The organism is Pseudomonas sp. P7548 (genome assembly GCF_013386585.1).
GTDB lineage: Bacteria > Pseudomonadota > Gammaproteobacteria > Pseudomonadales > Pseudomonadaceae > Aquipseudomonas.
The window spans coordinates 1-55465 of sequence record NZ_JACARO010000060.1 but is presented as its reverse complement, the minus strand read 5'-3'; the positions used below and the strand labels follow the sequence as shown (position 1 = coordinate 55465).

Genomic DNA, 55465 nt, shown 5'->3' with positions numbered 1-55465 from the left:
CATTGGCGAGTTGAGTTTCACCCTCAGCCAGGGTTGAGGCTAAAGTGGTGCCCAGGCCACCCGAGAGACTGTTATGCCAGGCACCCGCGTCACCACCTATGGCATGGAACAACGCAGCGACCGCCCCGACTTCTACATCCGCGACAAGCGCGGGCGGGCGGCGCTGACCACTCCCCATCGCCATGAGTATTTCCAGATCCAGATCAACCTCGGTGGCGACACCGTGCAGCATATCGGCGGCGCGGTGCGGCCGTTTCCGCACAAGGCCCTGGCGTTCATCCTGCCCCATCGCCTGCACGTGATCCCTCATCCCGAGGATGGCGAGTTCATGCTGATCAACTTCAGCCAGGCGTTTTTCCTGCCGCAGCTGACGTGCGACCCACTGGACCTGGAAGACATCCCCATCGGCCAGGCGCCGGAACTGGCACCGTTCCGCTTCCAGGAACAGCTGGACTTCATCCTCGACGACGCCGCCTTCGAAGAAGTGAAAACCTGGCTCACCCAGATGCGTACCCTCGACGCCCACCGCACCTTCGGCGCGCGCGAGCGCCTCAAGGGCTACCTGTTCCAGCTGATCGGCCTGGTGTGCCAGGCCTACGCCGAACCGCTGCAGGCATTTGCCGCCAGCAATGCCACCCGGCGCGGGCGCAAGGACGCGTTGGCACGGGTTCAGGGGCACATCCGCGAGCACCTGCACGAACCCACCCTCAACCTGACAGACACGGCTGCTGCGGCCTTCCTGTCGCCCAACTACCTCACCCACTTGTTGCGCAAGGAGACCGGCAAACCGTTTTCCCAGTTGGTGCTCGACCGCCGCATGCAACTGGCGCGCACCTTGTTGCTCAACAGTGCGCAATTGATCGGCGTTATCGCCCAACGCTGTGGCTTCACCGATGAGGCGTACTTTTCCCGCTGTTTCCGCAAGGCCCACGGCTTGGCGCCCGGGCAATTCCGCCGCCAGCAGCACACTGAATCCCTGTAATCCCGCGCTTTTTACAAAACCACGACAATGCATATGTTTCTATTTGCATACAATTGCGTGCTTCAACGGAGGAAGCGCCCATGAATACGCGGATACGGCTGGCGACACTGCAGGACATCAGCACATTGTTTGCGATTCGGACCTCGGTGACGCAGAACCACCTGAGCCGAGAACAAATGGCCGAGCGGGGTATTACCCCTGAAGTGCTGGCAGACAGCATCCGTGAAGCGCCCTGTGTGTGGATCGCCGAGGTGAATGGTGAGCCTGCCGGGTTTTCCATGGTCGACCTGGACAGTGGCGAAGTGTTTGCGATGTTCGTGCGGCCGGCCTATGAGAACCAAGGGCTGGGCCGCCAATTGATGGCGGTTGCCGAGGCAGCCTTGTTTGAACGCCATGACACGTTGTTCCTGGTCACCGACGGGCGTGATGAGATACGCGCCAATGGGTTTTACCAACGCCTGGGTTGGTCGGTGGTGGATCAGGTCGACGGCGACGACGTTCGTTACCAGAAGAGCAGGGCGCTGTAGTGCCATGACCCCCCCGAAGCCCCGTCCTCCAAAAGCTTTCGCTACTTTGTGGTCGGCGTGCTGTGCGTCGCGGTTTTGCTGGGCGTTTACTTTGTGCGGCTCAATGCGCGGGTGGACCAGGAGCGGGAGGAAGCCGCCGAGCGCCTTACCCTTTGCCAACATATCGAAAGCGTGGCCCGTGCGGCCTTGCCGGCCAACCTCCAGCCGCCCGAGGCGTGCAGGCAACTAAAGGCTCGCTCTTCCGAAAGTGTCGCACCGTTATAATCAATAACCTTATTTATACAGCGGATATATACCGACGAAGTGTCAGGTGATAGTCGCAGTACTTGCACCAAAAAGTGGCACAAGTGCGTCGTGCTACCTTAAAAAATGTGTGGTTATTGAATGACTTACGCGACTTTTAATCCGACGAAAGGATTAAAATAATCTTGTTACAGGTTTTTACAATCGGTACTATAGCCGGGCGTTCACCTCCCACGGTTTATGCATTTTTAAATCCCAAGTTTCCATCAGCTACTTGGGATTTTTTTTGCCTGCGATTTGACTCAAACGTCAAACTTCCACCTCGGCGAACTCCGCGCGCATGCGCCCGTTGCGCTTGGCCTGGTACAGCAACTTGTCCACCTCCTCGACAAACCCCAGCATGGCGCTGTCGGGCGTGACGAGGTGGGTGCCCACGCCCAGGCTCAGGGTCAGCAATTTCGACACCGGTGAAAAACCGTGCTCGATCTGCTGCTGGCAAATCAAGTGCAGGCAACGCTGCGCCACCTGCCTGGCCGAAGCGGCATCGGTCTCCGGCAGCAACCACACAAACTCCTCGCCGCCGATGCGCGCAATGAAATCCCGTGGCCGGTTGGCCGCCAGCGACAGCGTGCGCGCCACCTGGCGCAGGCACTCATCGCCTTTGATATGGCCGTAGTGGTCGTTGTACTGCTTGAAAAAATCGATATCCAGGATGATCAGCGACAGCGACAGCGGCAACTGGCTGCGCTGGGCGCTGGCCCACTCGCGTTCCAAAACCATGTCGAACATGCGCCGGTTGGCGATGCCGGTCAGGCCGTCCTGGTAGGAATATTCTTCGAGCTGCTTTTGCAAGCGAATCAGGTGCTCTTCGGTCTTCTTGCGCTCGCTGATATCGAACATGAAGCCGATCAGTGCTTCGACTTCGCCGTCCTTGCGCACCACGTGCACCACGTCGCGAATCCACACGTAGTCGCCATTCACCGTGAGCGCCCGGTAGTCGGCCTCGTGGTCCACGCCGGCACGGGACTGCGACACGCAGAAATTCACCACGTATTCGCGGTCATCCGGGTGCATGCGCTCGACCCAGTCATCCACGCTGACCCAGCTTTGCGGGGTCCAGCCCAGCAGTGTCTCGATCTGCGGGCCGATGTAACTGAAGGTCATGGTCTGCCAGTCGATGCGCCAGGGGATGGCTTTGGTCGACTCCAGCAGGGTTTTGTAGACGTCGCTGTCGGGCTGGCTCGGTGGGGCGATGCTCATGGGTGGGCTGCTCGAAGGGAGGGCGAAATGCCATGAGCGTCTTTTGAACCGGCCCTTGAGTCAAGCCTTCGCCAGCGCACCGGACGAGAGGTCAAGTGCCGGGTTCCTGGCGCCAACGCACCAGCGTTTACGAGGCAAAATGCGCGGTAGCTAACACTTTTGCATTAATTGTTACGCCAGGTTCGCAAGCTCATCTACTCTGGTTCCATCACACCGACAGGGCAGGGCCCAGGGACGGGGGCTTATGATGATTTCGATCACTGAATTCAGTCGCATCATGGCGTCAGGCTTCTTGCCGCTGTCTTGTGATTGCAGCCTCAACAGCGACGGCTCGCTGCGCATCAGCGTGTTCGAGCCGGTGACGGGGCGCGTCGACTTGCTGCTGACCCGCGTCTCGCCCGAAGGCCTGGACAGCATCCGTTCCATTTCAAACCTGATTGGCGAGTTGCGCACCGAGATCAAGGCCGGGCGCCGCGGGTTTGCAGCCGTAGGCTAAGCGTCATGACACGGCGCTGTCGGCCTGGGTCGAGACCGCGCCGTAGTAGCGCCAGCAGCAATGCCGATGTTCCGGCAGGATCACACAGCCGCTCAGGCTCACGATCAGCAGGGCGGCAACCAGCATAGATAGGCGACGGGACATGATGTTTCCTCTTGGTGTGTTCGGCGTTACAGGTTGAACGCCGCCACCCTGGAATATCCGTCGCGATGCTTTCAAACATTTCATCAAGCGCCGCCATCCCCTGGGCAATACTCCTCTTACGCATTGCGTAAAAAAATCTGCGGTGTTCGCGACGGATTCTTCCCGCACCTGGCGTTCAACCCATCAGCAGCGTGCACTTTCGCTCGCCGTATGAGGAGTTGCCATGAAACCACTGGCCAACTTGCGCCTTGTCTTGCTTGCCCCGCTGGCACTCGCTGCGTTTGTCAGCACCCCGACGTTTGCCCAGACCGAAGTCATCATTCGCCAGGCGCCACCGGCCGAGCGCGTTGAAGTGATACCCGCCGAACGCCCCGGCTACGCCTGGGACCGTGGGCACTGGCGCTGGGAAGGCGGTGCCTATGCCTGGGTGCCGGGGCACTGGCAGCCAGTGATGCGCAACGCGCGCTGGGAGCCCGGCCATTGGGAATCCCATGGGCCGAACTGGTACTGGCGCGAAGGGCATTGGATCCGCTGAACCCTGAAACTTAGCCTCCGGACCGAGTATTACCCGATTGAAAGACACTGATCCGGACGTTGAGCTACTGGCACGTATCGGCAACAACGAACCTGCGGCCGTCAACGAGATGGTGACGCGCAAGCTGCCGCGTCTGCTGGCGCTCGCCGGTCGGATCCTGGGGGACGCCGACGAGGCCAAGGACGTGGCCCAGGAAAGCTTCTTGCGGATCTGGCGCCATGCGGCGAACTGGCGTGCTGGCGAAGCGCGGTTTGACACCTGGCTGCATCGGGTGGCGCTGAACCTGTGCCACGACCGCTTGCGTCGGCGCAAGGAGCGCCCGTTGGACGAGGACGAAGTGCTGGAGCTGGCGGACAGCGCACCGTCCCTTGATGAGCAGTTGGAAACCGCCGACCGCAGTGCGAGGATGGCCGCCGCGTTGGCGACGTTGCCCGAGCGCCAGCGCGAAGCCATTGTGCTGCAGTATTACCAGGAGCTGTCGAACATCGACGCCGCGGCCCTGATGAATATTAGCGTCGAGGCACTGGAGAGCCTGCTGTCGCGGGCCCGACGCCAGTTGCGCAATCAACTTGCCGACACACCAGGGCTTGCCCGCCCAGGAAGGGAAAAACCATGACGCCCGAACGATTTGCTCATCTGGCTGATGCCTACGGGGCCAGCCTGCACCGCTGGCCCGTCGCCGAACAAGCCGCCGCCCAGGCGCTGCTCGATAACGGCAATGCCAGCGCCCGCGAGGCGTTGCGCGAAGCCAGTTGGCTGGATGCCCAGCTGGACAGCCATCAGCTGGCGTTCGCCGACCCGGCGCTGGCCCGACAGATTCGCCAGTCGGCGCCGCGCCGGGCGTCATTCTGGTCGCGCTACGCCAGTTGGTTGTCACCCGCCGGCCTGGTGGGGGTGGGCATCGCCGGTATTGCGGCCGGGGTGCTGGTGGCGTCGCTGAGCGTGCCGCTGCCGATGTCGTCATCCGAAGTGCTGCCCAGCGTCTTCGATCAGGGCGACGCCGACGTCGTCTTTACCGTCAACGCCGAGGAAACCGAGCAATGACCCCCAAATCCCTCAAGCCGTGGTTGGTCGTCTCGGTGTTGCTCAATGTGTTTTTGATCGGCGGCGTCGGCGGTGGCTTGTACCACTGGACCACAGCCGCCAAGCCCGCCGAAGCGGTGGTCAACCAGCATGGCCTGCGCCAGGCGATGATCAAGTTGCCGCCCGAGCGGCGCAAGGAACTGCGCCAACTGCTGCGCCAGAACCGTGCCGACAGCCAGCCGCTGATCATGGCCGGTCGCGAAGCACGCCTTGGCGTGATCAAGCAGCTGGAATCGCCGACCCTGGACCGCGACGCGCTGGTCACCGAACTGGCCAAGGCCCGCGAGGCAGACGTTGCGCTCAGGGCCCTGGTGGACACCACCCTGGCGCAATTTGCGAGCAACTTACCCCAGGACGAACGGCAGAAACTGGTCGAGGCGCTGTACCAGCGCGGGCAGGTCAAGGCTAAAGAAAAATTCATCCAGACGGCGGGGAATAAACCCCGCTCTTGAGTTGTTAAGCCCGCATGAACTCAATGGAAGTGTGCTTATGCCGGCTGCGAAAAAGAAACAGGCTTTTGATTTTTCCTGTGGGGCTGCGTCGTTGTTGTGCGCGGCAGTGGAGCTGGAGGCAACCTTGCCCGGTGGCATGACCGCAACCGATGCGTTGCGCACCAACATGTGTGAGGTGGAACTCTACAAGTTCACCTCCGGCGCGCTGACCGGCGGGGTGGTCAAACCCTTCGATCCGACCAAAGCCGGCTACTCCTACCCCCACAGCGTGGCGTTGGCGGCGCGGACGTTGGGGTTGAACGTGACCATCTACATGGAAGGCTTTCTGGCCAGCGCATTGGCCACCTTGTACCCCAAGTGCGAAGAGCTTTGCGTGAAGGCAGGCTTCCCCGTGATCCACGGCGCGCCGCCGCCGATGGCCGCGAATCGCCGAGCGTTGTGTGTGGTCACCACCTTTGTAGTGGGGCTGCACTACGTAATGCTGCGCCCGGGCGGAGACTTCATGGACCCGGCCGATGGCGACAACCACGATAACTTCAAGACGATGAACACCTGGTCGAAGGTGTACTCGCAAACGGGAATCACGTTGGTGTTGGAGAAGGAAGTGGAGGTTTAGGGCGCTCTTCAAGCCCGCCACCACAGGGGATAAGCGGTGTACCCAATTTCTCGACCGAACACAGCTCAAAATGTGGGAGCTGGCTTGCCAGCGAAAGCGGTAGGCCAGCTGGCATTTGAGTCGACTGACACACCGCCTTCGCGAGCAAGTCGAATCGTCGCACCGCCACTCCCACAGGGGATCAGCGGTGTACCCAATTTCTCAATCGGACACAGATCAAAATGTGGGAGCTGGCTTGCCTGCGAAAAGCGGTAGGCCAGCTGGCATCTGAGTCGACTGACACACCGCCTTCGCGAGCAAGTCGCACCGCCACTCCCACAGGGGGTTAGCGGGGTACTATTTTCGCCCATCCCCAAAAATCCCCACCACCTCCTTCCTCAACCACAAATGCCGCGGATCCTTCTGATTCCGCGCATGCCAGTGGTGTTTCAAGCTATACGGCGGTATCTCCACCGGCGGTTCAATCATTCGCACCGCCGAGTGCTTTTCATAGATATGTGCCACCGACCTCGGCATCACCGCGATCAACTCCGAGCGCTCGATGATGGCGGACATGCTCATGTAGTGGGACATCTGCACCACGATCTTCCTTTCGATCCCTTGCTCGGCCAAAAAGCTCTCGTACATTTCCTGGCTGCGGCTGCCGTCGCGTACCTGCAGGTGCTCCAGTGTGCAGAACTCTTCCATGCTCAGTTGCGGCGCGGTGATGCGGTGGTGGCGGCCGATGAGGCAGACCAGGTCGTGGTCGAACAGGCGTTGCTGGTAGATGTTCGGCGCGTCGAGGTCGGGGAAGTAGCCGAGTGCCGAGTCCACGCGGCCTTCGCGAAGGGCGTCGTGGAGGTCTTTGGGGCCGAGGCTCAGGCACTGGATCTTGGCGTGGGGCGCGGCGCTGCGCAGGCGGTCGAAGAGGGCGGGGAGGAACACCACTTCGCCGATTTCACTGAGGCAGAAGGTGAAGGTTTCGCGGCTTTGCGCCGGGTCGAAGGTGGGGCTGGGGAGGATTTCCTGGTCGATGGTGGCGATCACTTCGCGGGTGCGTTCGACGATGCTGCGCGCCCGTGGCGTGGGCTCCATGGCGGTGCCGCTGCGCACGAACAAGGGGTCGCCGAGGGAGTGACGCAAGCGCGATAACGCGGCACTGGCGGCGGGCTGGCTCATGCCCAGGCGCTTGGCGGCGGCGGTGACGTTGCCGCAATCGTGAATGGCCAACAAGACGCGTAGCAGGTTCAGGTCCGTGCGCATGACTATAACCAGATCAAATAGTTTGAATAACTAGAATTTGCTTCTGCTATTTGTGCCCCACGGCGAGGATGGTGTCCAGACAAGAATAAAACCAAGAGGCACCCTCATGATCAATCTGCATGACATCCGCTATGTGCGTCTGGGCACGGCGGACCTTGCCCAGGCCAAGCTGTACGCCACGCAGATGCTCGGCCTGCAGGTGGCGCGCGAGGCCAACGGTGCGATCTATTTTCGCTCCGACAGCCGCGACCACACCCTGTGCTACTACGAAGGCGACCCACGGGAAACCACCACCGCCTTCGAAGTCACCAGCTGGAACGAACTCGACCACGCCGCCCAATTGCTCGAAGACAACGGCTTCGCCGTGCGCCATGGCAGCCGCCAGGACGCCGAGGTGCGCCACGTCAATGAGCTGATTCAGTTTCGCGACCCCAGCGGCAATCACATCGAACTGGTGTTGCGCCCCCATGCCAGTGGCAGCCGTTACTTCGCCACCCGCGATGCCGGTATCACCGGTTTCAGCCATATCGGCCTGCGCACCACCGACGCCAAGCGCGACGAAGCGTTCTGGACCACCCTGGCCAACGCACGGGTCAGTGACCGCATCGGTGAAGCGCCGCTGCTGCGCATCGATGAGGTGCATCACAAGATCGCGCTGTTCCCCTCCAGCCATGCCGGCGTGCAGCACATCAACCACCAGGTGGAAAGCATCGATGACGTGATGCGCGCCTGGTACTTCCTCAAGGAACGCGGGATCAGGATTCTGTTCGGGCCGGGTCGTCACCCGACGTCAGGGGCGATGTTCCTGTACTTCGAAGGGCCAGACGGCATGACCTACGAATACTCCACTGGGGTGAGTCATATCGCCCCGGAAGACGAGGCCACCCACCAGCCCCGGCAATTCCCGCTGGTCACCAGCTCGTTCTGTGCCTGGGGTTCGAAGCCGGACATTCCGGAGTTCAAATCATGAGCCGCGTCAGCCAAGAAGCCGAAGTGCGGGTGGCCGCGCGTGCCCTGGCCAACGCCGGTTTTGTGCACGCCTACGGCCATTGCAGCCTGCGTCTGGATGCCGAGCACTTCCTGGTGTGCGCCGCCAAGCCCATGGGCCTGATCCCGCCCGGCGAGCCCGGCACCGTGGTGCCGGTGCACGGCCCGCTGCCGGAAGGGGTGTTGGGCGAAGTGCGCATTCATCAACAGATTTACCAGCGTCGGCCAGACGTCAACGCGGTGATCCGCTGCATGCCGATGCAGGTGATGAGCTTGTCCTGCGCTGGGCTGACCCCGCGTTTGCGCCACGGCATGGGCGCCTATTTCAAGGACGGCGTGCCGCTGTGGGATGACCCGCAACTGCTGCGCGACGACTCGCAGGCCGCCGCCCTGGCCGAGCAGTTGGGCCGCGCCCAGGCCCTGGTGATGCGTGGCAACGGCGCCATGGTGGTCGGCGGCTCCCTGGTGGAAGCACTGACCCTGGTGTTCTACCTCGAAGACGCCGCCCGTATCGAACTGCAACTGCTGGCGGCCGGCGTGGCCGACCACGCACCGCTGCTGAGCCGTGAAGAAGCGGACCGCCGCGCCACCGCCAGCGGGCGAATCTTTGAACGCATGTGGGACTACCTCACCGCCGGCGATGCCGAGCTGAACCTGATAACAAGAGACGAGCGCCAACCATGACCAAGCATTTTCATAACTTCATCGATAACCAATGGGTCGAGGGCGTGCGCACCTTCGACAACCGCAACCCGGCCGACAATAGCGTGATCGGCCAGGTTCACGAGGCCGGCCGCGAGCAGGTCGACGCGGCGGTCAAAGCCGCCCGCGCCGCACTGAGCGGCCCCTGGGGCAAGATGACCATCGCCCAACGCACCGCGTTGCTGCACAAGGTGGCCGACGGCATCGAACAGCGCGCCGAAGAGTTCGTCGCCGCTGAAGTGGCCGACACCGGCAAGCCCCACGCGCTGGCCAGTCACCTGGATATCCCCCGTGGCGCTGCCAACTTCAAGGTGTTTGCCGACCTGATCCGCAACGTGCCCACCGAAAGTTTCACCATGGACACCCCCGACGGCGGCAAGGCGGTCAACTACGCGGTGCGCAACCCGCGCGGGGTGATCGGGGTAATCTGCCCGTGGAACCTGCCGCTGCTGCTGATGACCTGGAAAGTCGGCCCGGCCCTGGCCTGCGGCAACACCGTGGTGGTCAAACCGTCGGAAGAAACCCCGGCCACTGCCACCTTGCTCGGTGAAGTGATGCGCGACGCCGGCGTGCCCGCAGGTGTCTACAACGTGGTGCACGGCTTTGGCGAGCACTCGGCGGGGGCCTTCCTCACCGAACATCAAGACGTAGACGGCATCACCTTTACCGGCGAAACCGGTACCGGCGAAGCGATCATGAAAGCCGCGGCCAAGGGCGTACGCCCGGTCTCGCTGGAACTGGGTGGCAAGAACGCCGGGGTGATTTTCGCCGACGCCGACCTGGACAAAGCCGTGGCCGGCATCGCCCGTGCGGTGTTCGAAAACAGCGGGCAGGTGTGCCTGGGCACTGAGCGCGTGTACGTGCAACGGCCGCTGTTCGAGGCGTTTGTCGCCGCCCTCAAGGCGCGTGCCGAAGCCATCAAGGTCGGCCCGCCAAATGCTCCTGGCGTCACCATGGGCCCGCTGGTTTCCGTGGGCCACCGCCAGAAGGTGTTGAGCTATTACGCCCAGGCGGCCAAAGACGGCGCCACCGTCGTGACGGGCGGCGGTATTCCTGACATGCCTGCCGAACTGGCCGAAGGCGCCTGGGTGCAGCCGACGATCTGGACCGGCTTGTCGGAAGACTCTGCTGTTGTGCGTGAAGAAATCTTCGGCCCGTGCTGCCACATCGCACCGTTCGATGATGAAGACGAGGTGGTGCGCCTGGTCAACGACACGCCCTACGGCCTGGCCGCCAGCGTGTGGACCACCGACCTGCAGGTTGCCCACCGCATGGGCGCCGCGCTGGATGTGGGCATCTGCTGGATCAATTCGTGGTTCCTGCGCGACCTGCGCACCGCGTTTGGTGGCGCCAAGCAATCGGGCATTGGCCGCGAGGGCGGGGTGCATTCCCTGGAGTTCTACACCGAACTGCGCAACGTGTGCATCCGTCTGTGAGGTCCGCCATGACACATCTCAACCCCCTCGGCGCGCAACTGCACCAGGCACTCACCGAGCGTAAACCGCTGGCGCCGCTGACCGAGCAATACCCCGAGCTGACGGTGGCCGACGCCTACCAGATTCAACTGGCCATGCTGCAACCGCGCCTCGATGCCGGGCAAACCGTGATCGGCAAGAAGATCGGCGTCACCAGCCAAGTGGTGATGGACATGCTCGGCGTGGACCAGCCCGACTTCGGCCACCTGCTCAGCGGCATGCTGGTCAACGACGGTGCCGCGCTGGCCTGCGCCGACTTTATCGCGCCCAAGGCCGAAGGCGAGATCGCCTTTGTGCTCAAACAGGACCTGATCGGTCCGGGCGTGACCGTGGCTGATGTACTGCGCGCCACCGCGTATGTGATGCCGTGCTTCGAGATCGTCGATTCGCGAATCAAGGACTGGAAAATCAAGATCCAGGACACCGTCGCCGACAATGCCTCGGCCGCGGCGTTCGTGCTCGGCGACGGCGTGGCCGACCCGCGTGACATCGACCTGGCGTGCGTGGGCATGACCCTGGAAAAGAACGGCGAGATCGTCGCCACCGGCGCCGGTGCGGCGGCCCTCGGCCACCCGGCGAATGCCGTGGTATGGCTGGCCAATACCCTGGGGCGTCTGGGCATCCCGTTGAAGAAAGGCGAGGTGATCCTGTCCGGCTCCCTGGCCGCCATGGTCCCGGTCCAGCCGGGTGATCAGTTGCGCATGAGCCTGGGCGGTATCGGCTCGGCTTCCATCCGTTTTGTTTGAAGGACCACCCCATGAACCTGTCAGCCGCAACCATCGCCGAACTGGCCATTCACCTGGAAAACGCCGAGCTTAATCGTGAAGCCGTGGCCAAGATCACCGACGCTCACCCGGACATGGACTGGGAGGACGCCTACGCGATCCAGAACACTATCCGCGCCAACAAGGAGGCCCGGGGCGTGCGCATTGTCGGCCTGAAGATGGGCCTGACGTCCTTTGCCAAGATGAAGCAGATGGGTGTCACCGAACCGATCCACGGTTTTATCACCGACTACGGCGCCTGCGCCGATGGTTCGGTGATCGACGTCGATAGGCTGATCCACCCCAAGGTCGAGGCCGAAATCGCCTTTGTGCTCAAGCACCCGCTCAAAGGCCCGGGCGTGCACGTGGGGGATGTGCTGGCGGCCACCGACTTCATTTTGCCGGCGGTGGAAGTGATCGACTCGCGTTATGAACACTTCCGCTTCGACCTTAAAAGCGTGATCGCCGACAACACCTCGTCCGCCCGTTTTGTCACCGGCGGGCAGGCTCGCAGCCCGCTGGGCATCGACCTCAAGTGCCTGGGCGTGGTGATGGAAAAGAACGGTGAAGTGGTCGCCACCGCCGCCGGTGCCGCCGTGCTCGGCCACCCGGCGCAAAGCGTGGCGATGCTCGCCAACATGCTGGCCACCCAGGGCAAGGAGCTGCCTGCCGGCACCTTCATCATGACCGGTGGCGTGACCGAAGCCATTGCGGTGGCGGCGGGCGACCAGATCACCGTGCGCTACCAGCACCTGGGCAGCGTGTCCATGCGCTTTGCCGCCAAGTCCGAGTGAGGAAAGCACCATGCCGATCATGCAGGTTTATCTGATTGAAGGCCGCGACGACGAGCAAAAGGCGCGGCTGATCGAGGCGTTGACCCAGGCTGCGGTCGACTCGATCCAGGCCCCGCCGGAGTCCGTGCGGGTGATCATCACCGAAGTGCCGAAGACCCAGTTCGGGATCGCCGGCAAAACCGCCAAGGCCCTGGGGCGCTGACATGAGCACACACAAGAAGAACGTCGCAATCATCGGCTCGGGCAACATTGGCACCGACCTGATGATCAAGATCCTGCGCCATGGCCAGCAGTTGCAGATGGCGGTGATGGTGGGCATCGATGCCGCCTCCGACGGCCTTGAACGGGCGCGGCGCCTGGGCGTTGCCACCACCCACGAGGGGGTTGAAGGCCTGGTGCGCATGCCGGAGTTTGCCGGGATCGACTTTGTCTTTGACGCCACCTCGGCCACCGCCCATGTGGCCAACGATGCACTGCTGCGCCAGCACAAGCCGGGCATCCGCGTGATCGACCTGACGCCGGCAGCCATTGGCCCGTATTGCGTACCGGTGGTGAACCTGGACGCCAACCTGGCGGCGCTGAACGTGAACATGGTCACGTGCGGCGGCCAGGCGACCATTCCGATGGTGGCGGCGGTGTCCCGGGTGGCCAAGGTGCATTACGCGGAAATCATTGCCTCCATCAGCAGCAAATCCGCCGGCCCCGGCACCCGGGCGAACATCGACGAGTTCACCGAAACCACCGCCCAGGCCATCGAGGCGGTAGGCGGCGCGGGCAAGGGCAAGGCGATCATCGTGCTCAATCCGGCCGAACCGCCGCTGATGATGCGTGACACGGTGTACGTGTTGTCGGAGGCGGCGGATCAGGCTGAAGTGCAAGCGTCCATCGAAGACATGGCCAATGCGGTCACGGCCTACGTGCCGGGGTATCGCCTGAAACAGCAGGTGCAGTTCGACGTGATCACGCCCGACGCACCGTTGAACATTCCCGGGCTGGGCCGCTTCAGCGGCTTGAAGACCACGGTGTTCCTCGAAGTCGAAGGCGCCGCCCATTACCTGCCGGCTTACGCCGGCAATCTCGACATCATGACCTCCGCTGCGCTGGCCACCGCCGAGCGCATGGCGCAGGCTTTGTGAGGCCCCGACCATGACCTTCAACCCTGGCAAGAAGCTGTATATCAGCGACGTGACCCTGCGCGACGGCAGCCATGCCGTGCGTCACCAGTATTCCCTCGACAACGTGCAAACCATCGCCCGCGCCCTGGACAAGGCCCGTGTCGACTCCATCGAAGTGGCCCACGGCGACGGCCTGCAAGGCTCCAGCTTCAACTACGGCTTTGGTGCCCATACTGACCTTGAGTGGATCGAGGCGGTCAGCGATGTGATCAGGCACGCCAAGGTCGCCACCCTGTTGCTGCCGGGCATTGGCACGGTGCACGACCTCAAGGCCGCGTACAACGCCGGGGCGCGGGTGGTGCGGGTAGCCACCCATTGCACCGAGGCCGACTGCGCCCGCCAGCACATCGAGTTCGCGCGCACCCTGGGCATGGACACCGTGGGTTTCCTGATGATGAGCCACCTCACCAGCCCGCAGAACCTGGCCGTCGAAGCCAAGAAAATGGAAAGCTACGGCGCCACCTGCATCTACGTGGTGGACTCCGGCGGCGCCATGGGCATGCACGACATCCGTGAGCGTTTCCGCGCGGTGAAGGCCGTGCTCAAGCCTGAGACCGAAACCGGCATGCATGCCCACCACAACCTGTCGCTGGGGGTGGCCAACTCCATCGTCGCCGTGGAGGAGGGCTGCGACCGCATCGACGCCAGTCTCGCCGGCATGGGCGCCGGTGCGGGCAATGCGCCGCTGGAGGTGTTCATCGCCGCCGCCGACCGCATGGGCTGGAACCACGGCACTGACCTGTACGCACTGATGGACGCCGCCGACGACATTGTGCGCCCGCTGCAGGACCGCCCGGTGCGGGTGGACCGCGAGACCCTGGCCCTGGGTTACGCCGGGGTGTATTCGAGCTTTTTGCGGCATGCCGAAGTCGCGGCCAGGCGCTACGACCTCAAGACCGTGGACATCCTCGTGGAACTGGGCAAACGCCGCATGGTGGGCGGGCAGGAGGACATGATCGTCGACGTCGCACTCGACCTGCTTAACCGGTGATTTCACTTGCGGGTGGAGAACCCACAGGTGATCGGATTTCAAACTGGAAAATCTGCGTTGCAGTACATTGGCTTCACCCCAAGACAACTCCAAAAACAGGGGAACATTGATGAACAGCAAGACTGCCAACCTAGGCGCAACAATTGATAACAACAGGATTTCCGGCTACCAGATCATGGTGCTGGTCTTGTGCTTCCTGGTGGTACTGGTGGACGGCTTCGACACCGCCGTCATCGGCTACATCGCCCCGGCCCTGCGCCAGGAATGGGGCCTGCAACCGGCGCAACTGTCCCCGGCCTTCGGCGCCGGGCTGTTCGGCCTGATGGTCGGCGCGTTTATCTTCGGCCCGTTGGCCGATGCCTACGGGCGCAAGAAGGTGTTGCTGGTCTCGGTGCTGATCTTCAGCCTCGGCACCCTGGCTTCGGCATATTCCACCTCCATCGACATGCTCACCGCCTTGCGCTTTCTCACCGGCATCGGCCTGGGCGGGGCGATGCCGACGTGCATCACCTTGAGCGCCGAGTATTCGCCGGCCCGGCGCCGGATGATCATGGTCACCTTGAGCTACAGCGGGTTCACCACCGGCCTGGCGCTCGGCGGTGCGGTGGCCAGCCAGATCATCCCGGTGTTCGGCTGGCGTGGCGTGCTGATGATCGGTGGCATCGTGCCGTTGCTGTTGCTGCCATTGCTGGCGTGGTTGCTGCCCGAATCGGTGCGCTTCATGGCTGCTCATCCGCAGCATGCCGACGCGTTGCGCAAGGTGATGGGCAGGATCACCGGCCGCAACGACCTGCACGACGTCACGTTCATCGAGCCGCAAAGCCCGGTGGCCGTGCGTTCGCCGATCTCGCAACTGTTCATCGAAAACCGTGCCCTGCGCACCGTGCTGTTGTGGGGCACGTTCTTCTGCTCCTTGTTTGTGTTCTATCTCCTGACCAGCTGGCTGCCGAGCATCCTCAAGGACGCCGGCTACGACATCGCCGCCGCTGCGCGGATCGGTGCGATGGTGCCGCTGGGCGGCACCGTGGGCGCCATTCTCATGGCGTTGCTGATGGACCGCGTCAGCCCGTATCGGGTATTAGGCCTGGCCTACCTCGGTTCGGCGCTGGTGATCGCGCTGATTGGTTTTGTGCTGGCGGACGCGTTCTGGCTGGGGCTCACCGTGTTCATGGTCGGCTTTGGCGTTGCCGGGGCGCAGAACGGCTTGAACCTGCTGTCGGCGAGCATCTACCCGACGGCAGCACGGGCGACCGGCGTGAGCTGGGCCATGGCCAACGGGCGGGTGGGTTCGATCATCGGTTCGGTGCTCGGCGCATGGCTGATCGCGCAGCTGGGCCAGCCCTCAGTGTTCTTTGTGGTGCTGGCGATTCCCGCGTTGTTCGGTTCGATTGCGATCTTCTCTTTGCAGCGCATGACCGAAAAAAAGCGCGGGCCTGAGGTCACCGTACTCCCAACCTGACACCCCTGTTTTTGTAGGAGCCGGCTTGCCGGCGATGAGGACTTTGCCTTCATCGCAGGCCTCAAGGCTGCCATCGCCGGCAAGCCGGCTCCTACAGGTTTTAGCTGCACCCCACACAACAATAAAAGCCAACGGGTACACCCAATGAAAACTTCCGTATTCCAAGCGGCGCCTGCGTGCGCCTGCGTTTTGCTCGCCGTCAGCTCGGTCGCCCAGGCCGAAGGCTTCATCGATGATGCCCACGCCAAGCTTGAGGCGCGCAACGTCTACTTCAACCAGGACAACCGCAGTGGCCCGGCCCAGCCGTCCAAGCTGGAAGAGTGGGGCCAGGGCTTTATCCTCAACTTCACTTCCGGCTACACCCAGGGCCCGGTAGGTGTTGGCGTGGACGCACTGGGCATGCTCGGCATTCGCCTGGATTCCGGGCGCGGCACCCACGGCAACCCCAACAGCGTGACCCAGGGCGGGTTCGTCTTCCCCACCGACAGCGACGGGCGCGCGGTCAGTGACTTCAGCAGCCTGGGGCTGACCGGCAAGGTGCGCGTGGCCAAGACTGAACTGAAAGTGGGCACCCTGATGCCAAGGTTGCCGGTGGTGGTCTACAACGATGGCCGGTTGTTGCCGGAAACCTTCCAGGGTTGGCAGGCCACGTCCAAGGACTTCGACAACCTCACCCTGATCGGCGGGCGCTTGAGCGGTGTGAAAAGCCGTAACTCGTCCAACAACGAAGACCTCGCCATCAGCGGGGCAGGCGGCCCGGCCGGCAAGCGCAGCAACCAGTTCTACTACGCCGGCGTGGATTACACGCTGCGCCCGAACTTGCTGTTGCAGTACTACTACGGTGACCTCGAAGACTTTTACCAGCAGCACTTCGTCGGCCTGGTCCACACCCTGACCCTGCCGGTGGGCAGCTTCAAAAGTGACCTGCGCTTTTTCGACAGTTCATCGGACGGCCGCAACGGCAACGTTGCCGGGCGTGCCGAGGGCTATCGCAGCACCGGTTACCACAACAACGGTGAAGTCGATAACCGCGTGCTGGCGGGGCTGTTCACCTACAGCCTGGGCGGCCATGCGCTGAGCCTGGGCTACCAGCACCTCAACGGTTCCAGCGACTTTCCGTTTCTCAACCAGGGCGACGGCTCGGCGACCTACCTGATCACCGACCGCCAGACCGGCGCACGTTTCCAGCGCGCCGGGGAGAACACCTGGGTGGCACAACATGCGTTCAACTTTGCCACGGTAGGGTTGCCGGGGTTGACCTCCCAAGTGGTCTACCAGCGCGGCGGGGATATCAAGTCCGACCAGGGCGCGCAGCACGAGTGGGAACGTGATGTGATGCTGACCTATGCCTTCCAGAGCAAGCCGCTCACCGGGTTCGCCGTGCAGTGGCGCAATGCGATGCTGCGCAGCACCGTGGCTACACAGCGGGACCTGGATGAGAACCGGCTTTATCTGACCTATACCCACGCGTTTTTCTAAGGCTGGGCAAAAATCAAAATGTGGGAGCGTCGAACCGCCGCTCCCACATTTAGGATTGTGTTGTACTCACCAGCACTGCCTGCTCGCGCTCTGCGCTGTTGACGTTGACGGTGCGCGCGAAGCTCACGCCGTCACCTTCGAACACGCACACCACCCGGTCCCTGAAGGCCGTCTGCGGGTAGATCCAGGTCATTTCCAGGGTCTGGGCATCCAGCCAGCGAGCGCCGGCGACGATCTGCGCATTGTGGAATTCATAGCCATGGTGCAAGGCGCGGCCGGGCATGCTGGTGTTGCCTGGCAGCCAGTCGTCGATGCCCACGCTCAGGCGATGAGCCGCTTGGTTATCGGTCAATTCGAACGTCAGCACACCCGCCCGGAAGTCGAACGACAACTGCTTCACGCCCAACCCGTTCTCGGCCATCGCAAACACGCGCGTCGAGTCTGCGGGTGCCGCACAGGCTGAAACCAATAACGGCCGCTCAGCCATGCTCGCCAACCGCGCCTCCAGTCGCGCATCCGCCTCGGGCGTCCCACCGCCGCCAAACGCCGCCGGAAAATACCGCTCGATAAACGGAATGATCTCGGCCGAGTTCTTCATGCCGCCGACCACTACCAGCGTCGCGCCATGTTCGCGGTACACCGCCGCCATCTGCACAAACACACCCAGCGCACTGAAGGCGCCGCCCGGTTTCATCATCCAGTGGTAGCCGTAGCGGCTGTCCGGCCCGCCCTGGGGCCGGGTCGCGGCTTCGACCCAGGCTGCCGGCAGGATTTGTCGGCCTTCCCATACGCCATTTTGCCCATGCAGCACCGCCAGCTTGAGTGCCGCCGACACCGGTGCGGTGAGGCCATTGCCGCCGGGGTTCACGCCGTCGGGGCCGATGTCCCAGGTTTCGTTGTGAATGGCCAGCGGCTCGAACAGGCGCGGCTTGAGGTAGTCGTGGAGGGTTTGCCCGGTGACGCGGTTGATCAGCGCCGAGAGCATGTAGCTGGCGGCGCTGGTGTAGACGTATTCGGTGCCGGGCGCATAGGCCAGGGGAATCTTGAAAAATTCGGCGATCCAGCTGGTGTCGATGCCGCGCCACACGGAACCGGAGGTGTTGCTGGCATGGCCGGTGCGCATGGTCAGCAGGTGTTCGACGGTCATATCGGCCAGGCGCGGGTCGGCGTCGGCCGGTACGTCGTCGGGGAAGAAGGTCACCAGCCGGTCATCGAGCCTGAGCAACCCCTCATCGATCGCCAGGCCGATGGCGCAACCGGTGAAGCTCTTGGCCATGGAGTGCAGCACGCGAGGCTCATTGGGGTCGACCGGCCAGGTCCAGCCTTCGGCGACGACGTGGCCATGGCGATGCAGCATGAAGCCGTGCAGGTCGAGGCCAGCGGCCTTGACCTCGTCGAGAAAGGCGATCAGGCGGTCGGGGTCCACGCCCACGCTGCTGGCACTGGCGCGGGGCAAACCATCATAGGAAATCGGGGGCATGTAGGGGCTCGCGGGTAGGGTGGGTCAACGGTTGCGGTGCACCAGCCGGGAATAGGAAATCAGCATGCTGGTGAGCTCCTGGCTGACCCCGGTGAGGGGCGAGGAGCGGCGACTGATCAGGCACACATCGCGCGACGCCAGCGGCTCTTCGATGGCGATGGTGGTCAAGGCGCTGGAAAACAGCTTCATCCCCGGCAGCATGCGCGGCTCGATGGTGAGGTAGTCGGTTTCGGAGACGATGTGCAGGGTTTCCAGCAGGGAGTCGGTGGTGATGGCGATTTTCGGCGGGGCCAGGCCCTGGGTGCGGAACAGCTCCACCAGGCGGTTTTCCGCGCCGCCGATGACGCCGGTGGAGCGCACGCTGATCCATTGGCAGTCGACCAGTTCCCGCACCGACCTGGCCTGGGCCAGGGGATGGCCCTTGCGCGCAATGATGCCGGCGCTGGACGGGTAGAGGCGGTCGATGGACAGGTCGATGTCGGTGACATTGGGCGCCAGCGGGCACAACACGAAATCCAGCCGACCGTCGCGGACCTTTTCTACCAGGCCCTTGGTGGTGCCGCTGGCCACGTGCACCTGGATACGCGGGAAGCGCTGGGTGAAGTTGCTCAGCACCGGCACCAGCAGCTCGGCCAGGGGTTCGGAGGTGACACCCAGGTCGATATGGCCTTCAGGCTCGCCTTTCCAGGGTTGCAGGTCGAGCAAGGCGCGTTCGCAGTCCAGGGTGATGGAGCGGGCACGCACCAGGAACACTTCGCCGGCCGGGGTCAGGTTGATGCCTTGGTTGGAGCGTTGCAGCAGCACCACGCCCAGTTCCTTTTCCAGGGTCTGGATCGATTGGGTCAGGGTGCTTTGCGCCACATCCAGCTGGCGTGCGGCAGAGCGGAAACTGCCTTTTTCGACCACGGCACAGAATGCACGAAGGTGGGTGAGAGTCATGAAGGACTGCCTCAGGTTTCAGCATTTAAACCATTGAATGCCCGCCAGCTTATCTGATGGCTATAGGTGCGCACAGATCGGTTTGGCCGATCAGGTTCATTATTTTTGAACGCATGCAAACGGCTCCAACCCCTGATTTTTCGGTAGGCTGCAGGCAGGTCACGCGCGGCTCGGCAGGTGATCGGAAAAGCCGAGCCTGATCACTTGGAGCGTTCTTCTCAAGCTTGCCGCACGAAGAATAAGATCGGTCCAGGAACATTCGCCAACCGTGAAGGCGACCAGAACAACAACAATTATCCAGGAGTTCGGCCGTGCCTCTTATTGGGTCCTGCCAGCGTCCGAACTCCATGCGTAAGGAATCTTTAAGGTGCAGTTATCCATGAACAAGACTTTTATCCTGGCAGGCGCCTTGTCTGCGGCACTGGTGGGCACTGCCCATGCTGAAAGTGTGTTGAAGGTGGCGCTCAACGCTGACATCCGCAGCACCGACCCGGGTGTGAACCGCGACACCAACTCCGATGCGGTGATCATGCACATCACCGAAGGGCTGGTGGCCTTTCGCGAAGACGCCACCGTCGGCCCGCTGCTGGCGAAGGACGTGCAGGTGTCCGACGACGGCCTGCGCTACACCTTCCACCTGCGCGACGGGGTGAAGTTCCAGAATGGCAAGCCGCTGACCTCCGCCGAGGTGCTGTGGACCTGGAAGCGCTTCCTCGACCCCAAGACCCAATGGCGTTGCGCGCCTGAATTCGATGGGCATGGCGGCGCAAAGATCGTCGGCATGAGCGCCCCGGACCCGCTGACAGTGGTGTTCACCCTCGATAAGCCCAACGGCCTGTTCCTCACCAGCACCGCGCTGCCTGAATGTGGCGGCAGTGGCATCCTGCACCCGGACTCCGTGGCGGCCGACGGCAGCTGGAAAGCCCCGATCGGCACCGGCCCGTTCCGCTTGGGCGACTGGAAGCCCGGTCAATATGTCGAACTGCTGCGTAACGCCGACTACAGCGCCCGCGATGAAAAAGCCCCCGACGGCTACACCGGTAACAAGAGCACCACCCTTGACCGCGTGCGCCTGCTGGTGATCCCGGACCCGGCGGCGGCCAAGGCGGCGCTGCTGTCGAAGAACGTTGACCTGCTGATCGACGTCACCCCGCTGGACGCCACCGAACTGGCGGCCAACCCGAATGTGCGGGTGACCTCCAGCGGCACCATGTCGGTCAACGCCTTGCTGTTCCAGACCCGCGACCCGCTGCTCAAAGATGTGCGCCTGCGCCAGGCCATCGCCCATGCGCTGGACTCGGCGCAAATCGTCGAAGCCCTCACCGGCGGGCGTTCCAAGGCCAACAACTCGATGGTCGCCAGCGGCAGCCATTACCACACCGCCGTCGAGGACCAGGGCTTTGCGTTCGACCCGGCCAAGACTGCGCAACTGCTGCGTGAAGCCGGCTACAAGGGCGAGCCGATCAAGCTGATCGTCAACAAGCGCTACGCCGCGATCTTCGACATGGGCGTGTTTGTGCAAGCCATGGCCAAGGCCAGCGGCATCAACCTGGAGCTGGAAACCCTGGAGTGGGGCACCCAGTTGGAACGCTACCAGAGTGGCAACTACCAGATGATGGCCTTCCCGTATTCCGAGCGCCTCGACCCGGCCCTGAGTTTCGACTCGATGACCGGCGACAAGGACAAGGAAGCGCGCAAGGTCTGGGACAACCCCGACGCCCGTCACTGGCTGCGTGAAGCCCAGCGCGAAGGCGACATCACCCAGCGCCAGGCGCTGTTCGACCAACTGCACCAGCAGATGATCAAGGACGTCCCGATGATCCCGATGTACAACGGCAACGCGATTGCCGCCAGTCGTGACTACGTCAAGGGCCTGCGCACCTGGCCGGTGTCCAAGCCGCGCCTGTGGACCGTCAGCGTCCCCAACTCCGGGAGTAATTGAGGATGTTCCGTTTTATCTCTCAACGCCTGGCCATGTCGATTCCGACCTTGCTGCTGATCTCGCTGATGGTCTTCGCGATCATCCGCCTGGTACCAGGTGACCCGGCGTTGCTGATGCTCGGCGACATGGCCGATGCCCACAGCCTGGAGGTGGCGCGTGCGTCCCTGGGCCTGGACCAGCCGTTGCCGATGCAGTTCCTGATCTGGTTCAAGGCGGTGCTCAGCGGCGACCTCGGGCATTCGATCACCACCAACGAAGCGGTGCTGCCGCTGATTCTCGACCGTTTCCAGGTGAGCGCCGGGATTGTGTTGGTCTCGGTGTTGCTGGCCGCCCTGATTGCGGTGCCGGCGGGCTTGCTCGCTGCTTGGAAACAGGACAGCGCGCTGGACTTTGGCGTGGTGTCGACCGCTACTCTGTTGCTGTCGATTCCCAGCTTCTGGTTGGGCCTGCTGTTGCTCTATGCGTTCGGCATCAAGCTGGGCTGGTTGCCGGTGGTGGGGTACGTGTCGTTTGGCCAGGCGCCATGGCAGGCCTTGAGTTTTATCGTGCTGCCGATTGTCACCCTGACGCTGGTGGAGCTGGGTGCGATTACCCGCATGGCCCGGGCCAGTGCGATTGAAGTGCTGCGCCTGGAGTACATCACCCATGCCCGTGCCAAGGGCCTGTCGGAGCGTGCGGTGTTGTGGCGGCATGCGCTGCGTAACTCGTTTGCACCGACGCTGACCCTGATCGGCCTGATCCTGGGCAACCTGCTCAGCGGTATCGCGGTGCTGGAAACCGTGTTCACACTGCCCGGCATCGGCCGCCTGATGGTCGACGCCATCTACGCCCGGGACTACCCGGTGCTGCAAGGCTGCCTGTTGCTGGTGACCTTTGTTTATGTGCTGGTCAACCTGTTGGTGGACCTGCTGTACCCGCTCTTCGACCCCAGGGTTAAGTTATGAATAAGCCGCTTCCTGTTGCACCCGAGGTGCTGTTGCCTGCACCGGTGCGTGCCCCCAGGGCCTGGCGCGTGCCGCCGTTGAACGCGCTGATCGGTGCGTTCCTGTTGGGCTTGCTGTTGATCATGGCCGCGCTCGGCCTGGTGTGGACGCCCCATGACCCGCTGGCGCTGAACCTGCTGGCGCGGTTGCAGGCACCGACCGCCGCGCATTGGCTGGGTACTGATGAATACGGCCGCGATGTATTGAGCCGCCTGATGATCGGCGCGCACACCAGCCTGTGGGTCAGTGTGTTGACCGTGAGCATGGCGATTATCGCCGGCACCTTCCTCGGCTTGCTGGCCGGCTTCCTGCGCGGCTGGGTCGACCGTGGCCTGATGATGATCAACGACGCATTGCTGGCGTTCCCGGGGATCCTGTTGGCCCTGGGCCTGATGGCGATCATCGGCCCGAGCCTGTACGGCATTGTGTTTGCCCTGAGCCTGGCCTACACGCCGTCGGTGGTGCGAGTGGTGCGCGGTACCGTGCTGTCGCTGCGTGAGAAAGAGTTCGTCGAAGCCTCCCGGGTGATCGGCAACTCCGAGCTGTACACCATGCTGCGCCACATCGCACCGAACTGCGTGGCCCCGGTGTGTGTGCTGGCCACCAGCATGTTCGGCTGGGCGATCCTCGCGGAAAGTGCGTTGAGCTTCCTCGGCCTGGGTGTGCCGCCACCGGCGGCGACCTGGGGCAACATGCTCGCGGCCAGCCGGCCGTATATCGCCACGGCCAGTTGGCTGGGGCTGTTTCCCGGTGTCTGCATCGCCATGGCGTTGCTGGCGTTCAACCTGTGTGGCGATGCCTTGCGTGACCGCCTTGATCCACGGATGAGTAAATGAGCATGCCTGACGTACTTTTGGCAGTCGATCACCTGAAAATCCGCGTCGGCGCCCACGGCCCGCTGGCGGTCAATGACTTGAGCTTCACCATCGCCCCCGGCGAGATCGTCGCCCTGGTGGGTGAGTCCGGCAGCGGCAAGACCATGGCCGCCCGCGCCGCCATCGGCCTGCTGCCGCCGCCGCTGGAACATTGTGGGGGCCAGGTGCGGTTCCAGGGCCATGACCTCAACAGCCTCAAGCCCGAGCAACTGCGCGAGCTGCGCGGGGCGAAGATCGGCATGGTGTTCCAGGAACCGATGGTGTCGCTCAACCCGTCCATGAGCATTGGCGAACAAATGGCCGAGGGGCTGCGCCTGCACACCAAGCTGACCGAGGCGCAGATTCGCGAACGCAGCCTGGAGATGCTCGGCCACATCGGCATCAAGGATGCCGAGCGTTGCCTGGCCGCATTCCCCCATGAGTTCTCCGGCGGCATGCGCCAACGCATCATGCTCGCTTCGGTGATGCTGCTGCGCCCGGCGCTGCTGATCGCAGACGAACCCACTACCGCCCTGGATTGCCTGGCGCAGCTGGACGTGTTGAAGCTGATGCTCGACCTGACCCGCGAACAGGGCACGGCGATTCTGTTCATCAGCCATGACCTGTCGCTGGTGGCGCGCTACGCCCACAAGGTGGTGGTGATGCGCGAAGGCCGTGCGGTGGAGCAGGGCACCATCGAACAGATCCTGCTGGCGCCCAAGGCCGACTACACCCGGCAACTGCTGGAGGCCCTGCCGCGTCGCGGGGTGCTGGCAGACTTGCCGCAGGCCGACGGCCCGCTGCTGACGGTCAAGGACGTGTGCATCGAACATCCTGGCCCGCGCAGCCTTTGGGGGCGCACCGCGTTCAAGCGGGTGGTGCACTCGGCCAACCTGACCATTGCGCCGGGGGAAACCCTGGCCCTGGTGGGCGGCAGCGGTTCGGGCAAGACCACCCTCGGCCGTGCCATTGTCGGCCTGAACAAAGCCTGTGCCGGCGCCATCGAGTTCGAGGGCGTGGACATTCTGAAGTCCGGCAACCGCGAACATCGCCTGCAATGCCAGATGATTTTCCAGGACCCGTACTCGTCCCTCGACCCGCGCATGAAGATCGGCGACATCCTTGCCGAACCCTTGCGTCACGTGCCCGGCATGAGCGCCGAGCAGAAGCGTGAGCGGGTGGCGAAGACGCTGCTGGACATCGGCTTGGCCGAGCAGTTTGTCGACCGCTTCCCGCACCAGCTTTCCGGGGGCCAGCGCCAGCGTGTCGCGATTGGGCGCGCCCTGGTGCGCCACCCCCGACTGGTGATTGCCGATGAGCCGATCTCGGCGTTGGACATGACCATCCAGAAGCAAATTCTGGAGCTGTTCGAGCGTTTGCAGGCCCAGTACGGCTTTGCCTGCCTGTTTATCTCTCACGACCTGGCGGCAGTAGAGCGCATCGCGCACCGGGTGGCGGTGATGAGCGAGGGCAGGGTGGTGGAAATGGGCGCGCGCGATGAGATCTTCGACCGCCCGCAACACCCGTACACCCGCAAGTTGCTGGCCGCCGCCAGCCCCTTGGAGAAGCTTGAAAACGGGGGCTACCGCATCCGCCAGGGCCCCGTACCGCTAGCGCTGTAACCAGGACTGACTTCACCCGCCGCGCAAATCAGCGATTTGCGCGAACGGCGAAGCCATGCCCGAAGAACAATAAAAACACCCCCAACCCCTCACTGCCAGGAGCTAAAAAAATGAAAAAATCCCTGACTCAATTCATCACCGGCGTAGGCGTCGTGAGCAGCGGGATGATCCCGTTCGCCGCCCATGCGGACTTCGTCAAGGACAGCAGCGGTACGCTGGAATTGAAGAACTATTACTTCAACCGTGACTACCGGGAAGCCGCTTCCCAGTCGATGCGTGCGGAGTGGGCCCAAGGCTTTCTACTCGGTATCAAGTCCGGGTTTACCGACGGCACCGTGGGTTTCGGCCTGGATGCAATCGGCATGCTGGGCCTGAAGCTCGACTCCAGCCCAGGGCTGTCCGGCACCGGCCTGTTGCAACGTGACAGCGACAAGCGCGCCTCCGACAGTTATTCCAAGCTCGGCGTGACCGCCAAGGCGCGCTTCGCCAAGAGCGAGCTGCGTGTGGGCTACCTGGTGCCGGACCTTCCGACCCTGCAACCCAACACCAGCCGGTTGTTCCCGCAGTCGTTCAGCGGCACGCAACTGGTGTCCAACGACATCAGCAACCTCAAGCTCAGCCTTGGCCAGCTGGACCAGGCCAAGGATCGCGACTCCACCAACTACGAAGACATGAAGCTGACCACCGTCAGCAAAGTCTACAAAAGCACGGCCCTGAGCGATCAGTTCCGCTTCGCCGGTGGCGATTATTCGCTCACACCCAACACCTTGCTCAGCTACCACTACGCGGCGCTGGACAGCATCTACCACCAGCAATATGGCGGCTTCAAAAACAACTTCGGCCTGGGCCCCGGCACCCTGAAAACCGACGTGCGCTACTTCAAGGCGGACAAGGACGGCGCGGGCCTGGCGGGGAATGTCGACAACCGCGCACTGAGTACGCGCCTGACCTACCAATACGGCGGCCACAGCATCGGCGGCGGTTTCCAGCGCCAGTACGGCACCACGCCGTTTACCTACCTGGACGGTTCGATCACGTACCTGTTCACCGAGTACCAGTTCACCAACTTCACCCAGACCAAGGAACAGGCCTGGCACGCGCGCTACGACTACAACTTTGCCGACCTGGGCCTGCCAGGCCTGCTGATGGGCATCAAGTACGCCAAGGGTGATTCGGCCGAGGTGGTCGGTTTCAACGGCGAAGGCCGTGAATGGGAACGTGACCTGGACATCAGCTACGTGGTGCAGAACGGTCCGTTCAAAGGCGTGTCGATGCGTTGGCGCAACGCCCTGGCCAAGGGCAACTTCTACAACGACGTCAACGAGAACCGTGTGCTGTTGGGCTACACCCTGGCGCTCTGGTAGTCGACCCCTGTGGGAGCGGGCTTGCTGTGGCGAGCAAGCTTGCTTGCGCTGGGGTGCGAAGCGCCCCCAGAAAGTCTGCTCCCACACTGATCGGATTATCAGATCGAGATAGCTGTAGCCGCCCTTACGGGCGATCACCCGGTCTCGTTAGTATTTTTCTCAAGGTCCATCACTCGAATATCGAGATTTCCGGTTTATGAAACTTAATCAACACCCCTTGCTGCAAGCGACACCGGGCACCCACAGGTACGTGGAAAGTGAGCATTACGGCGCGGCGGGTGCAGGTCGAAAAATCTATATTCAGGCGGCGCTGCACGCCGATGAAACCCCGGCGATGCTGGTGGCCGCGCAGCTGCGTCGGCACTTGGTGGCGCTGGAAAGTGCCGGGCGCCTGAATGCGCACGTTGTGCTGGTAGCAGTGGCCAACCCGGCGGGTCTGGGCCAGTACATCATGGGCGCCCCGAGCGGGCGTTTTGAACTGGGCAGCGGGCGCAATTACAACCGGGGTTTCCCGGTGCCGTACCAGGCGATTGTCGGCAAGGTCGAACACCAGTTGGGCCAGGATATCCACGCCAACCGCGAGCTGATCCGCACTGCCTGGGGCGAATGCCTGCGCGCCGCCCAACCGATGGACGAATACCAGTCGCTGCAACAGACCCTGATGCTGCTGGCCCATGACGCCGACATCGTGCTGGACCTGCATTGCTCCCGCGAAGCGGCGATGCACCTCTACACCGGTGAGTCGGTGTGGCCGACCATCGAACCCCTGGCCCGTTACATCGGCGCCGAAGCTACGTTGCTGGCCACCGACTCCCAGGCCAATTCCTTCGATGAAGCGCTGTACCTGCTGTGGGTGAACCTGCGCGAACAATTGGGCGAGCGTTTCCCGATCCCCGACAGCAGCATTGCGGTGACGGTGGAGCACCGTGGCCAGCGCGACGTCTCCTATGAGCTGGCGGAGCATGACGCCGCCGCCATTATTGATTACCTGACCCACCTGGGCGCCATCGAAGGCACGCCGTGCCCCTTGCCGGCCCTACGCAACCCGGCCACGCCACTGGCGGGCAGCGAGCAGTTCTACGCGCCGAGCGCGGGCGTGCTGGTGCACCGCGCCGCGGTCGGCAGCCGCATTGAGGCGGGGCAGGCGTTGTTCGACATCGTCGAGCCCCACAGCGGCCAGACCGTGACGGTCAACAGCCAGACCACCGGTGTGCTGTACATGCGCCGTGATGTGCGCTTCGTGAAACCGGGCGACCCGCTGGGCCGGGTCTCCGGCGCCACGCCGATTCGCAGCGGCAAGCTGCTCAGCGCGTGATCTTGCGGCCATGAAATGCAATTCACTGTGGGAGCTGGCTTGCCTGCGATAGCGGTACATCAGACAGACCGTTATCGCAGGCAAGCCAGCTCCCACAGTTGATCTTCATTGTTTGATAAACCTTCTTCTTGCAGGACACCCCCCATGCACTCCAACCCGGCAATCACCCTCGAAAACCGTTTCTGCGCCCATAACTATTCGCCACTGCCGGTGGTCATCGTCAAGGGCGAAGGCGTGTGGGTCATTGGCAATGACGGCAAGCGCTACCTGGACATGATGTCGGCCTATTCGGCTGTCAGCCACGGCCATGTGCACCCGCGTATCCGCGCCGCCGCCGTGGCGCAGATCGACAAGATCAGCGTGGTGTCACGGGCCTTCTACAGTGAGCCGTTGGGCAACTTCCTCCAGGCCCTGTGCCGCATTACCGGGTTTGATTCGGTGCTGCCGATGAACAGTGGCGCCGAGGCGGTAGAAACCGCGATCAAGGCCGCGCGCCGCTGGGGCTACCGGGTCAAGGGCATTGCCGCGAACCAGGCCAAAATCGTGGTGGCCGACAACAACTTCCATGGCCGCACGTCCACGATTGTCGGCTTCTCTTCCGAGCCGGATTACAAGGCCGATTTCGGCCCGTTCTGCAATGGCTTCACCGAAGCGCGCTTTGGCGATATCGACAGTTTTCGCCAAGCGATCACCGCCGACACCTGCGCAGTACTGATCGAGCCAATCCAGGGCGAAGCCGGTATCCGGGTGCCGCCCGCCGGTTTCCTGCGTGCGCTGCGCCAGCTGTGCGACGAGACCAACACCTTGCTGATCCTCGATGAAATCCAGTCGGGCCTGGGCCGTACCGGCAAGTGGTTTGCCTTCCAGCACGAGGGCATTCGCCCGGATGCGCTGATCCTCGGCAAGGCCCTGGGCGGCGGGATCATGCCGGTGTCGGCGTTTGTGGCGGACCACTCGGTGATGGACCTGTTCGATGCCGGCAGCCACGGCTCCACGTTTGGCGGCAACCCGCTGGCCGCCGCCGTTGGCCTGGAAGCCTTGAATGTGCTGGAAGAGGAAGGCTTGATCGATAACAGCGCGACGCTGGGCCAGTACCTGGTGGAGCGCCTGGAGGCGATGAACGCCCCGGCGATCCGTGAGATTCGCGGGCGCGGTTTGTGGGTGGGCGTGGAGCTGGACCGCGATGCGCGGCCGATCTGCGAAGCGTTGCTCGCCGAAGGCCTGCTGACCAAGGAAACCCACGAAAACGTGCTGCGTATCGCGCCGCCACTGTCCATCACCCGTGAGGAACTGGACTGGGGCCTGGCCCGTATCGAGCGGGTGTTTGCAGCGCTATGAGCGACTTTCTCAACCACCTGACCATCGACCAGCAGCGCTACGCCTACATCGACCTGCATCAGCTGTTGACCCCGGCGCAGTTGCACCGGCTGCCGTACTCCCTGCGCATTCTGCTGGAGAACATCGCGCGTTGTGCGCCGGCATCCTTGCCACAGGTGCTGGCGCGGGCGACAGGGGTGGGGCCGGACTGCGAGGTGCCGTTCCAGCCCAATCGCCTGATGTTCCATGACACCACGTGCCTGCCAGCCCTGGCGGATTTTGCCGGGATGCGTGACGTGGTGGCGGAACTGGGCGGCGACCCGACGGCAGTGAACCCGTCGATTCCGGCGGTGCTGACCATCGACCATTCGGTGATCGTCGAGCACTACGCTGAAGCCGGTGCGGTGGACGCCAACCTGGACATCGACTTTCGCCGCAACAGCGAGCGCTACCGGTTTATCAAGTGGGCCCAGGCCAGTCTGGACAACTTCAAGGTGATCCCGCCGGGCACCGGGATCATCCACCAGATGAACATGGAGTCCATCGCCCGGGTGGTGTGGGAAAGCCCAGCCGCCGACGGCGGTGTACTGCTGCACCCCGACTGCATGGTCGCCACCGACAGCCATACGCCGATGATCAACGCCATTGGCGTGCTGGGCTGGGGCGTGGGGGGGCTGGAAGGGCAGGCGGCCATGCTCGGTGAGCCGGTGCCGATCCCGTTTCCCCAGGTGGTGGGGATTCGCGTCAGCAATGCCCTGCGCCCAGGCGTGACCGCCACCGACCTGGCGCTGACCGTCACCGAGCTGCTGCGCCAGCGCAGCATGGTGGGCAAGTTTGTCGAATTCAGCGGGCCGGGCCTGTCGAACCTGACGTGGGCGGCACGCGGTACGGTGGCGAACATGGCGCCGGAGTATGGCGCGACCGTGGTGTTTTTCCCGTTCGATGACGAGACGCTGGCCTACCTGGAATTGAGCGCCCGACCGGCGCCGCTGCTGGCCAAGGTCTCGGCCTATATGGCGGCGCAATCCTTGTGGCGGCAGGCGGGTGAACCGGAGCCGCAGTTCGATGAGTTGATCGAACTGGACCTGGCGCAGGTCGAGCCCAGTGTCGCCGGACCCCATCAGCCGCATCAGCGCCAGTCGCTGGCGGGCGCCGGCGCGTCCTTCCACCGGCATGTGCAGGGTGAGCCAGGGCAGCAGTTCTTCGAGCCGTCGTTTGAGGCGCCGCTGACCCATGGCGCGGTGGTGATATCGGCCATTACCAGTTGCACCAACACCGCCAACCCGGCGCAGATGATCCAGGCCGGGCTGTTGGCGCGCAACGCCCGTGAGCGTGGCGTGGGGCGCAGGCCGTGGGTCAAGACATCGCTGTCGCCGGGGTCGCAGGTGGTGGCGGACTACCTCGGCGAGGCCGGGTTGCTGGAGGACTTCTCCGCCCTGGGGTTTGACCTGGCGGGGTTCGGTTGCATGACGTGCATCGGCAACTCCGGCAGCCTGGAGGCGCATGTCGAGGCGTTTGCCGGGCAGGGGCTCAAGGGCGTGGTGGTGCTGTCGGGCAATCGCAATTTCGAAGGCCGGGTCAACCCCCGGGTGCCCGCCGGATACCTGGCCTCGCCGGCACTGTGCGTGGCCTATGCGATTGCGGGCAGCATCGACATCGACCTGTCCTCCCAGCCATTGGCGCTGGATGACCGGGGCCTGCCGGTATACCTGCATGACCTGATGCCCAGCGATGCCGACGTGGCCGCGCTGGTGGCGCGGGTGGTGCGCCCGCAGGTGTTCCGGCAGCACCAGGACTTGCTCTGGCGCGGCACCCACCATTGGCAGGCGCTGGAGGCCGATGGCAGCGTGCAATTTGCTTGGAACCCCGATTCCACCTACCTGCGCCGCCCGCAGTATCTGGTGGGTGTGCAACCCCGACCGGTCAACCGCCTGGCCCTGAGCAATGCGCGGGCGTTGGTGGTGCTTGGCGATAACGTGACCACCGACCATATCTCGCCGGCCGGCACCATCCCGGCCCACAGCCTGGCCGGTGCCTGGCTGCGTGAGCGTGGCGAGGCCGAGGCGGACTTCAACCAGTATTCGACTCGGCGCAGCAACCATGAAGTGATGGTGCGCGGTGCCTTCACCAACCCGCGTCTGAACAACCTGCTGGACCGCACCCAAGCACCGCGCCAGGGCGTGTGGGCCTGGAATGCCGATCACAGTGAATACCTGCCGCTGTACCTGGCAGCGCACAGCTACGCGGGCACGCCGACGGTGTTGTTTGCCGGGGTCAACTACGGCGCCGGTTCCAGCCGCGATTGGGCGGCCAAGGTGTTGAGCTTGCTGGGGATCAAGGCCGTGGTGGCCCGCAGCATCGAGCGTATTCACCGCAGCAACCTGATTGGCATGGGCGTGTTGCCGCTGGTGTTTGCCGAGGGCGCTTCGGTGCAGGACTTGCAGCTCGACGGCAGTGAGCGGTTGACGTTCCTGGGGCTGGAGACCCTCCAGGTGGGTGAGAACCCGATCACCCTGCTGATCGATCGCGCTGACGGCAGTGTGTCCCACTGTGCATTAGCCTTGCGCCTCGACTCGCAGCAGGAGCTTGGGTACCTTGAGCACGGTGGGGTCTTGCCATTCGTGATTCGCAAGACCGTGCAACGAACCCGCCAAGGAGCACTCGATGGTTGACCCACGTGTCATGCAACAACTGGCCCCTGAGGGCGTGCTGCGCGCCGCGATCAACTTCGGCAACCCGGTACTGGCGCAACGCGGTGCAGGTGGCGAGCCCCAAGGGGTTTCGGTGGAACTGGCCAAGGCGTTGGCCGAGGTATTGGGCGTCGAACTGCAATTGATCACCTTCGAGGCGGCGGGCAAGGTCTTCGCCGCCTTGGCCGAGGATGCCTGGCGTGTGGCATTCCTGGCGATCGAGCCGGTGCGCGAGCAGCAGATTGCCTTCAGCGCGCCTTACGTGGAGATCAAGGGCACGTGCCTGGTGGCCATGGATTCGTCCCTCACTCACGTCGCCCAACTGGACGCACCGGGCCGGCGCATCGCCGTCGGCCAGAGCGCCGCCTATGACCTGTATTTGAGCCGTACGCTCAAGCATGCGGAACTGGTGCGTGCGCCCACTTCGGCGGCGGCGGTGGACTGGTTTGTCGAGCAGGAACTGGATGCGGCGGCGGGCGTGCGGGATTTCCTGCGTACCCAGGTCAGTGCGCAACGGCGCCTTTTGGAAGATGACTTCATGACCATTCGCCAGGCCATGGCCGTACCGGTGGCGCATGCAGCCGCTGCCGCGTTCGTCAAATCCTTTGTCGAACGGCAGATCGCAAATGGCAGTGTGAAGCGGGGGTTGCTGGCCAGCGGCCAGAGTGCTGAGTTACAGGCGACGTAGGAAGGCTTTGACGATGTGGCGGGTGGCGTCGGTGGTGTCCAGTTCATCCATGGCGCCATAGGGATGCCACTGGCAATCGACTATTTCGTTGCAAGGTTTTGCATCGGTGATGTTTACCACTGACGCTTCGAACACGTGGTGGACGGTGTCGCGGGCTTTCAATTCCTGCAAATACAACAGGCCGTCCACGTTCAATCCGGTTTCTTCCTGCAGCTCGCGTTCAGCCGCGCCGACCGCGCGCTCATGGCGTTCGACCTTGCCGCCCGGCAACGCCCATTTCGATCTGGCCTTGCGCACGAAGAGGATGTGCCCCTCGTGTTCGCAAATGACCGTTGCCCTGATTTTCATCGTGTCTGCCCCTGCACGGGATGAATGTCATAAAAGTGTAATGCAATTGTCATGCTCAGTGGTTATGGCGCGTGGCGGTGGGGATGTGGATACTGCCGGATTGATGAAAACGGACGAGGAGAACAGATGAACACCGTACGTTGGGGCATGATCGGTTGCGGCAGTGTCACTGAGTTGAAGAGTGGACCCGCTTTCTACAAAGCGCCAGGTTCGGCGCTCGTGGCCGTGATGGGGCGCCGCGAGGACGCCGTGCGCGATTACGCGGCGCGCCATGGCATTGCCCGTTTCTACACCGACGCCCAGGCCCTGATCGACGACCCCGAGGTGGACGCGGTGTACATCGCTACGCCCCCTGACAGTCACCTGGAGTACAGCCTGAGGGTGGCGGCAGCCGGCAAGCATTGCTGTGTCGAAAAGCCCATGTCATTGAATGCCGAGCAGAGCGCGCTGATGCAGCGCACCTTCGAGAAGGCCGGGCTGCATCTGTTTGTGTCGTATTACCGCCGCTCGCTGCCACGCTTCCAGCAAGTGCGCGACTGGTTGCACGAGGGACGCATCGGCGAATTGCGTCACCTGACGTGGACCCTGTGCAAGCCCGCCGCCGTCGAGGATGCCAGCGCCGCCAACTGGCGCACAGACCCGGCCATCGCCGGTGGCGGTTACTTTGCCGACCTCGCCAGCCATGGCTTTGACCTGTTCCAGTACCTGGCCGGGGATATTGTCGACGTGTCCGGCTTTACCGCGCGCCAGGAGGGCCGCTATGCCGCCGAGGACGCCGTCACCGCCAGCTGGCGCTTTGCCTCGGGCGCACTCGGCATGGGCTGCTGGAACTTTGTGGCGGACCGGCGCGAAGACCTTGTGGAGATGATCGGCAGCCGCGGGCGTATTCGGTTTTCCGTGTTCGACGACCAGCCGCTGCGGCTTGAGGGCGAGTCCAACGAGGTGCTGGAGGTGCCGTGCCATATGCATATCCAATGGCATCACGTACTGGGCATGAATGCGCATATCCGGGGTGAGGCTGAACACCCGTCGCTGGCGATCGAAGCGTTGAAAACCGACAAGATTCTGGACCGGGTGCTACTGCGTAACCCCCATCAACCCGAATAGTCGGGCTAGGGTTGATGGGTGAATGACTTTCTCAAGGAATAGACCGATGAAGTACTGGATGTTGATGTGGCTGGCGATTGCCACGGGTGCGATGGCAGCGCCACGGGAGCAGGGGACGCCTGGGGCATTTGATTTTTATGTGTTGTCGTTGTCATGGTCGCCGACGTTTTGCCTGACGCACCCGGACAACGAGCAGTGTTCCGGCAAGGGCTACGGGTTTGTGTTGCACGGCTTGTGGCCGCAATACGCACGGGGAGGGTGGCCGGCCTCGTGCGCGCCGCAATCGCAACTGAGCCGCGAAGAGATCGACAAGGGGGCGACGCTGTTTCCGACCCGTTCGCTGCTCAGGCACGAATGGTCCAAGCATGGCACCTGCAGCGGGCTGGAGCCGCTGGCGTACCTGGAAAAAACCGATGCGGCACTGGGCGCGGTTGTGATTCCGCAGCAGTTGCAGCCGTTCAACACGCCGCCGTCGTTGCAGGCCAGCGATATCGAGGCGCTGTTTCGCCAGAGCAACCCGCGCATGGGCAACCATGGGCTGGCAGTGATCTGCAAAGGCAAGGTGCTGTCGGAAGTGCGCGTGTGCCTGACCAAGGACCTGGCCTTCGCCGGCTGCCCGCGCAGTGTCAAAAGCCAATGCCGTGACGGCGATATCCGCATCCCTTCACAGCGCTAAGGCAGCATGGCCACGCGGTAGCGCTCGTCAAAATCGTCGGCCAACTGCGCCAGGGTGACATCGCCCAGGCGCTTGAGCAGTAGGGTCTGGGCTTGTTCGAACGCGTCCGTCAGTGCCGCGTTCACCGCTTGCTCCACCAGGCATTGCGGGTGGTCGGTGGACAGGCCGATGGCAAAGATCGACGGCGTGCCCAGCGCGTTGTGGATCTCCAGCAAGGTGATTTCACTCAAGGGCTTGCCCAGGGTCCAGCCGCCCTGGTGGCCTTTTTCCGAGCGCACATAGCCTTTTTCCTTGAGCAACCCGAGCGTGCGTCGCACCACCACCGGGTTGGTGCCCAGCATTTGCGCGATGGTGTCCGACGTGGCGCGCGCTTCGTGGCGGCCCATGTGGATCAGCACGTGGAGCATGCGGGACAGCCGGGTGTCGTTTCTCATCAAAAAACCTCAGGTCGATTCGACGCAAAGTATCGTTCGTAACCTAAAAAGTTGCGAGACTCTTGACGGCGTATTTTTACGTAACTTATGGTGTGTCGTGAAAGTGCCCGGACAACCAGGGCGCATGCACAGCGAGAGCAGAGCCATGATGTACGACGTCATTATTGTAGGCGGCAGCTATGCCGGCTTGTCCGCAGGCCTGCAACTGGCGCGGGCGCGGCGCCAGGTGCTGGTGGTTGATGCGGGGCTTCGGCGCAACCGGTTCGCGGCCACTTCCCACGGTTTTCTTGGCCAGGATGACGAGTCACCCGCGGTCATCGCGGCCGAAGGGCGCAGCCAATTGATGGAGTACCCGACGGTGACGTGGGTACAGGACACCGCGCTTGAAGCGCTGCGTCAGCCTGAGGGTTTCAGCCTGCGTACCCAATGCAACGGCACGTTCAGCGCCAAGCGCCTGATCCTGGCCAGCGGTGTGGTCGATGACTTGCCGCCGATCGACGGCTTGCAGGAACGCTGGGGCACGCGGGTGTTTCATTGCCCTTACTGCCACGGCTATGAGCTGGACCAGGGCCGAATCGGCGTCCTGGCCACTTCACCCCTGGCGATGCACCACGCGTTGATGTTGCCGGATTGGGGCAGCACCACCTTGTTCACCAACGGTGTGTTCACGCCGGATGCCGAACAGCAGGCGCAACTGGCACGGCGGGGCGTCAGGGTGGAAAGTGCTGGGGTAAAGCGCATCAGCGGTGAGCGTGCGGATCTTGAGTTGGTCGATGGGCGCGTCTTCAAGCTCGACGGCATCTTCACCCTGTCGCGTACCCGCATCAGCCCACTGGCGGCCCAGTTGGGATGCGAGCAGGTCGATGGCCCCACAGGGCCGTATCTGCAGACCAACGAAACACGCCAGACCTCGGTGGACGGCGTGTTTGCCTGTGGCGATGTCGCCCTCGCGGGAGGCTCTGTGGCCTTGGCAGTGGGTGAGGGCGTGCGCGCCGGGGTGGGCGCGCATTTTTCGTTGATCAGCGGGTGAGGTAGATCGGACGTTCGGTGGACAGCGACGCCTTCACCGCGTGGCCCATGTCACTGATCACCACTTCTTCGCGGCCTTCGCTGAGCCCTTGCAGGGTCAGTGCAACCACTTCTTGGGGTGTGCTCTTCGGCGCTTCGATACCGGCGGTCATGTCGGTGTCGATGTAGGCGGGGTGCACGCCGATCACCAGTGTTTGCTGCTCGCGCAATTCGCTGCGCAGGCCGTTGGTGAGGCCCCACTGGGCCGATTTTGAAGCGCTGTAGGCCCCGGCGCCCGGGCTGCTCAGCCAACTCAATACCGAGATGATGTTGATCAACGCGCCGCCGCCGTGTTTGGCCAGGACCGGCGCAAAGGCACGGGTCACGCGCAGGGTGCCGAGGGTGTTCACATCAAAATGGTGCTGCAGGTTGTCGACGCTGTCGGCATCCAACAGGGCGCCGCGATTGAGAGCACCGGCATTGTTGATCAGCACACTGACATCGCTGCATTGCTCGGCGGCGCGCTGCACGCTGGCTTCGTCGGTAATGTCGAGGGCAATGGGGGTGCTGCCGGGAATATTCACGCTGGCCACATCCCGTGCACCGGCATACACCTTGGCGGCACCCGCTTGCAGCAGGGCCGTCACGAAGGCTTTGCCCAGGCCACGATTGGCGCCGGTGACCAATACCACTTTTCCACGAATATCCATGATGAGCTCCGTACGCTGATTTAGGTTTAATGATGAAACTGTTTTTATCCTGAGCGCATCGGTCCTATAATGCAACCTAATATTTCTGACTGCCGGGAGGCCCCACGATGAAACGCAAATGCCTGGAAGGTGACGGTTGCCCGGTCGCCCGTGCATTGGATGTGGTGGGGGATTGGTGGACGCTGCTGATCATCCGCGATGCGTTTGCCGGCGTGACGCGCTTCGGTGATTTCCAGAAACGCCTGGGCGTGGCGAAAAACATCCTCGCCACGCGCCTCAAGGACATGGTCGAGCAAGGCCTGCTGCAAACCAGCGAAGTGGGCGCACGCAGTGAATACCAACTGACCGACAAAGGCCGCGCACTGATGCCGGTACTGGTGACCCTGGCGCAATGGGGCGAAACCCACACCCAGCCGGAGACGGTAGGGCGGCGAGTACTGGACGCGCGTTCACTCAAGCCGTTGCGCAAGGTGGAGGTGCTGTCCGAGGACGGTCGCGTGCTGGGCCTCGAAGACATCGTTACCCAGGCACCAGTGGCTTGATCAGGCGCACGCGCTAGACTCTACACACCGCCTCTTCGCACAAAGGACATCGCTTGAGCGCCGACTTCGAAAGCAAGACCACGTTCCAGGGGCTGACCTTCAAGCTGTACCGTGGCGAGGGGGCGGCGCTGTTGGCCTTCGATTTGGCGCCGGACCTGGCGACGCCGGATTTCGTCGGGTTCAGCATCGAAGTGCGCTACCCCGGCGCCGACCACTGGGGCGTGCTGCACAACCGCCTGCACTTCGACTACCCGCCCACCCCGGAGCAGCCGCGCAGCTTTCCGTCCACCGAGGCGCCGTTCCAGAAATTCCGCTGGATCCACGTGCCCAGCGAGATCCTGCCCGGCGTGTTCCGCTACCGCGTCACCGCGTGCTACATGGGCGCAGACGGCACGTTGTCCAAGGGTGTCAGCCTGGAAAACCAGGTGTCCCTGGAAGCGCAAACCATCAGCGACTTCGTGAACATCGGCTTTACCCGAGGGTTCGCCTCATCCCAGGCCTACGGCGATCGTTTCAACAATGAAACCCGCATCCTGCCGCCCTCAGGTTCCGCGCCTCGGGCCTACCTGGACCTGGACATGACGCCCTTCGAACGCAACTACGCCTGGCTGGGTTTCGAAGCGCGGCAGCTGATCCTCAACGTGCTGGATCAGGTGGCCAACGACCCCGAGCTGACCCTCGACGCGCTGATCTACGAGAGCAAGGAACCCGATATCCTGCGCCGCCTCGAAGGCCTCGGCCCACGCTTACGGGCGATCATCGATGACCACGGTGACCAGGGCGCCGCCGACAGTTGCGAAAGCCTCAGCGCTGCACGCCTGGCGGCAGCGGGGGCGCAGATCCAGCGCCTGCATTTCTCCAGCCAGCAACACAACAAAGTGCTGATCGTGCGGCGTGCGGGAGAGGCGATCCGGGTGTTGGGCGGCTCGACCAATTTCGCCCTGCGCGGCTTGTACATCCAGGCCAATAACGTGCTGCTGTTTGACGACGCCACGGTGGCCGGCAAGTTTGCCGAAGTGTTCGAGGCCTATTGGTCGGCGCCCACCACCTTTCGCAAGCACCCGCTCTCGCAACAATGGTGGGTGGTGCGCGATCAACCGGGTTCCAAAGTCTCGTTGTGCTTCGCGCCCCATGCTGACAGCGCGCTGTCCCTGGACCCCATCGCCACCAGCATCGAGCAGGCCACCAGTTCGGTGTTGTACTCCATCGTGTTTCTGAGCCTGATCAACGGCAAGGTGCGTGACGCCCTGGACACGCTGATGCAGCGCTCATTGTTCTCCTACGGCGTGGCCCAGCGCACCGGCAAGCTGGCGGTGCGCAAGCCGGATGGCTCGGTGGGCTTGCTGCCGTTCGGTTACCTGGCCAGCAACGTGCCGGCGCCGTTCAAGGCTGAATGGTCGGGCAATGCGGGGAACATGGTGCACAACAAGTTTGTGGTCACCGACTTCAATGGCGCCAACCCCACGGTGTACACCGGTTCGTCCAACCTGGCGGGCGGCGGTGAGAAGAACAACGGTGACCACCTGATCCGCATCGAAGACCGCAAGATCGCCGTGGTGTATGCGATCGAGGCGCTGCGCCTGTTCGATCACTTCCACTTCCGGGTCAATGCGAGCAAGCCCGGCGCGCTGCAAACGTTGCGCCTGGCCAAGCCGCCCGCCGCAGGACAGAAGACCTGGTTCGACGCGTATTACAGCCCCGGCCACGTCAAGGCCCGGGACCGCGAGTTGTTTGTGAAATAAGCGCGCTCAGCCGTCCACCAGTTGCTGGAACAGGGGCGTCAACAGATCGATCAGCACCTGCGGATCAGCCTTGGCCAGCGCCGACAGTTCGAGCATCTGGCGCATCACCTGAAAGCCCGAGACCAGTGCCATCACCAGGGCCGCACGTTCTTCGTGGTGCGCGCCCTTGAGCGCGGCGGCCATGGTTGCCTGATGGCCTTTTTCCACTTGTTCGCGACCGATCACGGCGGCGCGTTTGCTCGACGCCGAATGCAGCATGATCAGGAAACCTTCCAGCGGTGTGCTGCCGGCTTCGGTGATGCTGACCAGTGCCGTGGCGATCGTGCGGCCGAGGTTTTCCGCGCTGAGGTTGCTTTCGGTGAGGATGATCGGGCTGGCCATGGTGTCGGCGATCACTTCCGCAAACAGCTGTTCCTTGGAGCCGAAGTAACGGTTGACCAGCATCGCCGTCACGCCCGCACCGGCCGCGATTTCACGCACGCCGGCGCCGTCGTAGCCGGATTGGGCAAAGGCCTTGCGCGCTGATAACAGGATGGCATCGCGGGTGGCGGCGGCATTGCGCCGTCGTGGAGTGGGGTTGGGCATGGGCGTCCTGACATGACTGGGGGCTGTGGGTGCGCAGGTCGTGCGCGCCCACAGGGTACAGGGTCTATTTGCTGTCGAGGAAGCCCAGTACCGCGGCATTGAACAACGCCGGGTCCTGCAAGAAGGCAAAGTGGCTGGTGTTGGGCAGAATCAGCAGGCCGGCGCCAGGGATGGTCGCGGCCATGTACTCGGTGTGTTCGCGCTTGATCGCTTCGTCATGGTCGCCATCGGCGATCAGGATCGGCGTCTTGATGCTCGCCAGTTGTGCGTCGGTCCAGTTCGGTTGGCTGGCCCACATGTGGCTGATCTGCTCGACGAACGCGTCGTACTCTTTCGGCGTCGGCGACAGCTTGGCGTACTCCTTGCCGGCGCGTTCGATAAAGGCGGCAAAGGTCGGGTTTTTCTCCACGGCGTCTTTTACGCCGGCGGTCTGGGTGTTGGCGGCAAACGCAAAGACCTTGCCGATGCGGTCCGGATGACGCAGGGCCAGGTCGATGCCGATGATTGCGCCGTCGCTCCAGCCGACGATGTCGGCACGCGGGATTTTCAGGTTGTCGAGCACGGCCACCACATCGTCGGCCATCAGGTCATAGCCGTACGGCTGTTCATTGCGTGAGCTGCGCCCGTGGCCACGGCTGTCGATGCTGATCACTTCGTGCTTGGCCGACAGGGCCTTGACCTGGTTGCCCCAATAATCCGAGTTGGACAGGCCGCCGTGCAGTAACACCACCGGCGAACCGTGGCCGGTGCGGGTGTAGTAGACCTTGATGCCATTGACCGGGGCATAGCCGGTTTTTGCGCCGGCCACGGGGGCGGGTGTCGGCGGCAGGGTTTCCCAGCGTTCAGCGGCGTGAGCCGCGGAAAAAGACAGCAACAGGCAGGCGGCTGCCAGTAGACGGCGTGACATGGCGGTTCCTTTTTGCAGTGAGTAGGCGCTGAACTCTAGCACCGCCGCTGATCGGCAAAAACGCATTTTTGCCTATCGGAAATCGTCGGCTGAAAGAAAAAAATTCAGCTATATCAATGGAATAAAAGCGTCTAAAGCGCCTTGTGGTCGATCAGGCCAGTGGCACAATCGATCAATGTGTCCTCCGCCGGGCGCGCTTGCCAGCCCAACAGCAGGCGGGCCTTTTCCGCGCTGTGGCGGTGGGCGCGGCCAAGGTTGGGGGTGAGGCCGCGCAGCAGGGGGTCGAAGCGCGCCAATAGGCGCAGCAGCCAGTCGGGGATAGTGCGCGTGGGCACTTTGTGCGCGGCGTCACCCAACCGGTCGCGCAGCACCTGGGAAATCTCGGCCATCCACATGAACCTGCCAACGCCGAGGAGCCGTTGGCCCGCAGCGGCGGGGGCGGTCATGGCGCGGATATGCAGGTCGGCCAGGTCACGCACATCCACCACTTCGAAGCCCAGGCGCGGGTTGCCCTTGGCGCGGCCTTGCAGCAGGCGCGCGATGACTTGCACCGAACCCAGGGTATCGCGGCTCATGATCGGCCCGAAGACCGCACCGGGCAATACGGTGGTCAAGGTCGTCGGGCCTTCATGCCTAGCCATGAAGTCCCAGGCCGCCCGCTCGGCTTGGCGCTTGGCGTGGCGGTAAGGGGTGACATGGGTTTCAGCGGGGTCGAACCACACCGTCTCGTCGCTCAGGCTGTCGGGGCTTTGCAGCGGCGGGGTGGCGACGGTGGCGGCGCTGGTCATCACCACCCGGCGCACGCCAGCCCCGGTGGCGGCACGCAGGATGCGCAAGGTGCCGTCCCGTGCCGGGGCAACCATGTCGTCCAGGTGTTGCGGCGCGTCCAGGCCCAGGGGCGAGGCCACGTGCAGTACGTAATCACAGCCGATCATGGCAGCGTCCCAGCCTTCATCGCGGGTGAGGTCGGCGATGAAGAACGTCAGCCGGTGATGATCGATACCCAGGCCGCTCAACGCGGCGCGCACCCCAGCCTCTTTGTCAGGGCTGCGCAAACTGGTGCGCACCTGATAACCCTGTTGCAACAGGCCTGCCAGGCACCAGCCGGCGATGTAGCCCGTACCACCGGTGACCAGAACGGTCTCAGCCATCACTTTTCTCCCGCTTGTGTGAACGAAGTGAGGCTGACTCTAGGGCTGAAATCAGTATAAGTCTACAGTCGTATACAAAATAATTCACAGAGGGTTATTTTCTTCAATACCCCGCGAAGCCGGCCCTTTACCGTGTCCCCTCGTGACTCGTCGACTAAAAGGAACTGCAATGAGCGCTCTTCTTTCCATGGCCGCTTTTGCCCTGGCCACGTCTATCACGCCGGGCCCGGTGAATGTGGTTGCGCTGAGTTCGGGGGTGCGCTTTGGCTTCGTCGCCAGCCAGAAGCACGTGTTCGGTGCCGCCAGCGGCTTCACGGTGCTACTGGTGCTGATTGGCCTGGGGTTGCACGAAGTGCTGGTGCGTTGGCCGATCCTGACGCAATTGATTCAGTGGGGCGGGGTGGCCTTTTTGTTGTACATGGCGTGGAAGCTCGCGGCGGACGATGGCCGGCTGGACGCCGACGGCACGGCCACGGCGCCGTCGATGCTGTATGGCGCGATCATGCAATGGCTCAACCCCAAGGCGTGGCTGGCCTGTGTGGCGGGGATGGGCTTGTTTGTGGCCGATGGCGATGCGCGGCAGGTGTGGCTGTTTGCGGCGCTCTACCTGGTGATCTGTTACCTGTCGGTGGCGTGCTGGGCCTATGCCGGGACCTTTCTGCGTCGCTACTTGAGCAACCCTCAGGGCATGCGCCTGTTCAACCGCTCAATGGCCGCGTTGCTGGTGGCCAGTGTGGGGTATTTGCTGATGGCTTGAGCACGTCACGGTATTGCCCGGGCGTGGCCGCACAATGCTGTTTGAAGGCCCGTTGGAAATGCGCCTGGTCGGCAAACCCTGCGGCCAGCGCCACATCGGCGATCAGCTCGCCCTGACGCAATTGGGCGCGGGCAAACTGGATGCGCAGGTTCACCAGGAACGCATGGGGCGTCAGCCCGTAATACTGCTTGAAGGCACGGATCAGGTAGGAGGGCGACAGCTCGGCCGCCAGGCAAATGTCTCCCAGCTTCAGGGCCTGAGTGCAGTGCTCGCGGATGTAGTCGGCCGCGCGCTCCAGCTTGCCATTGACCTCACGCAACGGCGTATCGACCGGGTTCAGTCGCTGCTGCACTTCAGTGAAATAACTCACCAATGCGCTTTGCTTTTGCAGAGGTTCAGCGCGCTCATCCACCAGTATCCGGTACAACGCCAGCAGGCCCGCGTACAACATCGCGTCGCGGGTATAAGGCGTATTGAAGGGGCGGTAGCCCTGATCCGTGCTGAAACCCAATTGGTGCTGCAGGTCAGTCAGCCAGAGGGTGTCGATGTACAGCATCTGATAAGACCAATGCTGGTCATGGATGGGGTTGCAGGCATGTACATCGCCTGGGTTCATCAGCACCACGGTGCCAGCGCTGATCTCGAACGTCTGCGCGCCGTAATGGTAGTAGCTGCACCCCGTGGTCACGGCGCCGATGGAAAAATGCTCGTGGGAATGGCGGGTGTAAGTCACCTTGCGCCCGTCAGCGATCGTGCGCGCTTCGATAAACGCCAACGCCGGGTCACGCCAGAACAGCGGTGCCGTCGCGGCGGTCATGAGCGAGGCACCAGGAACGCCGCTTCCAGCAACTGCCGCGTATAGCCATGCTGCGGTGCGGCGAAGATCGCCTGGGCATCGCCTTGTTCCACCACCTGCCCATGTTTGACCACCATCAGCTGATGACTCAGCGCCTTGACCACCGCCAGGTCATGGCTGATGAACAGGTAGGTCAGGTTGTACTTGGCCTGCAAGCTACGCAGCAATTCCACCACCTGGCGTTGCACCGTGCGGTCCAGGGCCGAGGTGGGCTCGTCCAGCAGGATCAGGCGCGGCTTGAGCACCAGGGCGCGGGCGATGGCGATGCGTTGGCGTTGGCCACCGGAGAACTCGTGGGGGTAGCGGTGGCGGGCGTCCGGGTCCAGGCCCACTTCCTTGAGCGCGGCGATGATCGCCGCTTCCTGCTCGGCCGGGGTGCCCATCTTGTGGATGCGCAGGCCTTCGCCGACGATCTCGCTGACGCACATGCGCGGGCTCAGGCTGCCGAACGGGTCCTGGAACACCACCTGCATTTCCCGGCGCAGCGGGCGCACCTGTTGCTGGTTGAGCTGGTCCAGTGGTTGGCCTTCAAAACGAATACCACCCTTGCTGCTGATCAACCGCAGAATTGCCAGGCCCAGGGTGGATTTGCCCGAGCCGCTCTCGCCAACGATGCCCAGGGTCTGGCCCTGAGGCAGGCTGAAGTTGATGCCGTCCACGGCCTTGACGTAATCGACGGTGTTGCGCAGAAAGCCCTTCTTGATCGGGAACCAGACCTTCAAGTCATCCACTTCAAGCAACGGCGGGCCGACCTCATTGGTCGCCGGGCCACCGCTCGGTTCCGCCGCCAGCAGTTCCTGGGTATAAGGGTGCTGTGGCGACTGGAACAGCGTCTCGCAATCGGCCTGCTCGACGATGCAACCCTTCTGCATCACACACACGCGGTGGGCAATACGCCGCACCAGGTTCAGGTCATGGCTGATCAGCAGCAGTGCCATGCCCAGGCGCGCCTGCAATTCCTTGAGCAGTTCAAGAATCTTCAGCTGCACGGTCACGTCGAGGGCGGTGGTGGGCTCATCCGCAATCAGCAGCTCCGGCTCGTTGGCCAGAGCCATGGCAATCATCACGCGCTGGCGCTGGCCGCCGGACAATTCGTGGGGCAGGGCCTTGAGGCGCTTATGCGGCTCGGGAATCCCCACCAGTTCCAGCAGTTCCAGGGTGCGTCGGGTGGCGACCTTGCCCTGCAGGCCTTTGTGCAGGCCCAGCACTTCGTTGATCTGCTTCTCGATGGAGTGCAGCGGGTTCAACGAGGTCATCGGCTCCTGGAAGATCATCGCGATGCGGTTGCCGCGAATATGGCGGATGGTTTTCTCTTTGAGGGTCAGCAGGTCCTGGCCGGAATACTCGATGCTGCCCGACGGATGCCGCGCCAGCGGGTAGGGCAGCAGGCGCAGGATCGAGTGGGCCGTCACCGATTTGCCCGAGCCGCTTTCACCCACCAGCGCCAGGGTTTCGCCGCGCTTGATATCGAAGCTGACGTTGTTCACCACGCGGTGGTGGTGATCGCCGGTGACAAACTCGACGCTGAGGTCGCGGACTTCGATCAGATTGTCCTGATTCATCTCATTTCCTCGGGTCGAAGGCATCGCGAGCAGACTCGCCGATAAACACCAGCAAACTCAACATGATCGCCAGCACGGCAAAGGCACTCATGCCCAGCCACGGCGCTTGCAGGTTGGATTTGCCCTGGGCCACCAACTCGCCCAAGGACGGCGAACCGGCCGGCAAGCCGAAACCGAGGAAGTCCAGCGCGGTGAGGGTGCCGATGGCGCCGGTGAGAATGAAGGGCATGAAGGTCATGGTCGAGACCATCGCGTTGGGCAGGATATGGCGGAACATGATCGCGCCGTTCTGCATGCCCAAGGCCCTGGCCGCGCGCACGTATTCCAGGTTGCGCCCGCGCAGGAACTCGGCGCGCACCACGTCCACCAGGCTCATCCACGAGAACAGCAGCATGATCCCCAGTAGCCACCAGAAGTTGGGCTGCACGAAACTGGCGAGGATGATCAGCAGGTACAGCACCGGCAGGCCGGACCAGATCTCCAGGAAGCGCTGCCCGGCCAGGTCGACCCAGCCGCCATAAAAACCCTGCAAGGCGCCGGCGATCACGCCAATGATAGAGCTGAGCACCGTGAGCGTCAGGGCAAACAGCACCGACACCCGGAAGCCATAGATGACCCGCGCCAGTACATCGCGACCCTGGTCATCGGTGCCCAGCAGGTTCACAGAAGACGGCGGCGCAGGCGCCGGCACCTTGAGGTCGTAGTTGATGCTCTGGTAGCTGAACGGGATCGGCGCCCACAGGGTCCAGGCGTCCTTGGCTTTTAGCAGTTCCTGGATGTACGGGCTCTTGTAGTTGGCCTCCAACGGGAACTCGCCGCCAAAGGTGGTTTCCGGGTAGCGCTTGAGCGCCGGGAAATACCAGTCGCCATCGAAGTGCACCGCCAGGGGTTTGTCGTTGGCGATCAACTCCGCGCCCAGGCTGAGCACGAACAGAATCAGGAACAGCCACAGCGACCACCAGCCACGCTTGTTGGCCTTGAACCGCTCGAACCGGCGGCGATTGAGGGGGGACAGGTTCATCTCAATGCTCCCGGCTGGCAAAGTCGATACGCGGATCGACCAGGGTGTAGGTGAGGTCGCCGATCAGTTTCACGATCAGCCCCAGCAGGGTGAAGATAAACAGCGTGCCGAATACAACCGGGTAGTCGCGGTTGATCGCCGCTTCAAAGCTCATCAGGCCCAGGCCGTCGAGGGAGAAGATCACCTCCACCAGCAACGAGCCGGTGAAGAAGATGCCGATGAAGGCCGAAGGGAAACCGGCGATCACCAGCAGCATCGCGTTACGGAACACATGGCCGTAGAGCACGCGATGGTTGGTCAGGCCCTTGGCCTTGGCGGTGATCACGTATTGCTTGTTGATCTCGTCGAGAAAGCTGTTCTTGGTCAGCAGCGTCATGGTGGCGAAGTTGCCGATCACCAGGGCTGTGATCGGCAGCGCCAGGTGCCAGAAGTAATCGAGGATCTTGCCACCCCAGCTCAGTTCGTCGAAGTTGTTGGAGGTGAGCCCGCGTAACGGGAACCAGTCGAAATAACTGCCCCCGGCAAACACCACGATCAACAGGATCGCAAACAGGAACGCCGGGATCGCGTAGCCGACGATGATCGCCGAACTGGTCCACACGTCGAAGTGGCTGCCGTGTCGCGTAGCCTTGGCGATCCCCAGGGGGATCGACACCAGGTACATGATCAGCGTGCTCCAGAGCCCGAGGGAAATGGACACCGGCATCTTTTCCTTGATCAGGTCGATGACCTTGGCGTCGCGGAAGAAACTGTCGCCAAAGTCCAGCCGGGCGTAGTTCTTGACCATGATCCACAGGCGTTCCGGCGCCGATTTGTCGAAGCCGTACATCTTCTCGATTTCTTTGATCAGGGCCGGGTCCAGGCCCTGGGCACCGCGGTAGCTGGAGCCGGCCACCGACACCTCGGCACCGCCGCCGGCAATGCGGCTGGTGGCGCCTTCAAAACCTTCGAGCTTGGCGATCATCTGTTCCACGGGCCCACCGGGGGCGGCCTGGATGATGATGAAGTTGATCAGCAGGATCCCGAACAGCGTGGGGATGATCAGCAACAGGCGGCGAATGATATAGGCCAGCATTTAATCGCCTCCACTCGCCGGATCGGCGCTTTGGGTTGTGTCCAGGGAGACCGCCGGCTTGGCGTCCGGTTTGGCCCACCAGGTGGCGGTGCCGACGTCATAACGCGGCGAGACCTTGGGGTGGCCGAGGTGGTCCCAATACGCCACGCGGAAGGTCTTGATGTGCCAGTTGGGGATCACGTAGTAGCCGAACTGCAGCACGCGATCCAGCGCCTTGGCGTGGGCGACCAGGCTCTTGCGCGAGTCGGCATCGATCAGCTCTTCGACCAACTGGTCGACGGCCGGGTCCTTGAGGCCCATGTAGTTGCGGCTGCCAGGTTTGTCGGCACTGGAAGACGACCAGAATTCGCGCTGTTCATTACCCGGCGAGGTGGACTGCGGGAAGCTGCCCACCAGCATGTCGAAGTCCCGCGAGCGAATGCGGTTGATGAACTGCGAGACGTCCACCCGACGGATCACCAGGTCGATGCCCAGGTCGGCGAGGTTGCGCTTGAACGGCAGCAGGATGCGCTCGAACTCGGTCTGGGCCAGCAGGAATTCGATGGTCACCGGCTTGCCCGTGGTGTCGACCATCTTGTCGTCGACGATGCGCCAGCCGGCCTCTTGCAGCAGTTGGTAGGCCTCGCGTTGCTGGGTGCGGATCATGCCGCTGCCGTCGGTTTTGGACGGTTCGAACGCCTGGGTGAAGACTTCTTCGGGGACCTTGCCGCGCAGCGGTTCGAGGATTTTCAGCTCATCCGGGCCGGGCAGGCCGGTGGCGGCCATCTCCGAGTTTTCAAAGTAACTGCGCGTACGCGTGTAGGCGCCGTTGAACAGCTGCTTGTTGCTCCACTCGAAATCCAGCAGCAGGCTGATCGCCTTGCGCACGCGCACGTCCTGGAACATCGGCTTGCGCGTGTTGAACACGAAGCCCTGCATACCGGTGGGGTTGCCGTTGGGGATTTCTTCCTTGATCAGGCGCCCCTGGGCCACGGCCGGGATGTTGTAGGCATTGGCCCAGTTCTTCGCGCTGAACTCCAGCCAGTAGTCGAACTGCCCGGCCTTCAAGGCTTCCAGGGCGACGGTGCTGTCGCGGTAGTAGTCGGTGATGCGATTGTCGAAGTTGTAGAAGCCCCGGGTGATCGGCAGGTCCTTGGCCCAGTAATCCTTGACCCGCTCGTAGCGCACCATGCGCCCGGGCTTGACCTCGGCCACCTTGTACGGCCCGCTGCCCAATGGGATTTCCAGGTTGCCCTTGGAGAAATCGCGGGTGGCCCACCAGTGTTTGGGCAATACCGGCAATTGCCCGAGGATCAGCGGCAATTCGCGGTTGTTGGTGCGCTTGAACTTGAACAGCACGCGCAACGGGTCTTCGGCCACTACTTCGTCAATGTCGGCGTAGTAGGTGCGGTAGATCGGCGAACCTTCTTTCATCAACGTCTGGAAGGTGAAAATCACGTCTTCGGCGCGGATCGGGTGGCCATCATGAAAGCGTGCTTCGGGGCGCAGGTAGAAGCGTACCCAGCTGTTGTCCGGGGCCTTTTCGATCTTGCCGGCCACCAGGCCGTACTCGGTGATTGGCTCGTCCAGGCTCTGCATGGCCAGGGTGTCGTAGATCAGCGGCACGTTGTCGGCGGGCACACCTTTACTGATATAGGGGTTGAGGCTGTCGAAGCCGCCCATGCTCGATTCGCGGAAGGTGCCGCCCTTGGGCGCATCGGGGTTCACGTAGTCGAAGTGTTTGAAGTCGGCGGGGTATTTCGGCGGTTCGTTGTACAGCGTCAGCGCATGTTGCGGTGCGGCATGGGCCACGGCACTCAGCAACAGGCTGGAGAGCAGAGCAGTACGCAAAAACATCATTGGGCTTTCTCCGAAGCTTTCAGCCACCACGCGCTCAGGCCCAGGCTGTAGGGCGGTGTGGTGACAAAGGCGAACCGGTTGCGGTACGCCAAGCGATGATAGTTGAGATACCAGTTGGGAATACTGTAGTGCTGCCACAGCAGCACCCGGTCGAGGGCTCGGCCAGCGGCCAATTGCTCTTCGCGGGTCTGTGCGGCCAGCAGTTGCTCCAGCAGGTGATCGACCACCGGGTTGGCGATGCCTGCGTAGTTCTTGCTGCCCTTGATGGCCGCCTGGCTGGAGTGGAAGTACTGCCACTGTTCAAGGCCGGGGCTCAGGGTCTGGTTGAGGGTGATCAGGATCATGTCGAAGTCGAACTGATCCAGGCGCTGTTTGTATTGCGCCCGGTCAACGGTGCGCAGGCGGGCGTCGATGCCGATGCTGATCAGGTTTTCGACGTAGGGCTGCAGGATGCGCTCCAGGTTCGGGTTCACCAGCAGGATCTCGAAACGCAACGGCTGGCCGTCACTGTTGAGCAAGCGCTGGCCCGACAGTTTCCAGCCGGCTTCGCCGAGCAGGGTCAGGGCGCGGCGCATGGTCTCGCGCGGGATGCCGCGGCCGTCGGTCTGCGGCAGGCTGAAGGGTTGGGTGAACAGGTTGGCCGGCAACTGGTCGCGGTAGGGCGACAGCATCAGCCACTCGTGACCCACCGGCACGCCGGTCGCCGAGAATTCGCTGTTGGGGTAGTAACTCAAGGTGCGTTTGTAGGCGCTGCTGAACAGGGTGCGGTTGGTCCATTCGAAGTCGAACATCAGCCCCAGGGCTTCGCGCACCTTGGTCTGGCTGAACGTGGGCCGCCGCGTATTCATGAACAGGCCCTGGCTCTGGGTCGGGATCTGGTGGGCGATCTGCGCCTTGATCACGTCGCCCCGGTTGACCGCCGGGAAGTTGTAGCCGGTGGCCCAGTTTTTTGCCTGGTGCTCGATATAGATGTCGAACTCGCCGGCCTTGAAGGCTTCGAAGGCCACGTCGCTGTCGCGGTAGAACTCCACCTCGACCTTGTCGTAGTTGTAGAGCCCCTGGTTGACCGGCAAGTCCTTGCCCCAGTAGTCCTTGACCCGCTCGAACACCAGTTGCCGGCCCGGCGTTACCTTGGTGATGCGGTACGGGCCGCTGCCCAGCGGTGGTTCAAAGGTGGTGGCCTTGAAGTCGCGGTTTTTCCAGTAGTGCTGGGGCAGTACCGGCAGCTCGCCCAGGCGCAGGATCAGCAACGGGTTGCCGGCGCGCTTGAACACAAAACGAATGCGATGGCGGTTGAGAATATCGACCCGGGCGACTTCCTGCAGGTTGGTGCGGTACTGCGGGTGGCCTTCGGTGAGCAGCGTGCGATAGGAAAACGCCACGTCATAGGCGGTGATCGGCTTGCCATCATGGAAGCGGGCTTCCGGGCGCAGGTTGAACACCACCCAGCTGCGGTCTTCGCTGTACTCCACCGACTGCGCAATCAGCCCATAGCTGGAGGTGGGCTCATCACCGGACGGCGCGTACTGGCCGGTGCCGACCATCAACGGCTCATTGAGCTCATTGACGCCGTACTGCAGGAAATTGGGGGTGGAAACCGGGCTTGAGCCCTTGAAGGTGTAGGGGTTGAGCGTGTCGAACGTGCCAAACGCCATGACCCGCAAGGTCCCGCCTTTCGGCGCTGCAGGGTTTACCCAATCGAAGTGGGTGAATTTGGCCGGGTACTTGAGCCTGCCGAACTGCGTGTAACCGTGGCTCTCGGTAATCGTCGCGTTCGCAGCAAAGCTCAAGGCCAGACTTATTAGAAGAAGGAGGGGACGCTTCAAGTCAGAGATCCGATCCAGGCGGCTTGGGCTTTATGATCGGTACAGTAACAGCTTGTTCCGGTTGGAAAAAGCGTGCCGAGAGCACTGGGGATCCAATGTGGGAGCGGGCTTGCTCGCGAATACGGTGTGTCAGTCACTGGTTGCATTGACTGATCCTCTGCATTCGCGAGCAAGCCCGCTCCCACATTAGCCCGCGGTGTGCTTCAGGCTTCAGCGAGGCCCGGACACCACCAACATCTGCCCCGGCTTCAGCGCCTGGCCAGTGCGCGGGTTCCAACGCTTGAGATGTTGCATCTCGACGTTGAAACGCTTGGCGACGATGTACAGCGAGTCACCTTTCTTGACCTTGTATTGCACCGGCTTCTTGCTGTCAGCCTTGGCCACCAGCTTGCGGGTGTCCTGCATCACCAGGGTCTGGCCGACCTTGAGGGCCTGGCCGTTGAGCTTGTTCCAGCGTTGCAGGTCATGCACGTCGACCTTGTTGGCCTTGGCGATCAGCGTGAGGTTGTCGCCGCTGCGCACCTTGTAGCTGCGTGAACGCCCGGCAACACGTGCAGTCTCGACTTCGTCGAACACCTGCTTCTTCGGACGCATCGCCAGCAATTCCTCTGGCTTCATCGTCGACAGGGTGCTGGTGAGCAGCTGCGCCTTGGAGCTTGGCACCAGCAAATGCTGGGGGCCGTCCAGGGTGGTGCGTTGCTTCAATGCGGGGTTGAGCTGGAACAGTTCGTCTTCGTCGATCTCGGCCAGCGCGGCGACCCGGGACAGGTCCATGCTCTGCTTGACCTCGACCACTTCGAAATACGGCTGGTTGGCGATCGGGCTCAGGTTGACGCCGTAGGCCTCGGGGGCCAGCACCACCTGGGACAGCGCCAGGAACTTGGGCACGTAGTCCTTGGTTTCCTGGGGCAGGGGCAGGTTCCAGTAGTCGGTCGGCAGGCCGAGCTTCTCGTTGCGCTCTATCGCCCGGCTCACCGTGCCTTCACCGGCGTTGTAGGCGGCCAGCGCCAGCAACCAGTCGCCGTTGAACATGTCGTGCAGGCGGGTCAGGTAGTCCAGGGCAGCGGTGGTGGAGGCGGTGATGTCGCGGCGGCCGTCGTAGGCGCGGGTCTGGCGCAGGTTGAAGTAACGCCCGGTGGAAGGAATGAACTGCCACAAGCCAACCGCATCGCTGCGCGAATAGGCCATTGGGTTGTAGGCGCTTTCAATCACGGGCAGCAGCGCCAGTTCCAGCGGCATGTTGCGTTCTTCAAGGCGTTCGACGATGTAATGAATGTAGAGGCTGCCGCGTTCTCCGGCGTTCTCCAGGAAGGAAGGGTTGCTGGCGAACCACAAGCGCTGTTGCTCGATGCGCGGGTTGACACCCAGGCCGTCCTGCAATTGAAAGCCCCGTCGCATGCGTTCCCAGACGTCCTGGGGCACTTCGGGGCTGGGCTTCTCTGATAGCCAAATAGGTTTTTGCTTGATCTTGGCAGCAAGATTCGGTTTGGGTTGCACGGTGGATTGTGCAGCGAAATTTGTCGATTGGCAGCCCGCCAGAGTCGCGGACACAGCCACCGCCACAGCTTGAGCCAGGCGGGTCAATGCGTCTGAAGAAATGGATTTACGAATAGATGACGACATTGGCTGGAAGTAAGTTCCGGGCAAAAATGTCGGGCGATTCTAGAAAGCGCTTGGGTTCCGGTCAACCATTCAGAAAATACGTATCAGATTGCGATCCATTAGAACTTATCTTTCCAAGCCCTCAAGCTAGCAAACACCTCGGCCCCAGCGCGGTTGTCGCGGCCATTCCGTTCGTCCGCTTTTTGTTTAACGGATGTTTCAGTGGTACGCAGGAAAGGGTTAGTACGTTTTTCCAGGGCCAGGTTGGACGGCAGCGTCATCTCGCCGCGCGCCCTGAGTTGATTGACGTTCTCCACCCGTTCGGCGATGTCGGCGTTGTCCGGTTCCACGGCCTGGGCGAACCTCAGGTTGCTTTGTGTGTATTCGTGGGTGCAGTACACCAGGGTGTCGGCGGGCAGGGCCGCCAGGCGTTCCAGGGAGGTGTGCATCTGTTCTGGCGTGCCTTCGAACAGGCGGCCGCAACCGGCGGCAAACAGGGTGTCACCGCAGAACAGCACGCCGTGGTGATAAAAGGCGATATGGCCGAGGGTGTGGCCGGGTACGCTATAAACGTCGAAGTCCCAACCCAGTACGCTGATACGATCGTTGTCTTGCAAGGCCACGTCTCGCCCCGGGATCTTCTCGTTCGCCGGGCCGTAGACCTTGGCGCCGGTCAGCTGTTTGAGCTGTTCGACACCGCCGACATGGTCGTGGTGATGGTGGGTGATCAGGATGTCGCTGAGGGTCCATTGCGGGTTTTGCCCGAGCCAGGCCAGCACGGGCGCAGCATCGCCTGGGTCGACCACCGCGCAGCGTTGGCTTTGAGGGTCTTGTAACAACCAGATGTAGTTATCGGTGAAGGCGGGCAGGGCACTGATCTGTATCATTCTTCGATTCGCCAAGCTGAACACATTGGTGCATCTTAGAACGTCTAGGCGAGTTGGAGAATGCAATGACTGATAAAGCGTTCGCCCAGGCCGATCCTGAATGGCTGGCCCTGATCGGCGCGGCCCGTGAATGGCTGTCCGGGCCCATCGGGCAATTTTTGCTGGATGAAGAGCGGCGCATGCTCGAAGACGAGCTGGGCCGCTTCTTTGGTGGCTACCTGGTGCATTACGGCCCGTCGGCCGAGACACCGCCCACCGCGCCACAGGTGCAACGCAATGTGCGCCTGGGTGCGCCGCTGCCGGGGGTGGAAATCGTCTGCGAGGAACAAGCCTGGCCGTTGAGTGAACATGCCGCCGATGTGGTGGTGCTGCAGCATGGCCTGGATTTCTGCCTGTCGCCCCACGGCCTGCTGCGCGAGGCCGCCAGCAGCGTGCGCCCGGGTGGCCATCTGCTGATCATCGGCATCAACCCCTGGAGCAGTTGGGGCTTGCGTCATGTGTTCGCCCATGACGGCTTGCGCCAGGCGCGCTGCATCTCGCCGTCGCGCGTAGGGGACTGGCTGAACCTGCTGGGCTTTGCGCTGGAGAAACGCCGCTTCGGGTGCTATCGTCCGCCGCTTGCCTCGGCCAAGTGGCAAGGCCGCCTGGCCGGCTGGGAACGCCGCGCGGGTGCCTGGCAACTGTCGGGTGGCGGCTTCTATCTATTGGTCGCGCGCAAGATCGTGGTTGGGCTGCGCCCTGTGCGCCAGGTGCTGCGCCAGCCCATGGGCAAGCTGGTGCCGATGCCGATGGCCAAGGTCAACCGCAAGCAAAGCGAACCCTAATACCTTTTTTGATTTCAGACTTGCCTGTCTTGATGGATGTAACCGATGACCGATACCGTAGAACTCTTCACTGATGGCGCCTGCAAGGGCAACCCAGGCCCTGGTGGCTGGGGCGCGTTGCTGGTGTGCAAGGGCGTGGAGAAGGAACTGTGGGGCGGCGAACCCAACACCACCAACAACCGCATGGAGCTGATGGGCGCCATCCGTGGCCTCGAAGAACTCAAGCGCCGCTGCGACGTGCTGCTGGTGACCGACTCGCAATACGTGATGAAGGGCATCAACGAGTGGATGGTCAACTGGAAAAAGCGTGGCTGGAAGACCGCCGCCAAGGAGCCGGTGAAAAACGCCGACCTGTGGCAACTGCTCGATGAGCAGTGCAACCGCCACAACATCACCTGGAAATGGGTGCGCGGGCACATCGGCCACCCGGGCAACGAACGGGCTGACCAGCTGGCCAACCGTGGCGTGGACGATGTGCGCGGCTACAAGCAGAGCTGATCATTAAAGCGCGGTAACGCCCAGGGCCGGCCTTGGGCTGCGTGGGGCATGACGTGCTAATATCCCGCATCTTGAAATACACCCCCGTTGAGAGCTGAACCCTGATGGCCATCCGATCTGTTGTACTCGATACCGAAACCACCGGCATGCCGGTGACCGATGGTCACCGGATCATCGAAATCGGTTGTGTCGAACTGATGGGCCGCCGCCTCACCGGCCGTCACTTTCACGTGTACCTGCAACCGGACCGCGACAGTGACGAAGGCGCGATCGGCGTCCACGGCATCACCGACGAGTTCCTCAAGGGCAAGCCACGTTTCGCGGAAGTCGCCGATGAGTTTTTCGAGTTCATCACCGGCGCCCAGCTGATCATCCATAACGCGGCGTTCGACGTCGGCTTCATCAACAACGAATTTGCCCTGATGGGGCAGACCGATCGCGCGGACATCTCCCAGCACTGCTCGATCCTCGACACCTTGATGATGGCCCGCGAACGTCACCCGGGCCAGCGCAACAGCCTCGACGCCTTGTGCAAACGTTATGGCGTCGATAACTCCGGTCGTGAGCTCCACGGCGCCTTGCTCGACTCCGAGATCCTGGCGGACGTCTACCTGGCCATGACGGGCGGGCAGACCAGCCTGTCGCTGGCTGGCAACGCCTCTGACGGCAGCGGTTCTGCCGAAGGTTCGGGCAATCGCCCTTCGGAAATCCGTCGCCTGCCGGCAGATCGCAAGCCGAGCGTGATCATTCGCGCCAGCGAGCAGGACATGGCCGAGCATGCCGCGCGCCTGGAAGCCATCGCCAAGTCGGCGGGTGCACCGGCGTTGTGGTCGACCCTGACCCAGCAATAGGCTGACTCGACGCGGTAAACAATGTGGGAGCGGGCTTGCTCGCGAATGCGGTGGTTC

At 62.9% G+C, this 55465-nt stretch carries 56 protein-coding genes (1 of these 56 cut by a window edge); 37 read left to right on the top strand and 19 right to left on the bottom strand.

Annotated elements, in window-relative coordinates:
• The 3 genes from HX803_RS23000 to HX803_RS22990 form a co-directional block, all read left to right on the top strand.
• Positions 1–37, top strand: the end of a protein-coding gene (locus HX803_RS23000) for a fumarylacetoacetate hydrolase family protein (protein ID WP_178923792.1). Its footprint begins 659 nt before the window's first position; only the last 37 of its 696 coding nucleotides appear in the window; its start codon lies off the left edge, out of view; it ends in the stop codon at positions 35–37.
• Positions 38–73: 36 nt separating this feature from the next.
• Complete coding sequence (locus tag HX803_RS22995; RefSeq protein WP_178923790.1) at positions 74–982, top strand: AraC family transcriptional regulator; 909 nt, start codon at positions 74–76, stop codon at positions 980–982.
• Between the two features lie 80 nt (positions 983–1062).
• On the top strand, positions 1063–1509 hold the full coding sequence (locus HX803_RS22990; RefSeq protein WP_178923788.1) for a GNAT family N-acetyltransferase: 447 nt from the start codon (positions 1063–1065) through the stop codon (positions 1507–1509).
• 552 nt (positions 1510–2061) lie between these two features.
• Here HX803_RS22990 and HX803_RS22985 read toward each other — a convergent pair.
• The gene (locus tag HX803_RS22985) at positions 2062–3012 is read right to left on the bottom strand and encodes a diguanylate cyclase (RefSeq protein WP_178923787.1); all 951 of its coding nucleotides are present in this window, start codon (positions 3010–3012) and stop codon (positions 2062–2064) included.
• A 247-nt stretch (positions 3013–3259) separates the two neighbouring features.
• On the opposite strand from HX803_RS22985, the gene HX803_RS22980 reads away from it, so the two are divergent.
• Complete coding sequence (locus HX803_RS22980) at positions 3260–3508, top strand: DUF1652 domain-containing protein (RefSeq protein WP_178923802.1); 249 nt, start codon at positions 3260–3262, stop codon at positions 3506–3508.
• Between the two features lie 3 nt (positions 3509–3511).
• Here HX803_RS22980 and HX803_RS22975 read toward each other — a convergent pair whose 3' ends face one another.
• Positions 3512–3652, bottom strand: coding sequence for a hypothetical protein (locus tag HX803_RS22975; protein WP_178923785.1), 141 nt, complete (start codon positions 3650–3652; stop codon positions 3512–3514).
• 223 nt (positions 3653–3875) lie between these two features.
• Between HX803_RS22975 and HX803_RS22970 the strand changes: the two genes are divergently transcribed.
• Genes HX803_RS22970 through HX803_RS22950 form a run of 5 tightly spaced genes read left to right on the top strand, consistent with a single transcriptional unit; the run spans position 3876 to position 6338 of the window.
• Positions 3876–4187 (top strand): YXWGXW repeat-containing protein, encoded by a 312-nt coding sequence (locus HX803_RS22970; RefSeq protein WP_178923783.1) that lies wholly within the window; start codon positions 3876–3878, stop codon positions 4185–4187.
• A 37-nt stretch (positions 4188–4224) separates the two neighbouring features.
• Entirely contained in the window at positions 4225–4803 is a 579-nt protein-coding gene (locus HX803_RS22965) for an RNA polymerase sigma factor (protein WP_178923781.1), read from the top strand.
• A complete protein-coding gene (locus HX803_RS22960; RefSeq protein ID WP_178923779.1) occupies positions 4800–5231 on the top strand; it encodes a hypothetical protein in 432 nt (143 codons plus the stop codon). Before HX803_RS22965 ends, HX803_RS22960 begins: the two co-directional genes overlap by 4 nt.
• Positions 5228–5722: a periplasmic heavy metal sensor gene (locus tag HX803_RS22955; RefSeq protein WP_178923777.1), complete on the top strand. Its 495-nt coding sequence runs from the start codon at positions 5228–5230 to the stop codon at positions 5720–5722. Before HX803_RS22960 ends, HX803_RS22955 begins: the two co-directional genes overlap by 4 nt.
• Before the next feature lie 37 nt (positions 5723–5759).
• Positions 5760–6338, top strand: coding sequence for a hypothetical protein (locus HX803_RS22950; RefSeq protein WP_178923775.1), 579 nt, complete (start codon positions 5760–5762; stop codon positions 6336–6338).
• A 336-nt stretch (positions 6339–6674) separates the two neighbouring features.
• Here HX803_RS22950 and HX803_RS22945 read toward each other — a convergent pair whose 3' ends face one another.
• Complete coding sequence (locus tag HX803_RS22945; protein WP_178923773.1) at positions 6675–7580, bottom strand: LysR family transcriptional regulator; 906 nt, start codon at positions 7578–7580, stop codon at positions 6675–6677.
• A gap of 106 nt (positions 7581–7686) precedes the next feature.
• Here HX803_RS22945 and HX803_RS22940 point away from each other — a divergent pair, with 106 nt between their 5' ends.
• The 10 genes from HX803_RS22940 (at position 7687) to HX803_RS22895 (ending at position 17406) form a co-directional block, all read left to right on the top strand.
• Complete coding sequence (locus tag HX803_RS22940) at positions 7687–8550, top strand: VOC family protein (protein ID WP_178923771.1); 864 nt, start codon at positions 7687–7689, stop codon at positions 8548–8550.
• The gene (locus tag HX803_RS22935) at positions 8547–9251 is read left to right on the top strand and encodes a class II aldolase/adducin family protein (RefSeq protein ID WP_178923769.1); all 705 of its coding nucleotides are present in this window, start codon (positions 8547–8549) and stop codon (positions 9249–9251) included. Before HX803_RS22940 ends, HX803_RS22935 begins: the two co-directional genes overlap by 4 nt.
• Complete coding sequence (locus HX803_RS22930; protein ID WP_178923767.1) at positions 9248–10705, top strand: 2-hydroxymuconic semialdehyde dehydrogenase; 1458 nt, start codon at positions 9248–9250, stop codon at positions 10703–10705. The genes HX803_RS22935 and HX803_RS22930 overlap by 4 nt, the downstream gene beginning before the upstream one ends.
• 8 nt (positions 10706–10713) lie before the next feature.
• A complete protein-coding gene (gene dmpE, locus HX803_RS22925; protein ID WP_178923765.1) occupies positions 10714–11490 on the top strand; it encodes a 2-oxopent-4-enoate hydratase in 777 nt (258 codons plus the stop codon).
• Between the two features lie 11 nt (positions 11491–11501).
• Positions 11502–12302: a 2-oxo-3-hexenedioate decarboxylase gene (gene dmpH, locus HX803_RS22920; protein WP_178923763.1), complete on the top strand. Its 801-nt coding sequence runs from the start codon at positions 11502–11504 to the stop codon at positions 12300–12302.
• A gap of 10 nt (positions 12303–12312) precedes the next feature.
• On the top strand, positions 12313–12504 hold the full coding sequence (locus tag HX803_RS22915) for a 2-hydroxymuconate tautomerase (protein ID WP_178923761.1): 192 nt from the start codon (positions 12313–12315) through the stop codon (positions 12502–12504).
• Between the two features lies 1 nt (position 12505).
• Positions 12506–13438 carry an acetaldehyde dehydrogenase (acetylating) gene (locus tag HX803_RS22910; protein ID WP_178923759.1) on the top strand — a complete coding sequence of 311 codons (933 nt, stop codon included), beginning with the start codon at positions 12506–12508 and terminating at the stop codon, positions 13436–13438.
• A gap of 10 nt (positions 13439–13448) precedes the next feature.
• Entirely contained in the window at positions 13449–14468 is a 1020-nt protein-coding gene (dmpG, locus tag HX803_RS22905) for a 4-hydroxy-2-oxovalerate aldolase (RefSeq protein WP_178923757.1), read from the top strand.
• A 109-nt stretch (positions 14469–14577) separates the two neighbouring features.
• Positions 14578–15927, top strand: coding sequence for an aromatic acid/H+ symport family MFS transporter (locus tag HX803_RS22900; RefSeq protein ID WP_178923755.1), 1350 nt, complete (start codon positions 14578–14580; stop codon positions 15925–15927).
• 144 nt (positions 15928–16071) lie between these two features.
• Positions 16072–17406, top strand: a complete 1335-nt coding sequence (locus tag HX803_RS22895; protein WP_178923753.1) for an OprD family porin — start codon at positions 16072–16074, stop codon at positions 17404–17406.
• Between the two features lie 49 nt (positions 17407–17455).
• Here the strand turns inward: HX803_RS22895 and HX803_RS22890 are convergent, their stop codons facing one another.
• Together HX803_RS22890 and HX803_RS22885 are read right to left on the bottom strand one after the other, a co-directional pair.
• Positions 17456–18886: a serine hydrolase gene (locus HX803_RS22890; protein WP_178923751.1), complete on the bottom strand. Its 1431-nt coding sequence runs from the start codon at positions 18884–18886 to the stop codon at positions 17456–17458.
• Between the two features lie 24 nt (positions 18887–18910).
• Entirely contained in the window at positions 18911–19825 is a 915-nt protein-coding gene (locus tag HX803_RS22885) for a LysR substrate-binding domain-containing protein (RefSeq protein ID WP_178923749.1), read from the bottom strand.
• Between the two features lie 379 nt (positions 19826–20204).
• Here HX803_RS22885 and HX803_RS22880 point away from each other — a divergent pair, with 379 nt between their 5' ends.
• From HX803_RS22880 to HX803_RS22840, 9 genes are all read left to right on the top strand, one after another.
• On the top strand, positions 20205–21767 hold the full coding sequence (locus tag HX803_RS22880; protein WP_178923747.1) for an ABC transporter substrate-binding protein: 1563 nt from the start codon (positions 20205–20207) through the stop codon (positions 21765–21767).
• Positions 21768–21769: 2 nt separating this feature from the next.
• Complete coding sequence (locus tag HX803_RS22875; protein ID WP_178923745.1) at positions 21770–22711, top strand: ABC transporter permease; 942 nt, start codon at positions 21770–21772, stop codon at positions 22709–22711.
• Complete coding sequence (locus HX803_RS22870; RefSeq protein WP_178923743.1) at positions 22708–23586, top strand: ABC transporter permease; 879 nt, start codon at positions 22708–22710, stop codon at positions 23584–23586. Before HX803_RS22875 ends, HX803_RS22870 begins: the two co-directional genes overlap by 4 nt.
• A complete protein-coding gene (locus tag HX803_RS22865; protein WP_178923741.1) occupies positions 23583–25226 on the top strand; it encodes an ABC transporter ATP-binding protein in 1644 nt (547 codons plus the stop codon). Before HX803_RS22870 ends, HX803_RS22865 begins: the two co-directional genes overlap by 4 nt.
• A gap of 110 nt (positions 25227–25336) precedes the next feature.
• Positions 25337–26590 (top strand): OprD family porin, encoded by a 1254-nt coding sequence (locus tag HX803_RS22860; protein ID WP_178923739.1) that lies wholly within the window; start codon positions 25337–25339, stop codon positions 26588–26590.
• 196 nt (positions 26591–26786) lie between these two features.
• Entirely contained in the window at positions 26787–27905 is a 1119-nt protein-coding gene (locus HX803_RS22855; RefSeq protein WP_178923737.1) for a succinylglutamate desuccinylase/aspartoacylase family protein, read from the top strand.
• A gap of 144 nt (positions 27906–28049) precedes the next feature.
• Entirely contained in the window at positions 28050–29243 is a 1194-nt protein-coding gene (gene rocD, locus HX803_RS22850) for an ornithine--oxo-acid transaminase (protein ID WP_178923734.1), read from the top strand.
• Positions 29240–31894, top strand: coding sequence for an aconitate hydratase AcnA (gene acnA, locus HX803_RS22845; protein ID WP_178923732.1), 2655 nt, complete (start codon positions 29240–29242; stop codon positions 31892–31894). The genes rocD and acnA overlap by 4 nt, the downstream gene beginning before the upstream one ends.
• Positions 31887–32600, top strand: a complete 714-nt coding sequence (locus HX803_RS22840; protein WP_178923730.1) for a transporter substrate-binding domain-containing protein — start codon at positions 31887–31889, stop codon at positions 32598–32600. The genes acnA and HX803_RS22840 overlap by 8 nt, the downstream gene beginning before the upstream one ends.
• On the opposite strand, the gene HX803_RS22835 is transcribed toward HX803_RS22840, so the two are convergent.
• A complete protein-coding gene (locus HX803_RS22835) occupies positions 32586–32948 on the bottom strand; it encodes an NUDIX hydrolase (protein ID WP_178923728.1) in 363 nt (120 codons plus the stop codon). The two genes, HX803_RS22840 and HX803_RS22835, sit on opposite strands and share 15 nt — an antisense overlap.
• A 126-nt stretch (positions 32949–33074) precedes the next feature.
• Between HX803_RS22835 and HX803_RS22830 the strand changes: the two genes are divergently transcribed.
• Both HX803_RS22830 and HX803_RS22825 read left to right on the top strand, forming a co-directional pair.
• Positions 33075–34055: a Gfo/Idh/MocA family protein gene (locus HX803_RS22830; protein WP_178923727.1), complete on the top strand. Its 981-nt coding sequence runs from the start codon at positions 33075–33077 to the stop codon at positions 34053–34055.
• 46 nt (positions 34056–34101) lie between these two features.
• Complete coding sequence (locus HX803_RS22825; protein WP_178923726.1) at positions 34102–34731, top strand: ribonuclease T2; 630 nt, start codon at positions 34102–34104, stop codon at positions 34729–34731.
• Here the strand turns inward: HX803_RS22825 and HX803_RS22820 are convergent.
• Positions 34728–35165, bottom strand: a complete 438-nt coding sequence (locus tag HX803_RS22820) for an Rrf2 family transcriptional regulator (RefSeq protein ID WP_178923725.1) — start codon at positions 35163–35165, stop codon at positions 34728–34730. The two genes, HX803_RS22825 and HX803_RS22820, sit on opposite strands and share 4 nt — an antisense overlap.
• A gap of 145 nt (positions 35166–35310) precedes the next feature.
• On the opposite strand from HX803_RS22820, the gene HX803_RS22815 reads away from it, so the two are divergent.
• Complete coding sequence (locus HX803_RS22815) at positions 35311–36195, top strand: NAD(P)/FAD-dependent oxidoreductase (protein ID WP_178923724.1); 885 nt, start codon at positions 35311–35313, stop codon at positions 36193–36195.
• Here the strand turns inward: HX803_RS22815 and HX803_RS22810 are convergent.
• Positions 36185–36883, bottom strand: coding sequence for an SDR family oxidoreductase (locus tag HX803_RS22810; RefSeq protein ID WP_178923723.1), 699 nt, complete (start codon positions 36881–36883; stop codon positions 36185–36187). The two genes, HX803_RS22815 and HX803_RS22810, sit on opposite strands and share 11 nt — an antisense overlap.
• Before the next feature lie 107 nt (positions 36884–36990).
• On the opposite strand from HX803_RS22810, the gene HX803_RS22805 reads away from it, so the two are divergent.
• Positions 36991–37425: a helix-turn-helix domain-containing protein gene (locus HX803_RS22805; protein ID WP_176997817.1), complete on the top strand. Its 435-nt coding sequence runs from the start codon at positions 36991–36993 to the stop codon at positions 37423–37425.
• Positions 37426–37478: 53 nt separating this feature from the next.
• Positions 37479–39167: a phospholipase D-like domain-containing protein gene (locus HX803_RS22800; protein WP_178923722.1), complete on the top strand. Its 1689-nt coding sequence runs from the start codon at positions 37479–37481 to the stop codon at positions 39165–39167.
• Positions 39168–39173: 6 nt separating this feature from the next.
• Here HX803_RS22800 and HX803_RS22795 read toward each other — a convergent pair whose 3' ends face one another.
• The 3 genes from HX803_RS22795 to HX803_RS22785 all read right to left on the bottom strand — a co-directional run bounded on the left by HX803_RS22795 (position 39174) and on the right by HX803_RS22785 (position 41810).
• Entirely contained in the window at positions 39174–39752 is a 579-nt protein-coding gene (locus HX803_RS22795; RefSeq protein WP_178923721.1) for a TetR/AcrR family transcriptional regulator, read from the bottom strand.
• Between the two features lie 64 nt (positions 39753–39816).
• A complete protein-coding gene (locus HX803_RS22790; protein WP_178923720.1) occupies positions 39817–40659 on the bottom strand; it encodes an alpha/beta fold hydrolase in 843 nt (280 codons plus the stop codon).
• A gap of 131 nt (positions 40660–40790) precedes the next feature.
• Entirely contained in the window at positions 40791–41810 is a 1020-nt protein-coding gene (locus HX803_RS22785; RefSeq protein ID WP_178923718.1) for an NAD-dependent epimerase/dehydratase family protein, read from the bottom strand.
• Positions 41811–41979: 169 nt separating this feature from the next.
• On the opposite strand from HX803_RS22785, the gene HX803_RS22780 reads away from it, so the two are divergent.
• Positions 41980–42567, top strand: a complete 588-nt coding sequence (locus HX803_RS22780) for a LysE family translocator (protein ID WP_178923716.1) — start codon at positions 41980–41982, stop codon at positions 42565–42567.
• Here HX803_RS22780 and HX803_RS22775 read toward each other — a convergent pair.
• From HX803_RS22775 to gloB, 8 genes are all read right to left on the bottom strand, one after another.
• Entirely contained in the window at positions 42509–43384 is an 876-nt protein-coding gene (locus tag HX803_RS22775) for an AraC family transcriptional regulator (protein WP_178923714.1), read from the bottom strand. The two genes, HX803_RS22780 and HX803_RS22775, sit on opposite strands and share 59 nt — an antisense overlap.
• Positions 43381–44985, bottom strand: a complete 1605-nt coding sequence (locus tag HX803_RS22770; RefSeq protein ID WP_178923706.1) for an ABC transporter ATP-binding protein — start codon at positions 44983–44985, stop codon at positions 43381–43383. Before HX803_RS22770 ends, HX803_RS22775 begins: the two co-directional genes overlap by 4 nt.
• A 1-nt stretch (position 44986) precedes the next feature.
• Complete coding sequence (locus HX803_RS22765; protein ID WP_017738565.1) at positions 44987–46006, bottom strand: ABC transporter permease; 1020 nt, start codon at positions 46004–46006, stop codon at positions 44987–44989.
• Between the two features lies 1 nt (position 46007).
• The gene (locus HX803_RS22760; protein WP_178923704.1) at positions 46008–47081 is read right to left on the bottom strand and encodes a microcin C ABC transporter permease YejB; all 1074 of its coding nucleotides are present in this window, start codon (positions 47079–47081) and stop codon (positions 46008–46010) included.
• Positions 47082–48920: an extracellular solute-binding protein gene (locus HX803_RS22755; RefSeq protein WP_178923702.1), complete on the bottom strand. Its 1839-nt coding sequence runs from the start codon at positions 48918–48920 to the stop codon at positions 47082–47084.
• Positions 48917–50746, bottom strand: a complete 1830-nt coding sequence (locus HX803_RS22750; protein ID WP_178923700.1) for an extracellular solute-binding protein — start codon at positions 50744–50746, stop codon at positions 48917–48919. Before HX803_RS22750 ends, HX803_RS22755 begins: the two co-directional genes overlap by 4 nt.
• A 210-nt stretch (positions 50747–50956) precedes the next feature.
• Positions 50957–52369, bottom strand: coding sequence for a transglycosylase SLT domain-containing protein (locus tag HX803_RS22745; protein WP_178923698.1), 1413 nt, complete (start codon positions 52367–52369; stop codon positions 50957–50959).
• Positions 52370–52467: 98 nt separating this feature from the next.
• The gene (gene gloB / locus HX803_RS22740; RefSeq protein ID WP_178923696.1) at positions 52468–53235 is read right to left on the bottom strand and encodes a hydroxyacylglutathione hydrolase; all 768 of its coding nucleotides are present in this window, start codon (positions 53233–53235) and stop codon (positions 52468–52470) included.
• A 65-nt stretch (positions 53236–53300) separates the two neighbouring features.
• On the opposite strand from gloB, the gene HX803_RS22735 reads away from it, so the two are divergent.
• From HX803_RS22735 to dnaQ, 3 genes are all read left to right on the top strand, one after another.
• Positions 53301–54059 carry a class I SAM-dependent methyltransferase gene (locus HX803_RS22735; RefSeq protein WP_178923694.1) on the top strand — a complete coding sequence of 253 codons (759 nt, stop codon included), beginning with the start codon at positions 53301–53303 and terminating at the stop codon, positions 54057–54059.
• Between the two features lie 45 nt (positions 54060–54104).
• A complete protein-coding gene (rnhA, locus tag HX803_RS22730; protein ID WP_016972779.1) occupies positions 54105–54557 on the top strand; it encodes a ribonuclease HI in 453 nt (150 codons plus the stop codon).
• 110 nt (positions 54558–54667) lie between these two features.
• On the top strand, positions 54668–55408 hold the full coding sequence (dnaQ, locus tag HX803_RS22725) for a DNA polymerase III subunit epsilon (protein ID WP_178923800.1): 741 nt from the start codon (positions 54668–54670) through the stop codon (positions 55406–55408).
• Positions 55409–55465: the final 57 nt, after the last annotated feature.

Excerpts from the sequence above, each read along its gene's own strand:
- HX803_RS22995 (WP_178923790.1), top strand. The coding sequence starts at position 74 with ATGCCAGGCACCCGCGTCACCACCTATGGCATGGAACAACGCAGCGAC.
- HX803_RS22990 (WP_178923788.1), top strand. The coding sequence starts at position 1,063 with ATGAATACGCGGATACGGCTGGCGACACTGCAGGACATCAGCACATTG.
- HX803_RS22985 (WP_178923787.1), bottom strand. The coding sequence starts at position 3,012 with ATGAGCATCGCCCCACCGAGCCAGCCCGACAGCGACGTCTACAAAACC.
- HX803_RS22980 (WP_178923802.1), top strand. The coding sequence starts at position 3,260 with ATGATTTCGATCACTGAATTCAGTCGCATCATGGCGTCAGGCTTCTTG.
- HX803_RS22975 (WP_178923785.1), bottom strand. The coding sequence starts at position 3,652 with ATGTCCCGTCGCCTATCTATGCTGGTTGCCGCCCTGCTGATCGTGAGC.
- HX803_RS22970 (WP_178923783.1), top strand. The coding sequence starts at position 3,876 with ATGAAACCACTGGCCAACTTGCGCCTTGTCTTGCTTGCCCCGCTGGCA.
- HX803_RS22960 (WP_178923779.1), top strand. The coding sequence starts at position 4,800 with ATGACGCCCGAACGATTTGCTCATCTGGCTGATGCCTACGGGGCCAGC.
- HX803_RS22955 (WP_178923777.1), top strand. The coding sequence starts at position 5,228 with ATGACCCCCAAATCCCTCAAGCCGTGGTTGGTCGTCTCGGTGTTGCTC.
- HX803_RS22950 (WP_178923775.1), top strand. The coding sequence starts at position 5,760 with ATGCCGGCTGCGAAAAAGAAACAGGCTTTTGATTTTTCCTGTGGGGCT.
- HX803_RS22945 (WP_178923773.1), bottom strand. The coding sequence starts at position 7,580 with ATGCGCACGGACCTGAACCTGCTACGCGTCTTGTTGGCCATTCACGAT.
- HX803_RS22940 (WP_178923771.1), top strand. The coding sequence starts at position 7,687 with ATGATCAATCTGCATGACATCCGCTATGTGCGTCTGGGCACGGCGGAC.
- HX803_RS22935 (WP_178923769.1), top strand. The coding sequence starts at position 8,547 with ATGAGCCGCGTCAGCCAAGAAGCCGAAGTGCGGGTGGCCGCGCGTGCC.
- HX803_RS22930 (WP_178923767.1), top strand. The coding sequence starts at position 9,248 with ATGACCAAGCATTTTCATAACTTCATCGATAACCAATGGGTCGAGGGC.
- dmpE (WP_178923765.1), top strand. The coding sequence starts at position 10,714 with ATGACACATCTCAACCCCCTCGGCGCGCAACTGCACCAGGCACTCACC.
- dmpH (WP_178923763.1), top strand. The coding sequence starts at position 11,502 with ATGAACCTGTCAGCCGCAACCATCGCCGAACTGGCCATTCACCTGGAA.
- HX803_RS22915 (WP_178923761.1), top strand. The coding sequence starts at position 12,313 with ATGCCGATCATGCAGGTTTATCTGATTGAAGGCCGCGACGACGAGCAA.
- HX803_RS22910 (WP_178923759.1), top strand. The coding sequence starts at position 12,506 with ATGAGCACACACAAGAAGAACGTCGCAATCATCGGCTCGGGCAACATT.
- dmpG (WP_178923757.1), top strand. The coding sequence starts at position 13,449 with ATGACCTTCAACCCTGGCAAGAAGCTGTATATCAGCGACGTGACCCTG.
- HX803_RS22900 (WP_178923755.1), top strand. The coding sequence starts at position 14,578 with ATGAACAGCAAGACTGCCAACCTAGGCGCAACAATTGATAACAACAGG.
- HX803_RS22895 (WP_178923753.1), top strand. The coding sequence starts at position 16,072 with ATGAAAACTTCCGTATTCCAAGCGGCGCCTGCGTGCGCCTGCGTTTTG.
- HX803_RS22890 (WP_178923751.1), bottom strand. The coding sequence starts at position 18,886 with ATGCCCCCGATTTCCTATGATGGTTTGCCCCGCGCCAGTGCCAGCAGC.
- HX803_RS22885 (WP_178923749.1), bottom strand. The coding sequence starts at position 19,825 with ATGACTCTCACCCACCTTCGTGCATTCTGTGCCGTGGTCGAAAAAGGC.
- HX803_RS22880 (WP_178923747.1), top strand. The coding sequence starts at position 20,205 with ATGAACAAGACTTTTATCCTGGCAGGCGCCTTGTCTGCGGCACTGGTG.
- HX803_RS22875 (WP_178923745.1), top strand. The coding sequence starts at position 21,770 with ATGTTCCGTTTTATCTCTCAACGCCTGGCCATGTCGATTCCGACCTTG.
- HX803_RS22870 (WP_178923743.1), top strand. The coding sequence starts at position 22,708 with ATGAATAAGCCGCTTCCTGTTGCACCCGAGGTGCTGTTGCCTGCACCG.
- HX803_RS22865 (WP_178923741.1), top strand. The coding sequence starts at position 23,583 with ATGAGCATGCCTGACGTACTTTTGGCAGTCGATCACCTGAAAATCCGC.
- HX803_RS22860 (WP_178923739.1), top strand. The coding sequence starts at position 25,337 with ATGAAAAAATCCCTGACTCAATTCATCACCGGCGTAGGCGTCGTGAGC.
- HX803_RS22855 (WP_178923737.1), top strand. The coding sequence starts at position 26,787 with ATGAAACTTAATCAACACCCCTTGCTGCAAGCGACACCGGGCACCCAC.
- rocD (WP_178923734.1), top strand. The coding sequence starts at position 28,050 with ATGCACTCCAACCCGGCAATCACCCTCGAAAACCGTTTCTGCGCCCAT.
- acnA (WP_178923732.1), top strand. The coding sequence starts at position 29,240 with ATGAGCGACTTTCTCAACCACCTGACCATCGACCAGCAGCGCTACGCC.
- HX803_RS22840 (WP_178923730.1), top strand. The coding sequence starts at position 31,887 with ATGGTTGACCCACGTGTCATGCAACAACTGGCCCCTGAGGGCGTGCTG.
- HX803_RS22835 (WP_178923728.1), bottom strand. The coding sequence starts at position 32,948 with ATGAAAATCAGGGCAACGGTCATTTGCGAACACGAGGGGCACATCCTC.
- HX803_RS22830 (WP_178923727.1), top strand. The coding sequence starts at position 33,075 with ATGAACACCGTACGTTGGGGCATGATCGGTTGCGGCAGTGTCACTGAG.
- HX803_RS22825 (WP_178923726.1), top strand. The coding sequence starts at position 34,102 with ATGAAGTACTGGATGTTGATGTGGCTGGCGATTGCCACGGGTGCGATG.
- HX803_RS22820 (WP_178923725.1), bottom strand. The coding sequence starts at position 35,165 with ATGAGAAACGACACCCGGCTGTCCCGCATGCTCCACGTGCTGATCCAC.
- HX803_RS22815 (WP_178923724.1), top strand. The coding sequence starts at position 35,311 with ATGATGTACGACGTCATTATTGTAGGCGGCAGCTATGCCGGCTTGTCC.
- HX803_RS22810 (WP_178923723.1), bottom strand. The coding sequence starts at position 36,883 with ATGGATATTCGTGGAAAAGTGGTATTGGTCACCGGCGCCAATCGTGGC.
- HX803_RS22805 (WP_176997817.1), top strand. The coding sequence starts at position 36,991 with ATGAAACGCAAATGCCTGGAAGGTGACGGTTGCCCGGTCGCCCGTGCA.
- HX803_RS22795 (WP_178923721.1), bottom strand. The coding sequence starts at position 39,752 with ATGCCCAACCCCACTCCACGACGGCGCAATGCCGCCGCCACCCGCGAT.
- HX803_RS22790 (WP_178923720.1), bottom strand. The coding sequence starts at position 40,659 with ATGTCACGCCGTCTACTGGCAGCCGCCTGCCTGTTGCTGTCTTTTTCC.
- HX803_RS22785 (WP_178923718.1), bottom strand. The coding sequence starts at position 41,810 with ATGGCTGAGACCGTTCTGGTCACCGGTGGTACGGGCTACATCGCCGGC.
- HX803_RS22780 (WP_178923716.1), top strand. The coding sequence starts at position 41,980 with ATGAGCGCTCTTCTTTCCATGGCCGCTTTTGCCCTGGCCACGTCTATC.
- HX803_RS22775 (WP_178923714.1), bottom strand. The coding sequence starts at position 43,384 with ATGACCGCCGCGACGGCACCGCTGTTCTGGCGTGACCCGGCGTTGGCG.
- HX803_RS22770 (WP_178923706.1), bottom strand. The coding sequence starts at position 44,985 with ATGAATCAGGACAATCTGATCGAAGTCCGCGACCTCAGCGTCGAGTTT.
- HX803_RS22765 (WP_017738565.1), bottom strand. The coding sequence starts at position 46,006 with ATGAACCTGTCCCCCCTCAATCGCCGCCGGTTCGAGCGGTTCAAGGCC.
- HX803_RS22760 (WP_178923704.1), bottom strand. The coding sequence starts at position 47,081 with ATGCTGGCCTATATCATTCGCCGCCTGTTGCTGATCATCCCCACGCTG.
- HX803_RS22755 (WP_178923702.1), bottom strand. The coding sequence starts at position 48,920 with ATGATGTTTTTGCGTACTGCTCTGCTCTCCAGCCTGTTGCTGAGTGCC.
- HX803_RS22745 (WP_178923698.1), bottom strand. The coding sequence starts at position 52,369 with ATGTCGTCATCTATTCGTAAATCCATTTCTTCAGACGCATTGACCCGC.
- gloB (WP_178923696.1), bottom strand. The coding sequence starts at position 53,235 with ATGATACAGATCAGTGCCCTGCCCGCCTTCACCGATAACTACATCTGG.
- HX803_RS22735 (WP_178923694.1), top strand. The coding sequence starts at position 53,301 with ATGACTGATAAAGCGTTCGCCCAGGCCGATCCTGAATGGCTGGCCCTG.
- rnhA (WP_016972779.1), top strand. The coding sequence starts at position 54,105 with ATGACCGATACCGTAGAACTCTTCACTGATGGCGCCTGCAAGGGCAAC.